The sequence below is a fragment of the Microvirga soli genome, from assembly GCF_016734765.1.
Taxonomy (GTDB): Bacteria; Pseudomonadota; Alphaproteobacteria; order Rhizobiales; family Beijerinckiaceae; genus Microvirga; species Microvirga soli.
The window spans coordinates 56116-113786 of sequence record NZ_JAERQE010000001.1; the positions used below are offsets into that span (position 1 = coordinate 56116).

Annotated in this window: 46 protein-coding genes (2 of these 46 only partly in view); 15 read left to right on the top strand and 31 right to left on the bottom strand. The window is 63.4% G+C overall.

The window, feature by feature from the left end:
- From JKL45_RS00280 to JKL45_RS00330, 11 genes are all read right to left on the bottom strand, one after another.
- Positions 1-916 carry the start of a hybrid sensor histidine kinase/response regulator gene (locus JKL45_RS00280; protein WP_201859114.1) on the bottom strand. Its footprint begins 1079 nt before the window's first position, so the window shows 916 of its 1995 coding nt (coding positions 1-916); the start codon lies at positions 914-916; the stop codon falls past the left edge of the window.
- A gap of 3 nt (positions 917-919) precedes the next feature.
- Positions 920-1567 carry a chemotaxis protein CheX gene (locus JKL45_RS00285; protein ID WP_201859115.1) on the bottom strand — a complete coding sequence of 216 codons (648 nt, stop codon included), beginning with the start codon at positions 1565-1567 and terminating at the stop codon, positions 920-922.
- Positions 1568-1617: 50 nt separating this feature from the next.
- Complete coding sequence (locus JKL45_RS00290) at positions 1618-2001, bottom strand: response regulator transcription factor (RefSeq protein WP_201859116.1); 384 nt, start codon at positions 1999-2001, stop codon at positions 1618-1620.
- Between the two features lie 101 nt (positions 2002-2102).
- Entirely contained in the window at positions 2103-2372 is a 270-nt protein-coding gene (locus tag JKL45_RS00295) for a hypothetical protein (protein WP_201859117.1), read from the bottom strand.
- The gene (locus tag JKL45_RS00300) at positions 2369-4363 is read right to left on the bottom strand and encodes a chemotaxis protein CheA (protein WP_201859118.1); all 1995 of its coding nucleotides are present in this window, start codon (positions 4361-4363) and stop codon (positions 2369-2371) included. Before JKL45_RS00300 ends, JKL45_RS00295 begins: the two co-directional genes overlap by 4 nt.
- Positions 4356-5213: a CheR family methyltransferase gene (locus JKL45_RS00305; RefSeq protein ID WP_201859119.1), complete on the bottom strand. Its 858-nt coding sequence runs from the start codon at positions 5211-5213 to the stop codon at positions 4356-4358. The genes JKL45_RS00300 and JKL45_RS00305 overlap by 8 nt, the downstream gene beginning before the upstream one ends.
- The gene (cheB, locus tag JKL45_RS00310; protein ID WP_201859120.1) at positions 5210-6310 is read right to left on the bottom strand and encodes a chemotaxis-specific protein-glutamate methyltransferase CheB; all 1101 of its coding nucleotides are present in this window, start codon (positions 6308-6310) and stop codon (positions 5210-5212) included. The genes JKL45_RS00305 and cheB overlap by 4 nt, the downstream gene beginning before the upstream one ends.
- Complete coding sequence (locus JKL45_RS00315; protein ID WP_201859121.1) at positions 6307-7773, bottom strand: chemotaxis protein CheW; 1467 nt, start codon at positions 7771-7773, stop codon at positions 6307-6309. The genes cheB and JKL45_RS00315 overlap by 4 nt, the downstream gene beginning before the upstream one ends.
- A 4-nt stretch (positions 7774-7777) precedes the next feature.
- Positions 7778-9724, bottom strand: coding sequence for a methyl-accepting chemotaxis protein (locus tag JKL45_RS00320; protein ID WP_201859122.1), 1947 nt, complete (start codon positions 9722-9724; stop codon positions 7778-7780).
- Positions 9725-10032: 308 nt separating this feature from the next.
- Positions 10033-11250, bottom strand: a complete 1218-nt coding sequence (locus JKL45_RS00325) for a multidrug effflux MFS transporter (protein WP_201859123.1) — start codon at positions 11248-11250, stop codon at positions 10033-10035.
- 236 nt (positions 11251-11486) lie between these two features.
- The gene (locus JKL45_RS00330) at positions 11487-11861 is read right to left on the bottom strand and encodes a hypothetical protein (protein WP_201859124.1); all 375 of its coding nucleotides are present in this window, start codon (positions 11859-11861) and stop codon (positions 11487-11489) included.
- Between the two features lie 180 nt (positions 11862-12041).
- Here JKL45_RS00330 and JKL45_RS00335 point away from each other — a divergent pair, with 180 nt between their 5' ends.
- Complete coding sequence (locus tag JKL45_RS00335; RefSeq protein ID WP_201859125.1) at positions 12042-12752, top strand: PRC-barrel domain-containing protein; 711 nt, start codon at positions 12042-12044, stop codon at positions 12750-12752.
- A gap of 89 nt (positions 12753-12841) precedes the next feature.
- Here the strand turns inward: JKL45_RS00335 and JKL45_RS00340 are convergent, their stop codons facing one another.
- Entirely contained in the window at positions 12842-14857 is a 2016-nt protein-coding gene (locus JKL45_RS00340; RefSeq protein WP_201859126.1) for a sensor histidine kinase, read from the bottom strand.
- Positions 14858-15055: 198 nt separating this feature from the next.
- On the opposite strand from JKL45_RS00340, the gene JKL45_RS00345 reads away from it, so the two are divergent.
- Complete coding sequence (locus tag JKL45_RS00345) at positions 15056-15835, top strand: hydroxypyruvate isomerase family protein (RefSeq protein ID WP_201859127.1); 780 nt, start codon at positions 15056-15058, stop codon at positions 15833-15835.
- A gap of 52 nt (positions 15836-15887) precedes the next feature.
- Here JKL45_RS00345 and JKL45_RS00350 read toward each other — a convergent pair whose 3' ends face one another.
- From JKL45_RS00350 to JKL45_RS00375, 6 genes are all read right to left on the bottom strand, one after another.
- Positions 15888-16238 carry a cupin domain-containing protein gene (locus tag JKL45_RS00350; protein WP_201859128.1) on the bottom strand — a complete coding sequence of 117 codons (351 nt, stop codon included), beginning with the start codon at positions 16236-16238 and terminating at the stop codon, positions 15888-15890.
- A gap of 18 nt (positions 16239-16256) precedes the next feature.
- Entirely contained in the window at positions 16257-17015 is a 759-nt protein-coding gene (gene kduD / locus JKL45_RS00355; RefSeq protein WP_201859129.1) for a 2-dehydro-3-deoxy-D-gluconate 5-dehydrogenase KduD, read from the bottom strand.
- A gap of 10 nt (positions 17016-17025) precedes the next feature.
- Entirely contained in the window at positions 17026-17862 is an 837-nt protein-coding gene (gene kduI, locus JKL45_RS00360; RefSeq protein ID WP_201859388.1) for a 5-dehydro-4-deoxy-D-glucuronate isomerase, read from the bottom strand.
- A gap of 23 nt (positions 17863-17885) precedes the next feature.
- Complete coding sequence (locus JKL45_RS00365) at positions 17886-19166, bottom strand: TRAP transporter large permease (protein WP_201859130.1); 1281 nt, start codon at positions 19164-19166, stop codon at positions 17886-17888.
- 4 nt (positions 19167-19170) lie between these two features.
- Complete coding sequence (locus JKL45_RS00370) at positions 19171-19710, bottom strand: TRAP transporter small permease (protein ID WP_201859131.1); 540 nt, start codon at positions 19708-19710, stop codon at positions 19171-19173.
- Positions 19711-19778: 68 nt separating this feature from the next.
- Positions 19779-20759: a TRAP transporter substrate-binding protein gene (locus JKL45_RS00375; protein WP_201859132.1), complete on the bottom strand. Its 981-nt coding sequence runs from the start codon at positions 20757-20759 to the stop codon at positions 19779-19781.
- 185 nt (positions 20760-20944) lie between these two features.
- Here JKL45_RS00375 and JKL45_RS00380 point away from each other — a divergent pair, with 185 nt between their 5' ends.
- The 3 genes from JKL45_RS00380 to JKL45_RS00390 all read left to right on the top strand — a co-directional run bounded on the left by JKL45_RS00380 (position 20945) and on the right by JKL45_RS00390 (position 23033).
- A complete protein-coding gene (locus tag JKL45_RS00380) occupies positions 20945-21637 on the top strand; it encodes a GntR family transcriptional regulator (protein ID WP_201859133.1) in 693 nt (230 codons plus the stop codon).
- Positions 21638-21743: 106 nt separating this feature from the next.
- Positions 21744-22802 (top strand): MBL fold metallo-hydrolase, encoded by a 1059-nt coding sequence (locus JKL45_RS00385; RefSeq protein WP_312896892.1) that lies wholly within the window; start codon positions 21744-21746, stop codon positions 22800-22802.
- A 72-nt stretch (positions 22803-22874) separates the two neighbouring features.
- Complete coding sequence (locus JKL45_RS00390; protein ID WP_201859134.1) at positions 22875-23033, top strand: hypothetical protein; 159 nt, start codon at positions 22875-22877, stop codon at positions 23031-23033.
- A 50-nt stretch (positions 23034-23083) separates the two neighbouring features.
- On the opposite strand, the gene JKL45_RS00395 is transcribed toward JKL45_RS00390, so the two are convergent.
- From JKL45_RS00395 to JKL45_RS00410, 4 genes are read right to left on the bottom strand one after another with little or no spacing between them, the layout of a single operon-like run.
- Positions 23084-32632, bottom strand: a complete 9549-nt coding sequence (locus JKL45_RS00395) for an Ig-like domain-containing protein (protein WP_201859135.1) — start codon at positions 32630-32632, stop codon at positions 23084-23086.
- 13 nt (positions 32633-32645) lie between these two features.
- Complete coding sequence (locus JKL45_RS00400; protein ID WP_201859136.1) at positions 32646-34100, bottom strand: HlyD family type I secretion periplasmic adaptor subunit; 1455 nt, start codon at positions 34098-34100, stop codon at positions 32646-32648.
- Positions 34100-36283, bottom strand: coding sequence for a peptidase domain-containing ABC transporter (locus JKL45_RS00405; protein WP_201859137.1), 2184 nt, complete (start codon positions 36281-36283; stop codon positions 34100-34102). The genes JKL45_RS00400 and JKL45_RS00405 overlap by 1 nt, the downstream gene beginning before the upstream one ends.
- Positions 36280-37977: a peptidase domain-containing ABC transporter gene (locus tag JKL45_RS00410; RefSeq protein WP_201859138.1), complete on the bottom strand. Its 1698-nt coding sequence runs from the start codon at positions 37975-37977 to the stop codon at positions 36280-36282. The genes JKL45_RS00405 and JKL45_RS00410 overlap by 4 nt, the downstream gene beginning before the upstream one ends.
- A 427-nt stretch (positions 37978-38404) precedes the next feature.
- Between JKL45_RS00410 and JKL45_RS00415 the strand changes: the two genes are divergently transcribed.
- The gene (locus JKL45_RS00415; RefSeq protein ID WP_201859139.1) at positions 38405-39295 is read left to right on the top strand and encodes a LysR family transcriptional regulator; all 891 of its coding nucleotides are present in this window, start codon (positions 38405-38407) and stop codon (positions 39293-39295) included.
- 138 nt (positions 39296-39433) lie between these two features.
- On the top strand, positions 39434-39634 hold the full coding sequence (locus JKL45_RS00420) for a hypothetical protein (RefSeq protein ID WP_201859140.1): 201 nt from the start codon (positions 39434-39436) through the stop codon (positions 39632-39634).
- Positions 39635-39735: 101 nt separating this feature from the next.
- On the opposite strand, the gene JKL45_RS00425 is transcribed toward JKL45_RS00420, so the two are convergent.
- From JKL45_RS00425 to JKL45_RS00445, 5 genes are all read right to left on the bottom strand, one after another.
- Entirely contained in the window at positions 39736-39951 is a 216-nt protein-coding gene (locus JKL45_RS00425; protein ID WP_201859141.1) for a hypothetical protein, read from the bottom strand.
- A 231-nt stretch (positions 39952-40182) separates the two neighbouring features.
- Positions 40183-40944, bottom strand: a complete 762-nt coding sequence (locus JKL45_RS00430; protein ID WP_201859142.1) for a LuxR C-terminal-related transcriptional regulator — start codon at positions 40942-40944, stop codon at positions 40183-40185.
- A 277-nt stretch (positions 40945-41221) separates the two neighbouring features.
- Positions 41222-43510 (bottom strand): bifunctional diguanylate cyclase/phosphodiesterase, encoded by a 2289-nt coding sequence (locus JKL45_RS00435; protein WP_201859143.1) that lies wholly within the window; start codon positions 43508-43510, stop codon positions 41222-41224.
- Positions 43511-43882: 372 nt separating this feature from the next.
- The gene (locus JKL45_RS00440; protein ID WP_201859144.1) at positions 43883-44173 is read right to left on the bottom strand and encodes a hypothetical protein; all 291 of its coding nucleotides are present in this window, start codon (positions 44171-44173) and stop codon (positions 43883-43885) included.
- Between the two features lie 206 nt (positions 44174-44379).
- Positions 44380-44799, bottom strand: a complete 420-nt coding sequence (locus tag JKL45_RS00445) for a DoxX family protein (protein WP_201859145.1) — start codon at positions 44797-44799, stop codon at positions 44380-44382.
- 252 nt (positions 44800-45051) lie between these two features.
- On the opposite strand from JKL45_RS00445, the gene JKL45_RS00450 reads away from it, so the two are divergent.
- A complete protein-coding gene (locus tag JKL45_RS00450; protein ID WP_201859146.1) occupies positions 45052-45846 on the top strand; it encodes a DUF1194 domain-containing protein in 795 nt (264 codons plus the stop codon).
- 25 nt (positions 45847-45871) lie between these two features.
- Here the strand turns inward: JKL45_RS00450 and JKL45_RS00455 are convergent, their stop codons facing one another.
- Positions 45872-46858 (bottom strand): Bug family tripartite tricarboxylate transporter substrate binding protein, encoded by a 987-nt coding sequence (locus JKL45_RS00455; RefSeq protein ID WP_201859147.1) that lies wholly within the window; start codon positions 46856-46858, stop codon positions 45872-45874.
- Positions 46859-47114: 256 nt separating this feature from the next.
- Here JKL45_RS00455 and JKL45_RS00460 point away from each other — a divergent pair, with 256 nt between their 5' ends.
- Positions 47115-48746 carry an alpha-D-glucose phosphate-specific phosphoglucomutase gene (locus tag JKL45_RS00460; RefSeq protein ID WP_201859148.1) on the top strand — a complete coding sequence of 544 codons (1632 nt, stop codon included), beginning with the start codon at positions 47115-47117 and terminating at the stop codon, positions 48744-48746.
- A gap of 25 nt (positions 48747-48771) precedes the next feature.
- On the opposite strand, the gene JKL45_RS00465 is transcribed toward JKL45_RS00460, so the two are convergent.
- A complete protein-coding gene (locus JKL45_RS00465) occupies positions 48772-49185 on the bottom strand; it encodes a VOC family protein (RefSeq protein ID WP_201859149.1) in 414 nt (137 codons plus the stop codon).
- Between the two features lie 340 nt (positions 49186-49525).
- Between JKL45_RS00465 and JKL45_RS00470 the strand changes: the two genes are divergently transcribed.
- Positions 49526-49906: a hypothetical protein gene (locus tag JKL45_RS00470; protein WP_201859150.1), complete on the top strand. Its 381-nt coding sequence runs from the start codon at positions 49526-49528 to the stop codon at positions 49904-49906.
- Between the two features lie 7 nt (positions 49907-49913).
- On the opposite strand, the gene JKL45_RS00475 is transcribed toward JKL45_RS00470, so the two are convergent.
- Both JKL45_RS00475 and JKL45_RS00480 read right to left on the bottom strand, forming a co-directional pair.
- Positions 49914-50321: a hypothetical protein gene (locus JKL45_RS00475; protein WP_201859151.1), complete on the bottom strand. Its 408-nt coding sequence runs from the start codon at positions 50319-50321 to the stop codon at positions 49914-49916.
- Between the two features lie 144 nt (positions 50322-50465).
- Positions 50466-51536: a LacI family DNA-binding transcriptional regulator gene (locus tag JKL45_RS00480; protein WP_201859152.1), complete on the bottom strand. Its 1071-nt coding sequence runs from the start codon at positions 51534-51536 to the stop codon at positions 50466-50468.
- 256 nt (positions 51537-51792) lie between these two features.
- Here JKL45_RS00480 and JKL45_RS00485 point away from each other — a divergent pair, with 256 nt between their 5' ends.
- The 5 genes from JKL45_RS00485 to JKL45_RS00505 form a co-directional block, all read left to right on the top strand.
- A complete protein-coding gene (locus JKL45_RS00485; protein WP_201859153.1) occupies positions 51793-53313 on the top strand; it encodes a sugar ABC transporter ATP-binding protein in 1521 nt (506 codons plus the stop codon).
- Positions 53310-54308 carry an ABC transporter permease gene (locus JKL45_RS00490; RefSeq protein WP_201859154.1) on the top strand — a complete coding sequence of 333 codons (999 nt, stop codon included), beginning with the start codon at positions 53310-53312 and terminating at the stop codon, positions 54306-54308. Before JKL45_RS00485 ends, JKL45_RS00490 begins: the two co-directional genes overlap by 4 nt.
- Before the next feature lie 67 nt (positions 54309-54375).
- Positions 54376-55326 (top strand): substrate-binding domain-containing protein, encoded by a 951-nt coding sequence (locus JKL45_RS00495; protein WP_201859155.1) that lies wholly within the window; start codon positions 54376-54378, stop codon positions 55324-55326.
- Between the two features lie 122 nt (positions 55327-55448).
- Positions 55449-56510, top strand: coding sequence for a sugar phosphate isomerase/epimerase family protein (locus tag JKL45_RS00500; RefSeq protein WP_201859156.1), 1062 nt, complete (start codon positions 55449-55451; stop codon positions 56508-56510).
- Positions 56511-56528: 18 nt separating this feature from the next.
- Positions 56529-57671, top strand: the 5' portion of a protein-coding gene (locus JKL45_RS00505) for a Gfo/Idh/MocA family protein (protein ID WP_201859157.1). It continues 33 nt past the right edge of the window; the window shows 1143 of its 1176 coding nt (coding positions 1-1143); the start codon lies at positions 56529-56531; the stop codon falls past the right edge of the window.

Genomic DNA, 57671 nt, shown 5'->3' on the forward strand with positions numbered 1-57671 from the left:
GGAGGTTGTTGAAGTCGTGGGCGATACCACCTGTCAGTTGCCCGACGGCCTCCATCTTCTGAGCCTGGCGAAGCTGCTCTTCGGCGCGCAGAAGCTCCTGTGTCCGTTCCTCGACACGCTCTTCTAGGGTCTGGTTCAGGTGCCGCAGCGCTTCCTCTGCGGCTCGACGTTCGTTCACATCACGTAGAATGGCCGTCACGAAAATACGTGTATCGCTCTGCCAGCGCGCGGCGGAAACCTCTAGGAAGCTGACCGATCCGTCCTTGCGCCTGGCCGTGACCTCCAGGGGACGGTGCATGGCATTTCCTGCCAGGACACTTGTCCAGAGTTCATTCCATGTCTCAGGCACATTCAGAAGCGCGGTCATCTCCAGACCGATGAGTTCGCGCAGAGCATACCCGAATTCCCGTGCAGCCGCCGGGTTGGCGAGCTGGATGACGCCTTGAGCATCGAGAGTGATGATTGCGTCCGGAGCGCTGTTCACCACGGCGTCGTAACGTGCGTTCTGACGCTCGCGCAGGACCTGCTCGCGTTGAACGGCAACCGTAACATCGACGATTTGCACGAGGCATCGGAGATCCGGCGGCGTTCCCAGCGGGCGCACGGAAACGTTGTGAATGAGCTGCCTTCCCGAGCGGGTCTGCAGCGGCAGGATGAGCGGGTGCAGGGAATGGGTCAGGAGCCTTGAGGAGCCTGCTTCCAATGTGTCCCTGATGGCGGATTTGAGCCCAGGCGAGACTGCTCCCGGGAACAGCTCATCCAAAGGTCGTCCGGCAGCCTCCTGACCTGAGATCCCGCTGGCCGAGGCGAACCACGCGTTCCAAGCAATCACCCGCATGCTGCCATCGAGCACGATGAGGCCCGTATCTACGGCGTCGAAGACCGACGATAGGAGTTCATCTTCAAGCTGATGCATAGATCAGGATGCCATGCCGTCGGTTGCCCGCTCGATAAACTCACCGAGCAGGCTTTTGAGTACGGCCAAGGAAGGGATATCCATCAGCATGACGATATAGCCGCTGATATCCCGTTGCCGGACCGTGAAGTTTATATAGAGGAACATCACCACGTCGGCAGCCTCGGGTGGAGGCGCAAGGTTGAAGAGCTCAGGTCCTTTTCCCCGAATGATCTCCGGCAGGGACATCTTCAGGCTGCGATGGAGCATATTGGCGATCGTGCCCAGGCAGCCGTTCAGCAGAATGTTGCCGGTCTCGGCCAGTGCCTCCTGCTCCAGCTCAATGATGTCTTCAAGAGACAGCTCTCCGCCTGTGACCGCTCGGACGAGCTCGAGGCTCTTGGTCTCGGGGAAGATCAGCAGGGCACGCCCCGTGATGTCTCCCTCGAAGACCTGGTGAACCGCCACGAGCGGGCCGGCCTCGCGTCCCTCGAGGATTTCGATGGCCCGCGTACGATGCACAAGATCGACACCTGGCACGGAGAGATGAACCTGCTCGCCGACCATCTCGCGAAGGCTGAAGGCGGCACGGCTGACACCGATGTTCACGAGTTCCGTCAGAGCATCGAGCTCCAGCTCGTTGAGCACTTCCGAGATCGTTGACGCCATCATCTCAACCCTCGGCCGTAGCGTGTCGCTAGGTTTTTCGAGACTAACACTTGTTAAGCCGCGCTCGACCGCAGGCGCAGGGCTGCTCCGGAAATGAATCCTCTCAAACCGTCTTCCGTCAGAGGCTTGCTGACGAAAGTGGCGTTCACCTCCCGGGCCCGAGCGATCACCTCGTCCTGAATGTTGGCTGTAATCACCGCAATCGGCATCGTCGGATGACTGGAACGGATTTCCGTGGCCAGTTCGAGCCCATCCTTCTCCGGCATGTTGAAGTCGATCATGGCCAGGTCGATCTTGCGCTCGCCCAGGATAGCAAGGGCCTCCCGGGCGTTGCCAGCCTCGACTCTGTCCCATTCAGGCTGAAGGGCGGCCAGAGCCTTGGCTGCGACGATGCGCGCAAGCTTGCTGTCGTCGACGATCAGAACCGTTATCACCACTCAGATACTCCGCTAGGGATAGACTGCCCGGGATAACCGGATCGACTAGGAGAGAAAGGCCGTAAGTCTCTTTTAGTGTATGCCGGGAGAATGACAACGTTTCAGCTGCCCCGCTGGTCTGATTCGACAGGGTTTTTTCCCACCAAAGCCGGAGCGATCCAGTCCCGGAGAAAACTGTCCCCTGCCGCTCCGCGGATGGTTGGGCGCAGAGCCATCAGAACCTGGAGAACGGCGGCGTGGAGATGCTCGGCACCCGCCAGGTCGACCATACGCCCCCTGTCGGCCTGGAGCCATCCGAGCAGCGGCTCCGCGTCCTCGACCCGGCATAACCCTTCCAGGATGATGACATTGCCGTCCAACCGCACGCTCATACGATCAGCTCCGGGATATCGAGAATCATAAGGACGCTGCCGTCCCCGAGCAGGGTCGTCCCCATCACCCCGGGCATGTTCGCGAGAATGCCGGTCATAGGCCGCATCAATACGTCCATCCGCTCGGCAAATCCATCCACCGCAACCCCGACCAAATCGTCACCCGCCGCCATGACGACGATCTTCAGGCGCTGAGGGGCCTCTCCCAGGGCTTGTATTCCCAAGAGATCGGCAAGTCTCACCAGAGGAAGCGTCCTGTCACGCCAGACGAAAGCCTCCGCGTCTCGAACCGGAAGGACTCGGGAGGCCGGCACGAAGGCAGTCTCGATGATCCCATCGAGGGGAATCCCGTAGAGCTCGTGGCCCAGCCGGACCGCCATGACTTTCGTCATGACGATGGTCAACGGGAGCGACAGGCGAATTGTCGTGCCCTGACCGGGCAGGCTTCGAACGCTGGCCTGCCCGCCCAGGCGCTCCACCGCGGAGCGTACCGCGTCCATACCGACTCCCCGGCCGGACAGGTCGGTCACCTCCGATGCGGTCGAAAAGCCTGGGGCAAAGATAAGGTCGAGGGCGTCCCCATCGCTCATGCGATCAAGGTCATCCACTGAAACGATCCCGCGTTGGCGCGCCGCCTCACGGATAGCCGCCGGATCAATGCCCTGTCCGTCGTCCCCGACCTCGACCTTGACGCGGTCGCCATCGCGATAGGCCTTGAGCACAATCCTGGTTTTTGCAGGCTTCCCGGCCTCCAGACGGAGACGTTCAGGTTCGGCGCCATGGCCGACGGCATTGCGCAGGATATGGAGCAGCGGCTCGAAGAGACCCTCCACCACGGCCTTGTCGGCCTCGACCTCCTCGCCTTCCATGGAGAAGTCGATGGCTCTGTCCAGCTGACCTGCGAGATCGCGCACCGCCTTGGGAAAGCGTCTGAAGATGTCCCGCAAGGGCATCATGCGAACATCCATCACGGCCCCATGCAGTTCGGCCACAAGGCGTTCGATGGCAGCCTGACTCGCAAGCAGGCCCTGCGCAACATGCTTCCGATCCAGCCCGTCGTCGAATTGTCCCGCCAGATGCGCCAGCGCGTTTTTGGCGATGACCATTTCACCGACGAGATCCGCCAGCCGGTCGATTCGCGAGGCGTCGACACGCAGCATCCGTGCGCCCGCTCCACCGGTGGCTCCCGTCGCGGCACCGGCGCCTGCGCCGTTCAGCGCTGCAATGGAAGCCTCGTTCTGAGCGGCTTGGGCGACTTCATGAAGGGTCACCTGATCCGGTACAAATCGAAAGACAGCCTTGACCCTGTCGAGTTCGGCACCGGAGAGCGCTTCGATCCTCAGATTACAGGAGAAAGGGTCGATTTCAGCCGCAGGCGGCCACGGGTCCCGGGCCGAGAGACGAACGGCCAGGAGATCGGGAACCGAGCGCAGGAGCGCCATCGGGTCATCGCCTGCAAAGAAGCAGTCGGCCCGCGGCGTGTACCGGATCGCCACCAGAGGATGATCCTGCGCCCTCAGGGCTGCCGGATCATGGGCCTGGGCCATCAGCTCCTCGACCCAGCCAAGATCGGCCTGGAGCGCCGCATCTGGAGCTTGTGCAGGATCCTCATCGAGCTGGGAGCGCAGAGCCCGCGCCAGCTGGTAGCCCTCCTCCGCAGCGTCCGGCGGCAGCTGTCCTGTCTGCTCGATCACGGCAACCCACCGTTCCGCCTGACCGATGCAGGCGAGCAGGCTGTCGATCACATGGGTGTCGATGCCGGCCCGCTTCTCCCTGAGAGCGCCCAGCAGGTCCTCGGCGGCATGCAGGGCAATGCCCATCGGGGCGAAGTCGAAGAGGCCGACCGATCCCTTGAGCGTGTGAACGGCTCGAAAGGCGCTGTCCATGGGCGCAGTCGCCTGCGGGTTGCGCTCCAAGGCCAGGAGGTCATCCGTCGCCTGCTGAATCAGCTCGTGGGCTTCGACGATGAAATGCTGGAGAAGATCATCCATCGCGGTCGCTCCCCGGCCGTTGATAGACGATCGCATCCTCGAAGCGGCGAAGGTCGAAACGCTTCGAGATCCGAGTCATCGACTCGGTATGGCCGAGACAGATGTATCCTCCCGGATGCAGGGACTTGTAGAGATTGTCGACAGCGAGGAGGCGGGAGGAATCGTCGAAATAGATGAGAACGTTGCGGCAGAAGATGACGTCGAATTGCCCCTGCGCCGCAACAGAAGCGGGATCAACGAGATTGGCCGATGTGAACTTCACCGATTCACGCAAATCCTGGATCAGACTGCGCTGACCATCGCGAGACGGTTCGAAATAGCGCTCGACCACGTCGGGAGGCAAACGCGAAAGAGCACGCTCGCCATAATCTCCCGCCTGAGCGTCCAGCAGAACCTGCGTGTCGATGTCCGAGCCGACGATTTCGATATGATAGGCATCGACCAGCGGCCAATTCTCGAGCAGCCAGATGGCGATGGAATAGGGCTCCTCGCCCGTGGAGCATGGCACGGACCAGATCCGAACGAGATCACCGGGTTTCCTGCCCTGCACGATCTCGGGCAGGAGCGAGCGGCTCAGGCAGCGGAGCTGATGCTCCTCACGGTAGAAGTAGGTTTCGTTCACCGTGAAGATATTGATCAACTGCTCGATTTCGCGGCGGTCGGCTTCGACATGCGCGAAATAGGCATTGAAGGTGCGCATTCCCGTCGCGGCCATGCGGTCGGCGATGCGCCTTTCGATGTAGTACCGCTTGGTTTCACCGAAGATCATGCCGGTGCGATGGTGGAGGAATCCACCGAGGCGCCGAATCTCGTCGGCCGTGAGCGCCTGGGCCTTGCGCGGCCTGCTCATGAGCGCTCCACCATGTCCATGATCCGGTCGGCAATCTGCTCCAGGGGCGCGACAACCTCCGCGCCGCCTCGGCGAACCAATTCTCCGGGCATGCCCCACACGACGGCACTCTCTTCCGCCTCCGCAATGGTGCGCCCGCCCTGCGCTTTCAGCCGCGCCATCGCGTCGGCTCCATCGCTGCCCATGCCGGTCATCAGCACCCCGAGCAGGCGTTCGGGGGCGAAATGCTGCATGGCGCTGTCCACCAGCCGATCAGCGCTCGGATGCCACCGGTGCTCCGGCAGAGAGGGAGCGGCCAGCACTACAGGACCATCCGGCCGAGCGCTGATGATGACGTCGGCATCGCCCTTGCCGATATAGACGTTGCCGGGGGCAAGCGGCATCGGCAGAGCTGCTTCCGTCACGTTGAGCGCGCACAGCTTGTCGAGCCGGCGGGCCAAGGGGCCGGTGAACGTGCCCGGCATGTGCTGCGCCACGACAATCGGCCACGGAAAGTCGGCCGGCAGCCGCGACAGCACCGTATCGAGTGCAGGAGGACCTCCGGTGGAGACGCCGATCAGCACCAGACCATGGGCAGGCGCAGCCTTGATCCGCCGCTTCGGCGGCGCGGGCTGCGCACGCCGTCGCGGCACCTGAGGAGATGATGCCTGTCCCAGGCCGCTGCGCAGCCGCACCCGCTCGGCCAGTCTCAGGCTGCTGGGCAAACGAGCCCGCGACGCAGCGCGCACCGTCTCCACGAGTCTCGGGGCGAGCGTCTCCATTTCTAGCGATATGGCCCGGTCGGGCTTCGTGATGAAATCGACGGCTCCAAGCTGGAAGGCTTCGAGGGTCACGCTCGCGCCTGCTTCCGTGAGAGAGGAGATCATCACCACCGGACACGGGCGCTCGAGCATGATGCGGTCGAGACAGGCAAGACCATCCATCTCCGGCATGTGCACATCGAGCGTGATCACGTCCGGCCTGAAGGCCTGCAATTGCTCCAGGGCCTCGACACCGTTGCGGGCGAAGGCGATCTCGAAATCTCCCTCGGCGGTGAACACCCCACCAAGGAGACGTCGCATCAGAGGAGAATCGTCGACGATGAGCAGCCGGATCACGAAGCGGACCGCTCCGGGTCGCTCTCACCCATGGCTGCGAGCAGATCCTTCTCCGCCCTGTCCAGCAACTCGCGCGGATCGAGCAGGAGGATCATTCTTCCCTCGACCTCGATGTTGGCGATGCGGTCGATGACCTGGCTCCCGTCCGCGGCCAGATCGGGGGTCGGGCGAAGCTGGCTTTGCGGAATGCTGATAACCTCCGACACGGTATCGACCACAAAGCCAGCCTGCATCTGGTCGATCCTGACGACAACGACGCGCTCCCGCCGTCGTTCTCCCTGCGCCTCGAACTTGAAGCGCCGCCGCTGATCGATCACGGGAACGACGCGGCCCCGCAGGTTCATGACGCCCTCGATGAAGGCGGGAGCCTTAGGCACCCGTGTCAGCGCATCGGGCACGCGCACCACCTCATCGACAGCCCCGATGGGCAGCCCGTATTCCTCGCCGCCGAGTTGGAACACGATGAACTGCTCGTCGCCCGTTGAAGCGTCGTCCGCGGTGCTCATGTCGTGGTTCTTCCCCGTTTGCGACGTGATCTGCTCGATCAGCGCCTGATCCCTGAACAGGTGATCCGTCGACAGCACCGAGACCAGCCGCCGGCCACCTTCAAGACGACAGATGCCCTGGATCTGAGCCTCCGCATTTCCCCGTGTCAGGATAGCCGGCACAGGATCGATGGCGCTGTCGGGAAGGCGAAGGATTTCCTTCATGCCGTCGATGGCGAGCCCCACGAGCCCATTGCCGATCCGCGCCACCACCACGCGGGACCGCTCATTGGTCTGCCCACCTGTGCGAAGCCCGAGGAGCGCGCGCAGGCACACCAGCGGCAGCAATTGCCCGCGCAGGGACGTCACACCCAGCATGACGGAATCCGTCTGCGGGACAACCGAGACACCGTCCGGCAGGGCCACCACCTCGCGAACGGAGGTGAGCGGCAGGGCGAAATCCTGCCCGGCCACCGCAAAGCATACCAGCGCAACCTGGTTCTGTTCCAAGGCCGCTTGATCCTGCCCGTTGGCCACAGCCTGGACCTGCCGGTGCTGAGCCCGGCGGGTGAAGGTGCCGAAATCCTTGGCCAGCAAAGCATCCAGGTCGATCATCCGCGCAGGCGCGCCCGTGCCCTCATCGGCGGCGGTGCCCGGGGAAACGCCACCGGCGCTTCCCAGCGAAGTCACCTTATCGATCATGAGACCGACCGGGACGCCGCGGTCGATCACTACGACACGTGCATTCGGCGAGGGGCGAGCCTCTCCCCCGAGAAGGCGATGCAGCGACACTACGGGCATCACCGCACCCCGCAGATTGGCCACCCCGAGCAGGCTCGAAGGCCCGAGGGGGACGCGGGTCACGGCTGGAGGGCGGATCACCTCGGATACATCGGATGCCGGGAGGGCGAAGCGCTCATCGCCGACCTGCACGGTCAGGACCGACTGGGCGACAGCCGCAGGGGCCGCCTCGCTCATGACCTTAAGACTCCGCCATCTGGAGTTCGTCAGCCAGGGAGGCGATCTCTTCAATGGCAGCCGCCAGATCCTCGGCGCCTCGCGCCTGCTGGCGCGCCGCGGTGGCGGCCTGTGCGGCAGCGCTGCCTGCCTGCTCGGCAACAGTGGCCACCTGCTGGGTGCCGAGCCGGACCTCGCGCACCGCCGTCAGAATGGTCTCGGAGCCCGACACGATGGCGGTGCTTCCCTGAAGAATGGCCTGCACGCCCGCCTCGACCGTGCTCAGCCGCTCTGCCGTCAGAGCATTCTTGGCGACTTCGGTTTCAGCAATGGCGCCACTCTGCTCCAGGTCGCGCCTAACGATAGTGATCTGATCGCGGATCTGGCGAACCACATCCTTGATCCGGTCGGCATTCTCTGATGCGTCCCGCGCCAGATTGCGGATATCGCCGGAGACGATCGCGAAGCCTCGCCCGGCCTCGCCGGTCCGGGCAGCCTCGATGGAGCCGCTCACGGCCAGCATAGTGGTCTGAACCGCCACTAGGGCGATCCCATCGACGATCTTTTCGATGCGTCTGCCGGAATCGTCCAAGCCGCTCATCAGGCCGATGACGGCCTGCGTCTCCCGCAAGCCCTCCTCGACGCCGGAGGCCAGCCGCGTGGTGGCGGTGCGATTGTCCTGAAGATCGACTGCCAAGGCCTCGATCCGCTCGATAGCGGTGCTCGCCGCAGCCTGCGATGCAGCGGTCGCGCGCTCGATCTGCTCCATCGCCACATTGGCCTGCTGCGTGGCCGCAGCCTGCATCTGCGCTCCCCGACTGATCTGATCGACAGCCGTCATGATTTCGCCGGAGGCACCGGAGAGTTCCTGGATGGCTGCAGACAGTTCTTCGGCGGCGGAACCCACCTGCTCGGCACTGGCCGCTCCAGCCGCGCCTTCCTGAAGATCGTCCGCGAGAGCGGCCAACGCCTGCGCGGTCTGCTGGCTCTGATCGAGCGATGCGCTCTGCTGCTGGACGGCCCGCTGAGCCTCGGCGGCAGCGGCGGCCTGCTCTTCGGCGGCACTCGCCACCTGCTCGGCCCCGCGCTGCGCCTCACGGATGGCGGCCTCGGCCTCGACGGCCGCGACAAGAATGGCCTGGCTCCCCTCGGCCAGGAGGGACACATCGGTTCGGATCTTGTCCAGGGCCGCCACCACGGCCCGGCCCATCTGAGCCTCGCCCGATGCGGTTTCGGCTGCCTGCCTGATCCGCTCACCAACGGACCTGACCTCGCTGACGATGCCTTCGGCGAGAGTCTGGATGTCCTGCGCGCTTTTCTCCGACGTGCCGGCGAGAGCCCGAACCTCATCGGCCACGACCGCAAAGCCGCGCCCGCTCTCTCCAGCCCGGGCCGCTTCGATGGCGGCATTCAGCGCCAGAAGATTGGTCTGATCGGAAATATCCCCGACCACGCGGGTAATTCCGCCGATCTCGGCCGCCTGCTGCTCGAGGAGCGAGACGATCTCGACCATCGCCCGCTGGCGCGTCGCGTTGGTCTCCACGGCCGTCACGGATGTGTTGATCTGAGCCCCCGTCTCGATCAGAAGGCGGCCGAGATCGGCCGTTTTGGTGCGCGTCGCCTCGGCATAAGCGCGCGCCTCGGAAAACGAGGCGCCCAGGCTCACGATGGCCGACAGCGACTGCTGGGAGGCGCCCGCCGCCTCCTCGGCTCCACTGGCGATCTGCTCCATGGAGCGCCGGAGCTCCTCGGCCGCCGACGAGGCCTCGGCCACTCCGCTCGCCAGTTCCTCCGTTGCAGCACCGATGCGCTCGGCAGCCTTCTGCTGCCGGGCCCTGACACGCTCCAGCGTCCGGCGCTGGGACGCAGCACCTCTTGCGGGTGAAGGAGGCATACTGGAATTGGCGGCCTCTTCGCCGGCCGGACGTGAGTTGCCCTTGCCCGCAAGTTCAGACGTCTTGACCAGTGCCATTGGGATCCCTTGAGGCTTCGAGACTGTACTCTGACACCGCTTCAGCGCGTAAGCCGGCTTTCCAGCCTCGTCGAAGGATATAGAGAGGAGCTAGACTCTTATAGGTCTAACCCCCGCCTGGGCAAGACATGCCGGGTTCATCCAAGGAGAATAGGGACCATCAGCCCTTATAGGCCACGAGCGCCGTCATCCGGGAAGTTTACGGCATGGATGTAGAGATCCAGGACGTCCAGGGGTGAAGATCGCGATCTATTATATTTAGTTGTGCAGGCGCCGATGCGGAAAAGCCATCGCAGAATGCCGGAAAGTCAGCCTCTCGCGGGCACGCGTTGGCCGGCAACCAACGTGAACGAGACGATGGCCAGGCATGAGCATGTCGCCATGATCGCAATCAGTGGCCAGACAGTTGAGCCGAGCGCGGCGCCGACGATGGGAGCGACAAGAGCGCCAAACCCGATCTGAAAGCTTCCCGACAGGCCGGATGCGGCACCCGCAAGATCCGGCTTCACGCTCACGGCACCGGCAATGCCGCTCGGCAGGACCAAGCCATTCGCCACACCGATGAACAGCATTGGCCCGAACAGGGCGACAGGAGCCAGCAAGCCTGACGCGATCAGAGCGGCCATGGCCGCGATGCTGGCCAGGGACAGGAGCGTGCCCGCCAAAATCATTCGGTTGGCGCCCATCGTGCCTGCGATGCGGCCCGTGACGAAGTTGCCCAGCATATAGCCGCACGGCACCATGGCGAAATAGAACCCATACTCCGCCGGGCTTCGCCCCAGAAGTTCGATCATCACATACGGAGCACCCGCCAGAAAGGCGAAGAACATGGCCGACACGAAGCTCGTCACCAGGGTGTAGCCCCAGAACTGGCGAGAGCGGAAGAGGCTGCCATAGCCCTGCAGAAGTTCGCGGGCGCTCTCCCCTGAGGCGCGACCGTGATTTGTTTCGCTGAGCCGCCAATAGGCGAACACGAGGGCGAGCCCGCCGAACCCGATCAGGAAGGCGAACGAGGCGCGCCACCCGAAAAACGTCTCGAGCAAGCCGCCGATGGTCGGCGCAATCATGGGAGCGACCGCCATGCCCATGGTCACGTAGGCGATCATGCTGGCTACCTGATTGCGCCCATAGAGATCGCGCACGATGGCGCGGCTCAGCGTGATCCCGGCACAGCCTCCAATGGCCTGCACGATACGACCGAAGATCAGGACATTGATGCTCTGAGCCAACAGGCAGATAGCGGAGCCCACCACGAATGTCAGAAGCCCGATCAAAAGCACGGGCCTGCGCCCGAATTTGTCGGACAGGGGACCGATGATCAGCTGTCCCACGGCCATCGCGCCGAGATAGAGCGACAGGGTCAGCTGGATGGTGGTGAAATCGACTCCCAGCGCCCGCGCCATTGCTGGCATCGAGGGCAGGTACATGTTGATGCCCAGCGGACTCACGGCGGAAACCGCGATGAGAAGGGCAATGAAGCCAGGGCTGGCGGTGGGCTGAGCCGCTGCGGCATTGGTATGGGTCATAACGTCAAAATCGCTTCCGGCGGTGCCCATAGCCAGCTTGGCAGATGGAGTATCCTTATTGCACAAGCTAGATCGAATGTAAGCGCGTAACAGTGCTTGGCGCCCTTGGCCGGTGCAGGACTGTCATGCGCGCACCGCAGCCACGGACAGACAAAGCGCAGATACCGGCATGATCGTCCTGCGGACCCGCGCGGCCTCACCATTTCGGCACATGGGAGCCATTCGGCGAGCCTGCACTAGATCCGATGGTCCGGCGACACGGAGGGTATGATCGGGCTCGGATCGGTGCTCCTGTCGCTCGGCAGAGGCTGGGGTGGGAGGCTTGTCTGACCGGCCGCGAGACGTTTCTCCAGGGCAGCAACCTGCCGAGCTAGGTTGTCGATCGCTGCCTTGAGAGCCAGGACATCGGCCGCATCAGGAATGGTCGAAACCGTGGTTGCCGCCTGAGGGCGGGCTGGCTCGATGCGGTCATGACCGGATTCGTCGGCAAGAGAGGGCTCCAGCCTTCTCTTGCGGGGCGACAAGGCACGACGGAACGCCTGCCAGACCAGCCACAGGACGCACGCCGCTAGAAACAGTGTGAGCAACGCTGCTGGCAAATTGTCGAACATGGCCATCGTCATTCCGGTGCGTGTTGATGAAGGTATGAGGCAATGCCACAGCAACGCTTATCGTTCCGGGGCAGCACATCGTCTCAAGTCGACGATAGAAGCGGGCGCGGCAGAACCTTGTCTGAACTCATCCGTTCCTCTTGCGAGCGTCGGAAGACGCCCTGTCCAGAGGAGGAAGACATGGTGAGAATGCAGCTTGCAGCAGGCCTTGCCGCAACCGCCCTGTTGGCTGGTTCGGCTCTGGCCCAGACGACAGCTCCCACCCAGCCCGCCGGACCCGGCCAGGTCATGACCCAGATGCCTGCCGGCCTCATGCGCGGCTCGCAGCTGATGGGCATCGACGTCTACGGGGCAGACAACCAGAAGATCGGCGACATCGACGAAGTTCTCGTGGACCGCCAGGGAAAGATCCACGGCCTTGTGGTCGGTGTCGGCGGCTTCCTGGGCATCGGCAAGAAGGATGTGGCCATCCCGTTCGATCAGGTTCAGTGGATGTCGAACCAAGAGGTTCAAGCCTCCGCGAATGCCACTCAGCGCAGCACGAACACGGCCGATACGACCGTGCCGAGCACCGCCACCGGCGGAGCGGGCCAGCCGGCCACCACGGGCAGCACAGCCGCAGGCACCACGGGCTCGCCTGGAGCGGCGGGAACCCTGGGCGGGACGGGAACCGCTGGAACGACAACCGGAGCCGGCCCAACAGGGTCTGGCAGTGATGCCAATACCCCCGCTCGCGCCATGGTGAAAATGACCAAGGCCGACCTGCAGAACGCACCCGAGTTTCGCTACAGTGCAGATGCCAGCCGTGCCGGTGCTGCGGGCAACACCAACCCGCCTCCACAGAACGTGAACACGCCCGGTAACACTCCGCCGAACGCCCCACGGCAGTAGAGTTGGAAGCTGTCTCAACAGGCGGGATTTGCGGTATCGGCGATCCCGCCCATTGAACCGACAATGGCAGGCGGCCGGGACCCTCCCAATCAAGCCGCCTGCTGACTGGCTGATCCGATCGGAACAGAGATCGTGCAGCACACCCCTTCACGTTCGAACCTGACGTCCAACTCGCCTGCGAGCTCCTGGATAATCGTCTGCCGCAGCAGGCGCGATCCGAACCCGGAAATCGGCTGAACGTCGAGCAGGGGTCCGCCCAGCTCACACCACTCGATGGTGAGGGTGGCCTTGTCGCCCGCTTGATCGACCTTCCAGTCCACCTGCACCTGACCGGACGCCAGAGACAGGGCTCCGTGCTTGACGGCGTTGGTGGCAAGCTCGTGGAAGGCCATACCCAGCACCACGGCTGATTTCGGCGGAAGCTGCACCTCTGGGCCATGGAGCCGGATGCGCGAGGGAGCCGTCGCGTAGGGCTGAAGCTCGGTATCCAGAATTGCCTTAAGGGAAGCGCCTTCCCAATGCGTCTCGTTGAGAAGGTTATGTGTACGCGAGAGCGCCAGCAGACGTTCCTGAAAACGCTGCTGCGCCACCTGCGGCGACACGCCCGGACGCGCAGCCTGCCAGGCGAGCGACTGGACCGTCGCAAGGGTGTTCTTCACCCGATGGTTCAGCTCGTCGATCAAAAGCCTCTGGCGCCGGTCGGCCTCCCGGCGTTCCGTGACGTCCTCGACCACGCGCACCGCATAGAGGAACTCTCCCCCGGCATCCCGGACCGCCGTGCTGGTCACGCGGGCCCAGCCCCCGCTTCCGTTCGTGCGACGGAACTTGCTGTCGGTCGTATAGGTGTCGAACTCACCTGCCACCTGCCGCCGGAACAGATCCAGATCCTGCTCGAGGGTCGCAGGGTCGGCCGCGTGGCCGAAGTGCAGGCCGATCAATTCCTCACGGGTGTGGCCGGTCAGTCTGCAGCGCGCCTCGTTGACGGAGACGAACCTCCCGTCCCTGTCCACCTCGGCAATGCCCACGGCCGCGTTGTTCTGCGTGGCCCTCAGGCGAGCCTCGCTCTGTGCCAATGCCGTCTCCCGGCTGCGCAACTCTGCCGAGGCGCCCGTGAGGGCCTTGCCGACCCGGTCGATCTCCAAAAGCCCGGTCGATTCCGCAGCGATCAGCTCGCCGCGACCGAGGCGCTGGGTCAGGCTGACCATTCCCTCGACCGGAGCGGCGATGCGCTTGCCGAACCCACGAGCAAGGAGGAAGGAGAGCACGAGCAAGCCTGTCCCGAGGCCGAACATGGTCCAGAGGGAGCGACGCAGGGGAGCGTGAACGATCTCGACAGGTACGCCCACGAAGGTCGTCCAGTTTGACAGATCCGAACGGGCATAGGCTCCGAGAACCTCCGTGCCCTCGAGATTCCGTCCTTCCCAGGTGCCATCGGTATCGCGCGCAGCCTGGAGGAACTCGTCAGGCGCCGGCGTCCCAATGAAATTTTCGTGCAGGCGAGACCGGGCGACCACCCGATCCGCCCTGTCGATGATCGTCGCGACCCATTGGCTGGGAAGCCCTTCGGCCTGCAGGACATCGGCGATCCGCCGGGGCTCGACCGCCATGGACAAGACGTGGGTGACCGTGTCGTCCCTGAGGACAGGAACTCTGACGCTGATGATCGGCCGGCCGGCGGTTGCACCCGTGAACAGGTCTTGGACCACAGGACGCTTGGTTGCGATGACCTGCTGGTCGATAGGAAGGTTGGCCCCCTTCGGCAGGGGCGAGCCCCAGGGCAAACGCGTGTTGGCAACCTGCTGGCCCAAGGTGTCGCGGACCACGATGGCATAGTCGTCCGGCTTCGCTCGTGACCAAGATTCAAGGGTCATTTGGGCCTGGCGCTGAAACGCCTCGAAATTCCCTTCGAGCAAGGTCGAGGAGGTTGCGAGGGCTTGCGCGGCCGCCTGAATCCCGACGAGTTCGCGGTCGACCGAGGCCATGATACGCTGGGCGGTGCCAAGCGCCTCTTCCTCGTAATGATGGCGTTCGGCACTCGCATAGCGCCATAGCAGGATAGCCGCGAAGACGAGGATCGGCAGCACGAGGGCGGCGCCGAAAGCCATCAAGCACTGGCGAATAGTGTAGCTTCGCGGTGAGACCATGCGAACTAAATACCGCTTTCCGCGAGCAAGTCGAGAGACTGGCCTTAAGGTTCTTCATACCCAAGAGCATGTTCAGGAGAACATTGAATCTGCCCCTGAGGTGCTGTTCACTGCCGCAGGGATGACCCGCAGCATGAACGCCCAGGCAGCAAGGAACCCATGCCCCGTTTCTCGGCCAACCTCGGTTTTCTCTTCCCGGACCGCCCTGAGATCGAGCGGGTCGCTGCTGCTGCCTCATGCGGCTTCAAGGCGGTCGAGATGCATTGGCCCTACCACGTGCCCGCGCTCGCCATGCGTGAGGCGCTGGCAGCCTACAAGCTGACCATGCTCGGTTTGAACATGCCTGTCGGGAACGCCGCTGGCGATTTCGGCTTGGCCGCCCTACCGGGTCGCGAGGGCGAGTTCCAGCATGCTCTGGATCAAGCCCTGTCCTATGGCAGCACGATCAGAGCGTCGGCCATTCATTGTCTTGCCGGGATTGCCTCTCCCGACGGCCTCGCGGCTGCTGAGCGCACCTTCATCGCTAACCTGCAGACGGCAGCCTACAGGGCTGGCGAGGCGGGCATGACAGTTCTGATCGAACCGATGAACCATCGCGACAGGCCGGGGTACTTTCTCCACCATGTGGAGCAGGCCGCCGCCATCATCGGGCAGGCCGGGCGCCGCAACATCAAGCTCATGTTCGATTGCTACCACGTGCAGATCACCCAGGGTGATCTGATCACGCGGCTCAAGACCCACCTGAGCCTCATCGGCCACGTGCAGATCGCCGCGGTCCCGAGCCGCATGGAGCCGGACGAGGGCGAGGTGAACTACCGGGAGATCTTTCGAGCGCTCGACGGCATGGGATATCAGGGCTGGGTCGGTGCTGAGTACAGGCCGCGGGGTCGTACCGAAGACGGGCTGGGGTGGCTTTCCGAACTATCCGAAAAGCCGTGAGCAATGACCCGCAGCAGCACTGAAAGGTACGGCTGCCAGGGCATGCATCTCCCTACGCATCTGCTGCAACGAAGTCGTCCCGCATCGGCGTAAAGACGTCGAGAAGAACGCCTGCTTCGAGCGCCACCGCTCCATGAACGGCATTCGGTGGAACAAGGAAGCTGTCCCCGGGCCGCAGCCGCTCGGTGCGACCGTCGATGGTGATGTCGAAGACACCCTGCTCGACCAGGCTGCACTGAACATGCGGATGCGAATGGGCAGCGCCGACGGCTCCCGCTTCGAATTCGACGCGCACCATCATCACGCCGGAGTTGTAGGTCAGCACCTTGCGGCGGATCCCCTCGCCTGCGGCCTCCCAGGCAATGTCATGTTGGAAAGCGAAGGGCAAACCTTTGCGAGTCATGATCGTCTCCGAAATTGTTTACCGGGCAAGCCACCCGCCATCGACGGGCAGGACGATGCCATGGATGTAGTTGGCTGCGGGCGAGGCCAGGAAGACGGCGGCACCGCCGAGATCTGCCGGATCGCCCCAGCGTCCCGCCGGAATGCGCCCGAGAATTTCGCCGCTGCGCTTCGGGTCGTTGCGCAGGGCCTCGGTATTGTTGGTGACGAAATAGCCCGGTGCGATGGCGTTGACGTTGATGCCTTTCGACGCCCATTCGCAGGCCAGCAGCCGCGTGAGACCCGCAAGCCCGCTCTTGCTCGCCGTATAGGAGGGAATGCGGATCCCGCCCTGGAATGACAGGAGCGACGCGATGTTGATGATCTTGCCGCCCTTCTCATCAGCCATCATCGTGCGTGCCACGGCCTGGGACAGGAAGAAGGTCGACTTGAGATTGACGTTCATCACGTCGTCCCAATCCTGTTCCGTGAATGCGATGGCATCGGCCCGGCGGATGATCCCGGCGTTGTTGACCAAGGTGTCGATGCGGCCGGTCAGTGTGACAGCCTCGGCGACGATGCGCTCAATCGGCTCAAGGGAGGACAGGTCCGCCTGTACGCTGTGGAACGCGGCGCCCGCCTCACGGCACAGGCGCTCCGTCTCGTCCATGTTTGAGCGCCCGACCGCCACGATGGAAGCGCCAGCCTGGGCCAGCGCCACCGCGATGCCCTGCCCGAGGCCCGTGTTGGCCCCGGTAACGAGAGCGGTCTTGCCTGTCAGATCGAAAGAGAACGTCATCGCCATGTCCTCAGCGCAAAGCGTCCATAGGTACCATGTCCATATCGGTGAAGTCCTGATTGTCGCCGCCCATGGCCCACACGAAGGTGTAGTTGCTGGTGCCGACACCGGAATGGATCGACCAGCCGGGCGAGAGGATCGCCTGCTCGTTCGACACCACGAGATGCTTGGTCTCGTCGGGTTCGCCCATGAAGTGGAACACGCGGGTATCGGGCTGCATGTCGAAATAGACATAGACCTCGGAGCGGCGGTCGTGGAGGTGCGCCGGCATGGTGTTCCACATGCTACCCGGCTTGAGCTGCGTCATCCCGAGAACGAGCTGGGCCGAGCGGCAGACCTCCGGGTGGATCATCTGAAAGATGGTGCGGACGTTGCCATTCGCCGCATCGCCGAGATCGACGCGGCGGGCGCGGTCGAGTCCGATCTTCACCGTCTCGAAGCGCGCATGCGCCGGGGTGCTGACGAGATAGAACTTGGCCGGGTTTGCAGCATCGAGGCTCTCGAAGCGCACATCCTTGGTGCCCATGGCGATGTAGAGTGCATCGCGGGGCGCAAGATCATGAACGGATCCATCCGTATGGACGCGCCCTGCGCCACCGAGATTCACGACGCCGAGTTCGCGCCGGTCGAGGAAGTTGGGAGAGCCGATCTGCTTGTGCGATTCCAGCTTGATGGCCCCGGAGGTTGGGGTTGCGCCGCCGACCACCAGCCGGTCGATATGGCTGTAGGTCAGCTTCACCTCACCCGGCACGAAGAGCGTCTCGATGAGGAAGTGGCGACGCAGTTCAGCGGAACTGAAATGGCGCACGGCCTCGGGATGGCATACCTGCCGAATTTCGATGGTCATCATTGCCTCTTTCATTAAATGGATCAGCGGAACAGGGCCGGCAGCCAGAGCGACAGGCCCGGGATATAGGTGACAAGGAGCAGCACGAAGACGCTCGCGCCCAGGAACGGCCAGATGGTCTTCATGGCCTCACCGATGGTGATCTTGCCCACCGCGCAGCCGACGAAGAGAACGGAGCCGACCGGAGGGGTGTTGAGCCCGATGCCCGCGTTAAGGATCAGGATGACGCCGAAATGCACTGGGTCGATGCCGAAGGCCTTGATCACGGGCAGGAAGATCGGCGTGCAGATGATGATCATCGGCGCCATGTCCATGAAGGTGCCGAGCACCAGCAGGATGACATTGATGAGCAGCAGGACAACGATGGGATTGTCCGACAGTGCCTTCATCAGAGCAATCGTCGCCTGCGGCACCTGCAGGAAGGCCATGAGCCAGCCGAAAGCGCTGGCCGTGCCGATGACGAGGAGAACCATCGCGGTGGTGCGCACAGCCCCAAGAGTTGCCTCGACAAAATTCTCCCAATTCATCTCGCGGTAGACGAACAGCGTCACCAGCAGGGCATAAACCACCGCGATGCACGAGCTCTCCGTTGCGGTGAACACACCGGAGCGCACGCCGCCGAAGATGATGAAGATCAGTAGGATGCCCGGCACCGCGGAGACGAAGAAATATGCCAGCATTCGAAAGCCGGGGAACGGATCGGCCGGATAGCCGCGGCGCACGGCCACGACATAAGCCGTGATCATCAGGGCAGCCGCCAACAGAAATCCGGGAAGAACGCCGGCCGTGAAGAGATCCGCTACCGAGATCGTGCCGCCGGCGGCAATCGAGTAGATGATCATGTTGTGCGACGGCGGAATCAGAAGCGCGATGATCGCGGCGTTCACCGTCACGTTGACGCTGTAATCCTTGGCATAGCCGCGTTTTTCCATCTGCGGGATCATGATGCCGCCAATGGCCGACGCGTCCGCGATAGCCGATCCGGAGATGCCGCCGAAGAGGGTCGACGCCACGACGTTGACCTGTCCGAGCCCGCCGCGCAGGTGACCGACGAATCCGGCGGCCAGACGGATCAGGCGGTCGGCAATGCCGCCCCGCATCATGAGGTCGCCGGCATAGATGAAGAACGGGATCGCCATCATGGCAAAGGCGTTCATGCCGGAATTGATCTGCTGGAACACCACGACTGGTGGCAATCCCATGTAGAGAATGGTCGCAAGCGACGCGATGCCGAGGCAGAACGCAACCGGCGTGCCGATGAGAAGCAGCAGCGTGAACACGCCGAACAGAACCCACATCTCCATGGCGTCAATCCTTCACGGCAACAAGATGAGGCTCGTCCACGCGCACCAACGGCACGTCTTCTCCCAGGGAGAGAAGGCGAACGAACTTTTCCAATGAAAAGAGGGCGATCAGAGCGCCGCCGAATGCGAGAGGGACATAGTCGAACCCCTGCGGGATCGGCAGACCGGGCATCGCCGCCGACCAAGTCTCCACGGCAAGCTCGGTGCCGTACCAGGCCATGGCTGCGCCAAAGACGAAAACCAGCACTTCGGTGACGCCGAGCATCAAGCGCCGCAATCCTGGGGGAGCATAGTGAAGACCGATCTCGAAGCCGAGATGGTTGCCCTCCCGCACCCCGACGGCAGAGCCGAGAAGGATGAACCAGCTCATCAGCAGAAGGGAGGCCGGCTCGGTCCAGCTCGGCGACTGGTTCAGTACATAGCGTCCGAACACCTGCCAGCCGACGAAGACCGTCATCAGAATGAGCCCGACCCCGGAAATCCACAACGCCGCGCGATTGATGGCAGCAAGAATCCGGGACAGCGCGGTAAGACCATCGCGCATCGATCAAAATCTCCAGAGGAAAAAGGGGCCGGCCGGAGCCGGCCCAGGTTGGTTCGGGAGGACCGAACTCAGTTCATCGCCTGGATGCGGGATACGAGGTCTTTCACCTTCGCGTCCTTGGCATATTTCTCGTAGACAGGCTTCATCGCGTCGATGAAGGGCTGCTTGTCCACATCGTTGATCTGGCTGCCGCTCGCCCGGATCTTCTTCTCGGCGTCCTTCTCGCGGGCTTCCCAGAGCTCACGCATCTTTGCAACCGACTCCTTGGCGGTTTCGCGCACCGCCTTCTGGTCCTCGGGCGAGAGCTTGTCGAAGCTCTTCTTCGACATCACCAGAACTTCCGGAGACATGGAATGCTGGGTCAGGGAGTAATACTTCGCCACCTCGAAGTGGCGGAAGGAGTCGTAGCTCGGCCAGTTGTTCTCGGCTCCGTCGACCACGCCAGTCTGAAGCGCCGAATAGACCTCGCCTGGAGGCATCGGGGTCGCGTTGGCTCCGAGCGCATTGACCATGTCGAGGAAGAGGTCGGACTGGATCACCCGAACCTTCATGCCCTTCAGGTCAGCCGGCGTGTTGATGGTACGCTTGGAATTGTAGAAGGACCGGGCGCCCGAGTCGTAGAAGGCGAGCGCCACAAGGCCATGAGGCTCGAAGGCCTTCAGGATCTGATCGCCGATCGGCCCGTCCATGGTCTTGCGCATATGGTCGACGGACCGGAAGATGAAGGGCAGCCCGGGCACCAGCGTTTCCGGGATCAAGTTGTTGAACGGACCCATGTTGATCCGGTTCAGGTCGATCACGCCGAAGCGGGTCTGCTCGATGGTGTCCTTTTCCTGGCCCAGCTGGGCGGAGTGGAAGACCTGCACCTTGTACCGGCCGTTGGTCTTCTTCTCCAGCAGGGAGCCGAAATGCTTGACGGCCTCGACGGTTGGGTATCCATCCGGATGGATGTCGGCCGAGCGCAGGGTCGTCTGGGCGCTGGCGGTGCCGCTCAGCAATGCCGTGCACAGGCTGAGGGCGGCAGCGGCGAATGTTCTTTTTGTCAGCATTCTCTTCCTCCTTTAGGCTTCCTCTGATGTCCTATTGTTTCAGACCTGCCCTTTCCGGACCGATCATTGTCTTCCCCAAGAGCCTCTCGTGCCTTGGTGGAGACCAAGGCACCGTCTTTCGCGGCTTACTTGGTCGACGATTGTATGGTAGTATACACTGATATATCTCGCAACTCGCCAAAAGAATGAGATCCGTTGTGAACAGCCCCTTCTCTACCGGTCATGGCTCTGCGGCCCAGCGCATCGAAAGCGAATTGCGTCGCCTGATCATTGCCCTGGAGCTCCCACCCGGCAGCCGGCTCTCCGAGCAGGACATTGCCGAGCGTCATGGCGTGTCCCGCCAGCCGGTCCGTGAGGCCCTGATCGGCTTGGCCAAGACCCGGCTGGTGGAGATCCAGCCCCAGCGCGGCACGACGGTGGTCAAGATCTCGGTTCGGAAGATGATGGAGTCGCGCTTCGTCCGGGAGGCCATCGAAACGGCCGTCGTGCGCCGGGCCTGCTCATCGTTCGACACGCAGAGCCGGGAGAGAATCGGCGACCTTCTGGAACTGCAGGATCAGGCGGCCCGCCGGGACGATCACGCGGCCTTCCAACGCTACGACGAACTCTTCCACATCGCCCTTGCGGAAGGAGCCGGCTGCCCCCTGGCCTGGGAAGCCGTCCAGGACATCAAGGCGCATATGGACCGGGTGTGCCAGCTGACCCTTCCGGGCCCGGAGGCAATGCTGCCGCTGATCGACCAGCACCGCGCCATCATGGCTGCGATCGATGCCCGAGACGAGGATGCGGCGGCAGAAGCGATGCGCCGCCATCTCACGGAGATCCTGCGGGCCCTGCCGCGCGTTGAATCGGAGCACCCGGAGCTCTTCAGTGCCTGATAGAGCAGATCCAGGGGCAGACGGTTCCGCTCTCCTCCTTGTGATTGTTCAAGCTCCAGCCAAGCCGTAAGCTCCCGCCACCCTCGCATTCCCGCTGGAGCAGAACGTGCTGTCGCGCAGACAAGTCGTCCACCTGATCGGTTCTCTCCCGTTCATCGGCACCGCCTCGGGAGCAAAGGCCCAGGTGGGCGGCTTCTACTACAGCGGCCCGCCGAGCGATCATTTCGACGGCCAGCGCTTCTTCAACCCCGGCGGCGAGCCCTCCCGCGGCTTTGGCGACTTTCTCCGCTGGCGGCTAACCAAGAGCGCGGCGCCATGGCCGGAGCCTTACCCGAGCCCGTTCCAGGACACGCCTCCGGCCCGTGTCGGCGGGCGCGACCTGCGCGTCAGCTTCGTTGGGCACGCCTCGTTCCTGATCCAGATCGCCGGCCACAACATCCTGACGGACCCCATCTGGTCCGAGCGCGCGAGTCCCGTGCCTTTCGCCGGACCCAGGCGCTACAACCCGCCGGGCATCTCCTTCGACCAACTGCCCCGGATTGATGCGGTGCTCGTCTCGCACAACCATTACGACCACATGGACCTGCCGACCCTCGCGCGCCTGTGGCAGCGCGACCGCCCGCGGATCGTTGCGCCGCTCGGCAATGATGCCATCATCAAGGCGCACGATTCCGGCATCGCCGTCACGGCCATGGATTGGGGCGACCGACTTGTCCTCGCGCCCGATCTGCAGCTGTTCGCCGAGCCGGCGCATCACTGGTCCGCCCGCGCCACGAACGACCGCAACCATGCGCTCTGGGCCTCTTTCATGCTGCGCGGCGGCGGCCGTTCCGTCTATTTCGGCGGCGACACGGGATTTGGCGGCGGCAGGCACTTCCATAGCATCGCGTCGCGCCATGCGGGCCCCGACGTGGCTCTTCTGCCCATCGGTGCCTATGAACCGCGCTGGTTCATGGCGCCCCACCACATGAACCCCGAGGATGCCGTTCGTGCGTTCGGCATCCTCAGAGCCAAGTCGGCCTTAGGTTATCACTGGGGAACCTTCAGGCTCACCGACGAGGGCGCCGATCAGCCGCCACGGGATCTCGACCGAGCACTACAGACACGAAACGTCCCCGCACGCCGCTTCACCGCCATGCGGCCGGGACAGGTGTGGATGGCCTGATCCTCCCAGGGAGCGGGAACGCAATGGGCGTCTGTGCTTTCCCATGGAAGCAACCCAGTAAATGGAGCTTCCATGTCCGACACGCCAAAGCCTTCCGACCAGTCGCCTGACGTTCCGGGTCCCTTGCCCGAACTTCCCTCGCTGGATCCTCTCGATCCTTTAGAAGACGACACGCCCGGCGAGCCGCTGCCTCCCGTGGATGTGCCCATCGTGCAGCCCGGCACCCAGTAAGATGTTTTGCCTGAGCGGAGCCCGAAGGCTCCGCCCTGCGCTGCCGATTGTCAGGACCAGTTCATTCGGGATGTGTCGACCTGGAGGTCGTCGATGGCCTGAATGTTGTCTGCCATCGGCTGGTCGAAAGTGGTCATGGGATCCGAAGGATTCGAGGATGGATCGCCGTCGATCTGCTCAGTCCACGAGACGGTCGCGACGTGGTTCATCTCGCCCCCCTCGTCGGCCATCAGCAGGATGATGTCCGATCCAGTGCCGTTCTGCATCGCCTCGAACCCCTGCCCTTGTGGTGGAACAGGTTCAGCCTCGTCGACCACCACATCCACGGTTTGCCGCGTCGAGGCCGCGCCCTCGCTGTCGAACAGTACGACTCCGATGCTGCGGGTGCCAGCGGCCAGTCCTTCCCCCTCGCCGCTCTCGAGCATCAGGGATTGCAGCACGGCGGCGTAAGTGTTGGGTGAGGCATGGCCGCTGAGGGTCAGCGTGCCCGTCTCGCCAGCATAGGCTCCCCCGACCAGCTCGATGCCGGTGTTGCCGATCATCGTGCGTCCATCCTCGCTGTGCAGGGTGAAGCCCTCGAGATCGAGCCTGTCGCCCGGCTGTGCTCCGGAGAGCGTGATGACAGCGCCGTCAAGTTGCGTGCTGTCGATATCCGTTGCATGCGCCGAACCGAATGCATCCGCCTGGCGATCTCCTGCGTCCGCATGATCTCCGCTTGTCAGGATCAGCTCGGGCGCATCGTTGACCGGGTTGATGGTGACCGTGAATGACCGGCTGGTTGTGGCGGAACTCGCAGAACCGGTTTCGGTGCTGACAGCTTCGACCGTCAGGTTCAACGTGCCGTTCCAATCCGCCAAGGGAGTCAGCTTGAGGCCTTGCACATCTCCGACTGGGACGCGCCATTCGCCGTCCCCGCGCGGGCTGCCAGCGGACAGGGTGAAACCGTCAGGAACACCGAGAATGCTCAACACCAAGGTCTCGGAGCCGTCCCTATCGACGAGAGTCGCGGAGAGATCGAGCGGGATGGCTGTATCCTCCTGACCCGTCACATCTTTGACTGTCACCTGCGGTGCATCGGCCACGGCTTCGATCTGAACCTGCAGAGTGGTATCGGTCGTGGCGATCTTGCCGTTTGAGCTCTCCCGTGCATGGGCTTGCACGGAGAGGGTGGCGGCGCCGCTCCATTCGGGTCCTGGGATCAGCTTCAGGCCGGAGAGTTGCGCCGGTGTGAGTGTCCAGGTGCCGTTGCCATGATCGAGACCGGCCGAGAGGCGGGCGCCCGGGGGCAGGTTGCCGATCACCACCGAGAGCACCTCGGATCCGTCCGTGTCTGTGAGGCTGGCCGAGATGTTCAACGCCACCGGAGTATCCTCCTGGCCTGTCGCATCGTGTGCGCTCACCTGCGGGGCATCGGCCACGGCCGTCACCGTCACCGCATGCGTGCCCGTCACCTCCCGGCTCACGCTCGTGCCGTTGCCCGTGTCGGTCAGTGTCGCCTTGATCGTGAGGGTGAAGTCCGCATCCGAGTGCTCGGCCGGATGCAGCGCCACCAACCCGGCCTGCAGATCGGCGGTGGCCACCTGCCACACGCCCGGCGACAGCTCGGTGCCGTGGCTCAGGCGGGCACCTACGGGCACGCCCGACACCTGCGCAAACTCAGACCACGTCTCCGAGCCATCCTTGTCGCCGAGGCCAAAGGTCGGCTGGATCACGATGGCCGTGTCCTCCTGGCCTGTGCTGGTGCCGGCGATCGTGCCGGCATCGGCCACCGGATCGATGCCCACCGTAAAGCTGGCCGAGGTTTTGGCCTGTGAGCCGTTGCTGCCTTCCGTTGCCACAGCCGTCAGGGTGAGCGTATAGCGGCCGGAGAAGTGAGCTGGTGGATGAAGGGCAAGACCTGCCAGCTCCCCTGATGTGAGCTTCCAGCTGCCGTCCGGCTGGCGTGTGCCGGCATTGAGGCTGGCATCACTGGGAACCCCGCTGAGCACGAAGCTGAGAGCTTCCGAGCCGTCCGTATCGCGCAAGGCGCCACCCAGGCCCGCGAGGCTCACGGGGGCGTCCTCGGAGCCGTGGGCGTCTATCACCGTCACCGTGGGCGCATCCGCCACCGCCTGCACCTGCACCCGGAAGGTGGTCTCGACCGTGCTGGTCTGGCCGGTGCTGCTTTCCTGGGCGGTGGCGCGCAGGGTGAGGGTGATGGGGCCGGAGAAGTGCTCGGGCGGGGTGAGGCTGAGCTGCGCGAGATCGGAGGCCGGCACGCTCCAGGAGCCGTCCGCCTGCCGGGTGCCGTGGGAGAGCAGCGCCCCGGACGGCACGCCGAGGATCAGCACCGTGAGCCCCTCCGAGCCGTCCCGGTCCACCAGCGCCGCCGACAGGTCCAGACGAATGCTCGCGTCCTCAAGACCAGAAACATCGCGCGAGCCGATTACAGGCGCATCGGCCACAGCCTCGATCTCGACCTTCAGCGTCGCTTCTGTCGTCGCCACTTTACCGTTGGAGGTCTCGCGGGCATGGGCCTGCACGGAGAGATTGGCCGTACCGCTCCAGTTTGCAGGCGGGATCAGGTTGAGATTGGCCAGTTGACCGCGCGTGAGGGTCCAGGTTCCGTCGCCGTTGTTGAGGCCGGCCGACAGGCGGGCGCCCTCCGGCAGATTGCCGATCACGACCGAGAGCACCTCGGAGCCGTCGGTGTCCACCAGGGCCGCCGAGATGTTGAGTTGAATGGTCGTGTCCTCACGACCCACAGCATTGGCAGCAGTCAGAACTGGCGCGTCCGCAACGGCCTCAAGCTTGATCGACACGTTTCGAGACGTGGTGCTCGTATGGCCGTTGCTCGCTTCTATCGTCGTCGCGGTGACCGTCAGCTTCAGGTCACCGATCCAGTTGGCGGGGGGGATCACACGAACGCTGTCGAGATGGGCAGGATCGACCGACCATGTGCCGTCTCCATTGTCGGTGACGCCCGTCCCTGTGATCCGAGCGCCGGTCTCCAGCTTTGAGATCACCACAGACGTGACGGTCTCGCTGCCATCGCTGTCGCGGGGGCTGATCTTTAGATCGAGGGGGATCTCGACATCCTCAGACCCAGTGGAAGGAGCCACACCGATCGACGCGCCGTCGGCCACCGCTTCCAGCGTGACGTTCAGCGTTGCGGGCGTTGCCGCCTCAGAGCCTGTCTTCTCCGTCGCGATGGCGGTGACCTTCAGAGAGATCGTGCCGGCGAAGTTGGCAGGCGGGATCAGCTCCAAGCCGGCAAGCTGGTCGGGCCGCAACACCCAGGACCCATTGTTGGGATCGCGCACGCCGGCCGAGAGCCGCGCTCCTGCCGGCACATTGTCGATGCGGATTCCCAATGTTTCTGAGCCGCTGTCCGTATCGAGCGTTCTGGCGCTGATCGTCAGAGCGACTCGATTGTCCTCCAAGGCCGGTGCGCTCGAAACGGTGAGTTCGGGGGCCTGAGCCGCGGGGGGCGTGGGCGGAACGCCGCCAGGATCTCCGCCGGGTCCATCGCCCGGATCTCCGCCGCTCGGAGGAGGCGTAACGGTCACCGCCACTACATCGGTGCGGATGGCCTGATCACCTTCCCGCTCGGTGACGACAACCCAAACATCGAGTTTGATCGCGCTGCTGTCGCCCATCTTAGGACGAATGGCCAGGGAGGGGAGGTTCTCCACCGGCACGAGCCAGACGCCGTCACCGGCCGGAATGCCGTGCGAGAGCGACGCTCCCTTAGGCACACCGCGCACCCAGATCGTCAGTGACTCGGATCCGTCCGTATCGGTGGGAAGGGCGCTGACACTCAGACGGATCCAGCCGGTGCTGTCGCTCGTGCTGTTATGCCCTGTGCCGGTCGATGGTTCGGTCGTGAGTGTCGGAGTGTCGGCATGGCCTCGCGGGTCCACCTCCATGTGCCCGCTGATTTCCTTCGTGACGGTCTTGCTCCCGTCCGTGTCCTGGATCGTCATGCGGACGCTCAGGGTTTCCTTCACGTCGCTGTCGCGGGGCATCGTCAGGGTGACGCCGGTCATGTTCTCGGCAGCGATCCGGTAGAAACCGTCGGCATCGGCCGTGACGATGCTGTTGTCGGCGAGGCGCAAGACGGCGCCCGACGGAATTCCGCCGATGACGATCTCGCCGATCACCTTCTCCGATCCGTCGCGATCCCTCAGGCCGGGATCGAGGTTGAGCTTGATGGGCTCGTCCTCCGTGCCGTGCATCGTCCCCCAATTTGCGTCGCTGCCGTCGAGCCCGCCCACGGCAGGAGCATCCACCACCGCGCCGACATGGACCGGGAAGGTGACGCGGGTGGAGGCTTGGTCGCCGCCGTCCTTCTCCTGCGTGACGGCCGTGACGGTCAGATTGATGGTGCCGGCAAAATCACCCGGGGGCCGCAGCGTCACGACCCTGGCTTCATCGGCCGTCAGTGACCATGTGCCGGGACCACGATAGGTTCCGACGGACAGAAGAGCGCCGTTCGGAATTCCTGACACGACGAAGCTGAGGATCTCCGAGCCATCGTTGTCTGGCAATGTGGCCGTGAGATTGAGGGGAATATCGCTGTCTTCGGGACCAGTGGCACTCGTGACGTCGAGGATGGGTGCATCGGCGTCGGCCCGCACGGTCACCACGAGTTCTTTCGGCTGGCTTCTGGCCGTGCTGCCGTTCGGCTCCGCCGAGATGGCGAAAACCGTCAGGTGCATGTCCTCGTCGGAATGAGGCGGCGGAGTGATGGTCAGGCTGCCGACCACACCGGCCGGTACGCTGAAGCCATTGTCGGAATCTCTCGTGAGAACGAGGTCGCCGGCACGCACGATGGCACCCTCCGGTACATCCTCCAGCCGGTAGGCCACGATGGATTCGGAGTTGTCGATATCGGTCGTCCGAGCCGTCACGTGCAGCGGGATGGCCATATCCTCATCACCGTAGGCCCGGTTCACGAGCAGGTCCGGTGCATCGGCCACCGCATCCACCTGGACTTTGAAAGGAATGGTGACGGAATTCTCCGCGCCGCCATTGGCCTCCTTGGATGTCGCCGTGATGCTGAGCGCGATGGAGCCCGAGAAGTCGCGTGGAGGCGTGAAAGTCAGGTTTGCCAGATCCGACGGCTTGACGCTCCAGTTCCCGTCGGACAAACGCTCGCCGGGGATCAGGACTGCGCCATCCGGAACCCCGAGGATGATGATCGACAGCGTTTCCGAACCGTCCAGATCCGTCAGTTTGGCGGACAAATCGAGCGGAATGGCCGTGTCCTCGTCGCCCTTCGCATCGTGGGCCGTGACGGTGGGCGCATCCGCGACCGCATTCACTGTGACGCCATAGGTGCCGGTGACGGTGCGGCTGACGCTCGTTCCGTTGCCGCTGTCCGTCTGCGTGACCGTGAAGGTCAGCGTGAAATCGTCATCGCTGTTCGGCGGCGGCTTGATCGTTACCAGCTTGTTGATCAGATCGTTCGTGTTGACCTGCCAGACGCCCGGCGAGATTTCCTTTGTTCCAGTGCCGCCATTGAGCGTTGCGCCCAGCGGCACACCGGTGACTTCCGTGACTGTCGACCAAGTCTCCGAGTTGTCATTGTCGTCCAGAATGAAGTCCGGTTTCAGCGTGATGTCCGTGTCTTCGATACCGGACGTGCTGCCGCTGATGGTGGCCTTATCCAGAACGGGATCGATGCCGACACTGAAAGTGGCAGAGGTGGAGGCTGAGGGATGGTTGTCGCCCGCTTCTGTGGCAATTGCGGTGAGCTTAAGGGAAAGGTTGCCTGAGAAGTTCGCAGGCGGATTAAGCGTAAGGCCTGTGAGCTGGGCTGGCGTGAGCTTCCAGCTGCCATCCGCCTGCTTTGTGCCTGCGCTCAAAGTGGCTGTGTTCGGCACGCCGCTGAGCACGAAGCTCAGGCTTTCCGATCCGTCCACGTCGCGCAGCGCACCACCTAAGCCGGCGAGGCTGATTGGGGTGTCCTCATACCCATGGGCATTGGCCACCGTGACGGTGGGCGCATCGGCCACGGCGGTCACCGTCACGGTGAATGTGCCCGTCACATCCTGGCTCACGGTCTTGCCGTTGCCGCTATCCGTGAGGGTTGTGCGGATCGTCAGGGTAACATCAGCGTCCGAATCCTGAGCCGGATGCAGCAGCACCCGGCCGGCCTGCAGATCGGCGGTCGACACCTGCCACACACCCGTCGACAACTCCGTTCCATGGCTCAGGCGGGCACCGGGCGGCACCCCTGAAACTTGGGCAAACTCGCCCCAGGTTTCCGAACCGTCCTTGTCGCTCAGGTTGAAGGCCGGCTTCAGCGCGATTCCCGTGTCTTCCAACCCGGATGTGCTGCCGCTGATCGTGGCTGGGTCCAGCACCGGATTGATCTCAACCTTGAAACTGGTCGAGCTGCGAGCCTCCGAGCCATTGCTGCTCTCGGTAGAGACCGCCGTCACGGTCAGCGTGTAGCTGCCGGAAAAATCCCGGGCTGGATTCAGCTTGAGGTCCTTGAGTTCGCTGGGGCTCAGCGTCCAACTGCCATTGCCGTTGTTGAAACCGGCGGAAAGGCTTGCGCCTTCAGGAAACTCGGAGACGATGATTGAGAGAAGTTCCGATCCATCTTTGTCGACGAGAGCCGCCGAGAGGTCGAGGGGGATAGGGGTGTCCTCCTGACCTGTTGTATCTCGTGCGCTCACCTGCGGCGCATCGGCTACGGCTGTCACCGTCACCGCATGCGTGCCCGTCACCTCCCGGCTCACGCTCGTGCCGTTGCCCGTGTCGGTCAGTGTCGCCTTGATCGTGAGGGTGAAGTCCGCATCCGAGTGCTCGGCCGGATGCAGCACCACCAACCCGGCCTGCAGATCGGCGGTGGCCACCTGCCACACGCCCGGCGACAGCTCGGTGCCATGGCTCAGGCGGGCACCTAAGGGTACGCCCGATACCTGACTGAACTCGGACCAAGTTTCCGAGCCATCCTTGTCGCTCACATCGAAGTTCGGCTTCAGCGTGATGGGATTATCCTCGAATCCCGAGCCGCTGCCGCTGATGGCGGCAGTGTCCGCCACCGGATCGAAGCCCACCGTAAAGCTCGCTGAGGTGCGGGCCTCTGAACCGTTGCTGCTCTCCGTCGCCACAGCCGTCAAAGTGAGATTGTAGCTACCGGAGAAGTTGGCCGGTGGTTTCAGCGTCAGGCCTGAGAGTTCGGCATGCGTCAGATGCCAGGTGCCGTCCGGCTGGCGTGTGCCGGCACTCAAGGTGGCATCATTGGGAACTCCGCTGAGCACGAAGCTGAGAGTTTCCGAATCGTCACGGTCGATCAGCGCGCCGCCGAGGCCCGCAAGGCTCACAGGCGTGTCCTCGGACCCGCGGGCATTCATCACCGTCACGGTGGGGGCGTCTGCCACTGCCTCCACCTGAACGCGCAAGGGAGCCCGAGTGGTCGCCGTCGCGTCGTTCGAGCTGCGCGATGTGGCTTCGACTGTGAGATTGATCGTGCCGGAAAAATGCTCCGGCGGGCGAAGGGTGAGATCATCGAGATCGGCAGGCGCCAGAAGCCAGCCGCCATCGGCTTGGCGCGTGCCGTTCGACAGGGCCGCATCCGCCGGAACGCCGGTAACGAGGATTGAGAGCACCTCCGAGTCGTCGGCATCCGTCAGGCTCGCCGACATGTCGAGCGAGATGGCGGTGTCCTCGGGACCTGATGCGTCGCGGGTGGTCAGAAGCGGTGTATCGGATACATCCGTGACCCTGACCTGAAATGGAAGGTCCGTGGTGGCCGTGGTGCCGTTCGAGCTCTCCCGCGCCGTCGCGCGCAGGGTGAGATTGACCGTACCTGAAAAGTCATGCGGCGGCGTAAATGTCAGATGCGCCAGATCGGCAACGGGCACACTCCAACTTCCATCCGACTGGCGGGCACCATGCGAAAGAATTGCGCCCGGAGGCACATTGAGAATGCTGACGGAGAGCAGTTCCGACCCGTCTGTATCAACCAGAGACGCCGAGAGGTCGAGGGGGATGGGGGTGTCCTCCTGGCCTGTCGCATCTCGTGCGCTCACCTGCGGGGCATCGGCCACGGCCGTCACCGTCACCGCATGCGTGCCCGTCACCTCCCGGCTCACGCTCGTGCCGTTGCCCGTGTCGGTCAGTGTCGCCTTGATCGTGAGGGTGAAGTCCGCATCCGAGTGCTCGGCCGGATGCAGCGCCACCAACCCGGCCTGCAGATCGGCGGTGGCCACCTGCCACACGCCCGGCGACAGCTCGGTGCCGTGGCTCAGGCGGGCACCTACGGGCACGCCCGACACCTGCGCAAACTCAGACCACGTCTCCGAGCCATCCTTGTCGCCGAGGCCAAAGACCGGCTGGATCACGATGGCCGTGTCCTCCTGGCCTGTGCTGGTGCCGGCGATCGTGCCGGCATCGGCCACCGGATCGATGCCCACCGTAAAGCTGGCCGAGGTTTTGGCCTGTGAGCCGTTGCTGCCTTCCGTTGCCACAGCCGTCAGGGTGAGCGTATAGCGGCCGGAGAAGTGAGCTGGTGGATGAAGGGCAAGACCTGCCAGCTCCCCTGATGTGAGCTTCCAGCTGCCGTCCGGCTGGCGTGTGCCGGCATTGAGGCTGGCATCACTGGGAACCCCGCTGAGCACGAAGCTGAGAGCTTCCGAGCCGTCCGTATCGCGCAAGGCGCCGCCGAGGCCCGCGAGGCTCACGGGGGCGTCCTCGGAGCCGTGGGCGTCTATCACCGTCACCGTGGGCGCATCCGCCACCGCCTGCACCTGCACCCGGAAGGTGGTCTCGACCGTGCTGGTCTGGCCGGTGCTGCTTTCCTGGGCGGTGGCCCGCAGGGTCAGCGTGATGGGGCCGGAGAAGTGCTCGGGCGGGGTGAGGCTGAGCTGCGCGAGGTCGGAGGCCGGCACGCTCCAGGAGCCGTCCGCCTGCCGGGTGCCGTGGGAGAGCAGCGCCCCGGACGGCACGCCGAGGATCAGCACCGTGAGCCCCTCCGAGCCGTCCCGGTCCACCAGCGCCGCCGACAGGTCCAGACGTATGCCACTGTCTTCAAGACCGCCAACATCGCGCGCAATGACTTCAGGCAGGTCGGCGAGGACATCGGCCGGTTCCTGAGGATCCGGCTTCGTGTCGGTTGGCGGTGTCACGACAACTGGATTGTCAGGAGTGGCGTCGAACACCGGAGACGTGGCCTGCACGGATGTGTCATCCGATCCACTCTCGGCGTAGCCTGACGAGGACCGCGCAAGTTTAGCCCTGGGTCCAATTAAGGGAGCCGGCGCTGCGGATCGCGATAGATCGACACCGGCCGGTCCCTCATCCAGCGTGATCGCAGGTTTGGCCGGTGGCGCGAGATCGAGCGGCTTCAACGACTCGTCCTGTGGCGCCGGCACCCTGTTCCAACCGAGAGGGCCGATTTCATGAGACCCGACGGCGATGCCACCCGAAGGCCCGCCTCTCACCATGCCGAACGCCGCAACGGCCTCCGTTCCGCCCACCAGATTTCCGCTGGAGCCTCCATCGCCCATGGGAAGGCTTCGCTGAACCGCTCGCAGGGCGCGCAGCGCCTCCTCGTCAACCACACTGGCGTCGAACGGGATGGTCGGATCGGGTTGCTGGCTCATGCGATCAGCGTCCTCAACGCTCGTGGAATGATGCCGCCATGGCGGAATAGATTGGCTTCAACAGGTACTGCAGCACGGTCTTGTTGCCGGTCGTGATGTCGGCCTGAACCGTCATGCCGGGCACGAGTTGCGCCTTGCTGGGATCACGGCCCACATGCTGCTGCTTGAGCGCGACACGCACGCGGTAATGGGGCTGGCGCTGCTCATCGAGGAACGTGCCGGCCGAGACGCGCTCCACGACGCCATCGACGGCACCGTAGCGCGCATAATCGAAGGCCTGCACCTTGACGTGAACGGGTTGACCGACTTCGATGAACCCGATATCGCGCGGCATGATCCGCACATCCGCAACCAGCGGCGCATCCTGCGGCATCACCTCGGCGATCAATCCGCCAGGCGGCAGGACCGTACCGGGACGGTGAACGGCGAGCCCGCGCAGGACGCCGGGAGCGGGCGCACGCAGCAGCGTCCGTTCCGCTCGATCCTCCAGCTTGCGGAGAGCTTCCGCCGTCTCGGCAATGTCCAGCGCCACACGCGCAGCCTCCTGCCGGGCCTCGTCCACGGCGGCCGACTGCATCTCTGAAATGCGGGCCTCGGCCTCGGCAAGGCTGCGCAGGGCCGTGGCATGCTGACCGCTCAACCGCTCACGCTCGGCCTTCGCGCTCATCAGCAGACGTTGAGCCTCCAGAACGGCGAGCCGTGTGGTCAATCCGTTCCGGGCAAGCTCCTCGCGGATGCCGAGCTCCTTGGCGTGAAGCGCCACCTGCTCCTGCACGGCGGAGATCTGCCCGGACAGGGTTGCGATCTCGCTGCGCCGCTGCGCCACCTGTTCGTGAAGCACAGCGATCCGATCGCTCAAGGACCGCAGGCGCGCGTCCAATGCTGCGCGCTGCGGCCCCATGAAGAGGCTGGTTGTCAGGGATGGCATTGCGCTGCCCTCCCCGCTTGCGTCGGCGACGGCAATGCTCGCCGTCGCTTCACGACCACGCAGTTCCATGGCCATGACGTTGCCTTCTGCCGCGGCAGTCAGACGCTGCGACTGCAGTTGCAGGGATTCGAGGCGAAGCCGCGCCTGCGACAGTTCGGCCTGGGCGGCCGCATCGTTCATGCGCAGCAGGGGCTGGCCGGCTTCGACCACGTCGCCTTCGTGGACCAGCACCTCCGTGACGATGCCGCCTTCGAAATGCTGAACCGGCGCCGGCGCGACCGTCGGCGCAAGATCGCCGACGCCGAGGGCCACCTCCGGCACGTGAGTGAGCGCAGCCCAGGAGAGGGCTGCGGCCACCAGCAGGCCGGTGCCCAGAACGACGGCGCGTTCCAGGCTGTGGATGCGCAGTTCCTCCAGGGCGAGCACATGGCTGTCGGGCCGTGGCTGTCGACTGGCGCGAGGCAGAGGTGCCAGGATGGGTTGCTTTTCAACCATCGGCAGGGTCTCAGCCTCGGGGGCGGATGGTGCGGCGGTGCTCATCAACCAACTCTGGAACTGTTAGCAGCGGAAAGATTTGCGAAGGCAGCATTCGCCAGTGGTGCGCCCACCGGCTTGCGTGTCGGACGAGGCCCGGAGGGCGAAGGCTGATCCACCTCTTCCACCTGCCCGTCGCGCAGGCGCAGGACGCGATCGGCGAGCCGGATATGGCTCGGCCTGTGCGTTGCCATGAGGATCGTGCAGCGTCCCCGGTGGGAGGCGATGACATCAGTAAAAGCCTTGGCGCAGGCGTCGTCCAGTCCGGCGACCGGTTCGTCGAGGAGCAGGATGGGTGCCTCGCGCAGCAAGGCGCTGGCGAGCGCGATCCGTTGCAGGATGCTGCGGGGCAGACGACCGCTGTGGTTGTCGCCGACCCGTGTATCGAAGCCCTGCGGCAGAGCCTCGATGGCTTCCAGCACACCGGCTTCGGCAGCGGCCGCGCGCAGTTGCACATCGGAAGCGCTGGGCCGGGCCAGACGCAGGTTCTGGGCGATCGTGCCGTAGAGCAGCCCTGGCGATTGCGGCACCCAGCCGATGCTGCGCCGGAGAACGGCCGGATTGAAGGAGCGCACGTCATGCCCGTCGATCCTCACGAGGCCGCCCTGCGGCCGGTAGAGGCCTGCGGTGAGCAGCAGCAGGGTCGACTTGCCCGTGCCCTCCGCACCGGTGACGGCCACCACCTGACCGGGCTGGATGGCGAAGCTGGCGCCTGCCAGAACGGGCTCGGATTGAGGCAGATAGCGCAGGGTCACGCGGTGGAACACGATGGCACCCTGCTCCGGCGGTGCCATGCGGGCCTCGAGCGGCGGCGGCCGCTCCGTTTCAAGCGCCATCAATCCGTCCACCTGCCGGATCGACGCCTGGGTCTGCTCCCAACGCGAGAGCATCAGGAAGCATGTCTGCATGGGACCCAGAACCCGCCAGATCAGCATCATGCCGGCGATCAGCGCGCCTGCGGTCATTGCGCCGGACAGGACCGAGAGCACACCCATGACCACCGCGGCCAGGCCCGACAGGGTGACCAGCGCCTGGCTTGCAGCGAGAACCGAACCGGTCAGGGTACCGACGCGTGCGGAGGCCACGGCCGCTGCCGCGGAGGCCGCGGTGTAACGGTCGATCCAGCGCTCTTCCGCTCCTCCGAGCTTCAAGGTGCGCACCGTCTCCAGCGCCTCGACAGCCAAGGCTTCCCGCGCCTGGTTGGCGCGGGCGGCTCGATCGATGGCAAGGCGCATGGACCCGCGCGATATCCAGAACAGAAGCACGAAGCCGATGGCGGTCCCGACCGGCACGAGCGCGATCCACCCGCCGAGAACCATCATCAGCACCACGACGAGAATCGTGAACGGCAAGTCGAGAAGGGCGACGGCGAAACTGCCGGTCAAGAACTCGCGGATGGCCGCGAAATCACGCAGGCGGGAGACCTGGGATGCAGTGCCGGCGCGCTCCACAAGTGCTGTCGGCAGGGACAGCAATTGCGTGAAGACGGCGCTCGGAACCAGCCGGTCCAGTCGCTCCGCGATGCGCAGCAGCGCGCGCTGGCGGATGACGCGGAAAAGCACCTCCAACCCGACCGCGGCGGCAACGCCCACGATGAGCATGGGCAGCGTCTCCGGGCTGTAGCCGGCAACCACCGTGTCGAAGACCGCCATGGTGAAGATCGGAACCGCAAGCCCGAGCACAGCCATCAACCCGCTGATCGCGAGCAGGGGCGGCAGTGCGCCCTGAAAGCGCCGCGCGATGCCGCTGAACCAATTCTGGCGCGGTGATCCGATGGTCGTGTCGGCGGCCAGGATCAAGGTTCCGCGCAGCTTCTCCGGCGCACAGGGCTTCACGTCACCCGTAGCGCCGTCGAACACCAGAACCTGTCCGGACTCGTCGCGATAGACGACGGCGGCAGCTTTTCCCGGCGGCAGCAGGATGGCCGGCAGGCACCGCAGGTCGAGACCTCCCCGCTTGAGGCCCTGCATCCTGGTAGGATAGCCGAGAAACGCCAGCGTGTTGCGCAGATCGGTGAGATCGATGTCGGGCTTCGCGTGCGGAAGAGCTGAAAGGAGATCGTCCGCGCAGCCGGACCATTCCATCAGCCACAGCCAAACCGGCAGGCAGCGGGCAAGGTCGGACGAAGCCAGCAGATCCTCCGACACATGCACCGGAGCCTTGGGGGCGCAATCCATGATGAGGCTCATGACACGCGCTCCAACGAGCCGCCGCGAATTGCGAACACCCGGTCGGCAATGCCGAGCGTCGAGGGGCGATGCGTGACGATGATGACCGTGACCTTGCCGCGCAGCCCCGCCAGGAGCTGGGCGAGGCGGGCATCGCTGTCGCCGTCGATCTGGGATGTGATGTCGTCGAGCAGCAGGATGCGCGGCTCCTCGATCAAGGCACGCACGACGGCAATGCGCTGAGCCGCGCCGCGCGGCAGAGGCGTGGCCGAAACACCGACGGGCGTATGCCAGTCACCCGGCAATGCGCTGGCCACCTGGTCCAAGCCCAGCTGCGTCGCGAGGCGCAGAGCTGCCGCCTCCAGGTGAGGCTGATGCATCGTGAGGTTCTGCAGGAGCGTGCCGCGCACCAGTGCCGGATCGGGCGGCACCAGGGCGACCTGTCGCCGCGCCGGTCCGATTTCGACCTGTGCGAGGTCCTGCCCGTCGATGGTGACGTGGCCTTCGGTCGGCTGCAGGTCTCCGGCGATCAGCCGCAGCATGGCCGAGCGGCCGGAGCCGTTGGCGCCGGTCACGCCGATGATCTCGCCGGGCTTGGCCTCCAGGGTCAAACCATCGAACAGACAATCCGTGTGGGGAGGGTTGCGCAGCCTGACGTTGTCGAGAACCACATGGCCATTGGACACATGAAGCGCCGGCCGGTCGAGATGCCGCTCCTGGGGGAGCAGGGCAATTTCCGCGACACGTCTCCGGCTCTCGGCGAGCGACTGGAGACGCGACCAGAGAGCAACACCACCGAGCAGGGGCTGCATCGTACGGCCCACCAGCATGGTGCATGCGCCCAGACCGCCGACGCTGAGCTGACCATTGAGCACCATGTGGCAGCCGAAGGCCGCCACGCCGATGGTGGCGGCCTGGGCCAGCAGCTGCCCGCCCTCCTGCCCGGCCGAGATGGCCTGCGCCAGGGTCCGGCGCATCTGCGCGGAGCCGCCCTGCAGGCGCTCATAGCGGCGCTCGAGCAGGGGCTCGGCGCCGAGGACCTTCATCGGGTGAATGCAGCTCAGGGTATCGAACAGGAAGTTGAAGCGGCGCTCCTCAGCGAGCGCGAGGTTCTGCGCGGCGCGGCGTACGCGCCGGCCCGTCAAGGCCGCGAGCAGAGCGACACAGAAAAGCAAAGTCAGCGGCACCAGCACGAGCGAGCCGGCGAGGTACCAGATCCCCACCAGATAAAGCAGAGCGAAAGGCAGATCGAGCATGGCCTGCAAGGCCGGGCCGGACCAGGCCTCACGCTGGGTGCCGATGGCGGAGAGACGCTCCGCGTAATAGCCGTTTCCGTTGGCTTCCAGGGCCGAGAGGGGAGCGTGGAGCAGGCACTCCATGGCCTGGCGATGCGCCTGCGCCTCCGAGGCTGCGGCCATTCGGGCGAGAAGCCTGCCGCGCACATGCCGAAGCAGCGCCTCCAGCAGAATGGCCAGGGCCACCGTGATGGCGAGAACGACCAGGGTGCCAGTCGCCTTGTTGGGCAGAATCCGATCGTAGACCTGCAGCAGGGCCGCAGGCAGCGCCAGGGCGAGCAGCGTGATCAGCAGCGTCGCCTCGAGCACCGGCATGAAGAAGGCGATGCCGAAGCGGCCGATCAGCGCCCTGAAGGGGCGCGTCAGCCATGGGCCCGAGGATGCCGCCAAGGCCTCGGATGCGGCAGCAGACCTGTTCATAACGCTACCTTTGGCCGTTCGGCCTTGGGGATGCAGAAGCTTCAAAATTTTGGGGGGAGCATACCGGGCTTTCACCGGTATGGCGGGGCGGCATCATGCCTTTGGACGCGCATCGCTTAAGTGCGCCGGCCAACCCGCCATGGATATGGCTTATCGCTATGTTGAACTTTCACAATACTGCCGGAAAAGTCAATAAATGCCTACGCTCAGCCTGTCTTACCCTTGGGTAAAGTTAACGGAACCTGCATCCATCCTTGAGCAGATCTCATGTAATACTATCAGGAACATGACCCGCCCACCGTCGGATGCAGGCCTGCTGCTTGAGGGATGGGGTCATGGCGATCCTTGTAGCAAGACCTCTCAATCTGGAATAATCCTTCGTGAGGCGCAGGCACGGTGAACCCGCTCCCCTTTTTGAGGATCTGTCTTGGACTGGGACAAAATCAGATTGTTCTACGAAGTGGTCGATGCCGGGAATTTCACCCGAGCGGGCGAGAAGCTCGGGGTCAACCAGTCATCGGTGAGCCGCCAGATCAGCGCTCTCGAACATGACCTGAAGGTTCCGCTCTTTCATCGGCATCCACGCGGCCTCATCCTGACCGAGCATGGGGAGGTGCTGTTCCGCGCCGCCCAGGACATCCGCCAGCGCCTGGAGGAAACCCGTCAGCGTCTCACGGAAACCAGCGAACGGCCGGCGGGCGACCTCAGGGTCACCGCGACGGTCGGGATCGGGGGCATCTGGCTGGCGCAACGCATCAAGGAATTTCTCGATCTCTACCCGGACGTGCGCGTTCAGCTGATCCTGACGAGCGAAGAGCTGGATCTCGCCATGCGCGAAGCCGACATCGCCATCCGGTTGCGTCTGCCGGCTCAGCCGGATCTGATCCAGCGCCGGCTCTTCACGATTCAGTATCATGCTTATGCGGCCAATACCTACCTGGAGCGCTTCGGGGAGCCTGAGCGGATCGAGGATCTCGACAACCATTCCATCCTCTGTCTGGGAGGCGACCAGCCGGCTTTCATTCTGGATCTGCACCGGCTGAGCCAACTGGGGCGCGGCCCCAAGGATCCGCGCCCGAGCCGTTTCGTGGTGAACGACAGCCTGGCTCTTCGCAAGGCTATCGAGAATGGTGCCGGCATCGGCATGGCGCCGGATTACGCCATGAGCGGCAACCCAGGAGTGAAGCAGGTTCTTCGCGATGTGCAGATGCCGGTTCTCGACAGCTATCTGGTTTACCCTGAGGAGTTGCGCTCCGTCGCACGGGTTCAGGTATTTCGCGATTTCCTCGTTGCGAAGGCGCAGCGGTGGAATTTCTAGTCAGGCCATTCTTTCGGATTACATTCATCGAAGAGGCTTGTGGGAGACTGAACCGAAGCGCAATCTCACTTTCTCCACGATTTGTAGCCTATTGAATTCCTCAAAATCTCTTTCTCAAGAATGAAGCGGATCCGCCCTATGCCACGGTCCTTTCTTGCCGTTCTCGCCATCACCCTCGGACTGCCCTTCCTGATCCTGCTGGCGATCGTCTCTTCTGCGTCAGGCGTCAGCGCAAGCGTTCTCACAAGCGCGCTCGGGCTTGTGATCATGTCGGTTTTTCTGATGCTGGCTGTCTATGAGATCAAGCGGATCGCCGATCTGCCGCCGGATGCCCACTGATCATCGGCACTCACGGGCTTAGGCGGATTCAAGTGCCAATCATGCTTGAGATCCCTCTTCAAGGATTGGGATCTCAAGCAAGTTGAATCAGAATCAAGTTTTCAGGCTGCGGCTCTGGAGCGCTCAGGATGCTCCTCGGCCGTGGCGCGCTGGAGCGCGAGCAGAAGAACGCCGATATCCTCATCAAGGAGACTGATGGCGTTGCGCGCATATTCGCGGAACTCATCACGAACCAGTTCGGCCTCGCCATCCCATGAGAAGTCTTCGTGCTCGGCTTCAAAAAATGCACGAGCGACCAATTCCACCTGGTAATCCATTGTTGCCCCACCGCATCGTTTCGATGTTTGTTTTCAGTTCGAACCTGGGGCGTCAGTACGCTTTAACTTAAGATTTTTATCCGGCGCACCATCAGGGTGCTGTCAGGCTTAGCGCCCGTGCGGACTGATCCGCAACTCGCCACTTGGGCTACCTCCAAAGAGGTAGGGCACGCAGGACTCCCCACGTGCCTCATTCAGGTTCTTGAAAGCCTGAGGCTCTTGAACGAAGCCCTACTCGCCTGGAATCAGGTCCTTGCTCTCCTGCGCCGAGGCAAAGTGGCCGGCTGCCCACATGGCAGCCTGAGTCCTGTTGACCGCCTTCACCTTGCGAAGGATCGCCTTGATGTGAACTTTGACGGTCGCTTCCGCCACCCCGAGTTCACGAGCAATCAGCTTGTTCGAGGATCCTTGAGTCAGGCAACGCAAAATCTGTGCTTCACGCTCCGACAGCTTATTCATGAGAATTGCCGGATCGTTGGCAGGCATGAGGGAAACCGACTGACCGGAACCGCTCGTTTGGCCATTCCGAAGCTGGTCGAGGAGGCTCAGCCCGATTGACCCTGGAATGAAGGTTTCGCCCAGCATCACGAGCTCCAACGCCTTGACGATGGCATGGCGATCCATGGTCGTCGTGCAGAACCCGTCCAAGCCCTCCTTGCAGATCTGCGCGATCTCCTGCGGATCCATGTTGTCCGCGAGAGCCACGACCCGTGCATGAGGATAGTGGTCCTTCAGGTCTTTGATCGTTTGGGCATATTCCGCAGTGGAGCGCCCATCACAGATGAGGAAGAGCACTGGTACCCCTTCCGGAAATGTCGATAGGGTCGACAGGTCGCCGGTTTGTTCCGCGATGTCGAAGCGCGTGCCCGAAAGGATATGACTGATGCCGGTCCGAAGCAGAACGTTCTGGCAGATGAGGACCGTTGTGATGTTCTGGAAAGGATCCTGAGCGATGGGAAGGATTTGCTCTTTGTAGACAATATTATGGCCCATGCTGGCTCTAGCCCCTTGGTCGTGTTCATCAAAGTCGAGGGTCATGGCGCCGCCTATCCAAAATACGCAGGCTAGAACAAAAGGGGCGGGGACCATGTCCGGGAAGCCAATCCGAATGGATCAGGCGTGGCGATAACGAGGGCCTGAAGATTTAGTTCCTCTTCCGCAACGTCACCTAAGAGGTAATCCCTCCTGCTGCAGTGTTCCTGTATATTGTCCCAGTCCAGGTGATATGTTGTCATGTGAAGCTGGACCTTAGCGGCACGATATACTTACATTAGTTCTGGATCGACATCGCATACTTATAATGCTCCGCCTGATTTGGTGACGAACGGCCAAGCAGCCGCACGATTTGCTCTTCCGACACAGCTTTTGAAAACAGGAAGCCCTGCATTTCATCGCAGCCTGCCGTGTCCAGGAAACTCCGCTGCGTTTCCGTCTCGACGCCTTCTGCCGTCACGGTGATTGCCATGGCCTGACCAAGCGCAACGATGGCCCTGATGACGGTGGCCGCTTTGCTGCCCTGTCCCAGGCTCTGGGTAAAAGATCGGTCGATCTTGATCTTGTCGACCTCGAAGCGGTGAAGGTAGCCAAGACTTGAATAGCCGGTTCCGAAGTCATCAAGGGCAATCCGGAAGCCTGCTTCCCGCAGTTTCCGAAGCGCGTCGGTCGTTCTCCTGTCCTCCTCAAGAAGCACACCTTCCGTGACTTCGAGTTCAATGCGTTGAGGATGCGCGCCACATTCATGGACGATGCCGATGAGACGGGCGGCAAAGTCAGACGACCGGAATTGAACAGGCGAGAGATTGACGGAGACGAAGAGATCGGGCCAGCGTCGGGAGGCCATACAGGCCTGGCGCAGAATCCATTCTCCGAGCGGAACGATCAGGCCGGTCTGCTCCGCCACCGGGATGAATTGATTGGGCTGGATATAGCCGCGTGTCGGGTGACGCCAGCGGGCAAGAGCCTCCACGCCCACGACCGAGCCGCCTTGGGAAATCTGCGGCTGATAGGCAACCTCGAGCCCCTCTCCTGTGGCAAGCGCCGCACGGAGATCCTCTTCGATGATCCTGGAGGCGTTGATGGTTTCGTCCATCTGCGGCGTGAAGAGGCGGTAGCAGTTTCGTCCCTCGCCCTTGGCGCGATAAAGCGCGATATCGGCCTTACGCAGGAGTTCGATGCGATCCAGGCCCGCCTCGGGAGCCAGCACCAGCCCGATGCTGACACCGACGAAGACCTGACTGCCGAGAACGTCATAGGGCTGCATGGATGCTGCAAGAATACGCTTGCACAAGGCCTGCGGCGCATCGGTTCCCGACGTGAAGGTCTGTACGATGGCGAATTCGTCTCCGCCCAATCGGGTGATGGTGACATCATCACCCACAAGCGCTGCCAGACGAACCGCGAACTCCTGAATGAGACTGTCGCCTGCATGGTGGCCAAGAGTGTCGTTCACATGCTTGAAGCGATCCAGGTCGAGCATCATGACGGCAACCTGCTCGCTGCCCTGCATCCGGGCGATCGCATGGGTGACCCGATCCTCGAACAAAGCGCGATTGGGCAGGCCTGTCAGCACGTCATGGAACGCAAGGTGGTGGGCCTGCGCCTCGCTCGCTTGCAGCTCGAGAACCGTTCTCTCCAATGCCGCCGTGGACTGCCTCAAACGGCGAACCAAAGCGCCGAGCAGGAGAAGGATCATGGCGGCGGCAGCTGCCATCACCGGACCGACCGACTTGAGGAAGCGGTCACCCGGCAGCTCCGGGTTCCAGATGAAGTACCCGATGAGATGGCCGACATCGGATTTGACCGGCACCGAAACCTCACCCAGCTCGGGAGTGTCGGAATTGGAGAATCGCAGGCCATCGATCAGGTTTTGTTCGGACAGCTGTGCGATGAAGCTTCCATCGAGGAAGCGGATGCTGAGCAGAAGGAACTCCCTTCCATGAGGATAGGGCACGTCCTCGGACTCAGGAATGATCTTCATCACGCTGACGGCTGCCGGCCGGCCATTGAGCTCGAGCAGATGGGCATCGTGAACGGCCCGGCCGGTCTTCAGGTAGGATGCATTCGCGAGCTCCGCGACGTGAACCTGGTGAAGGGAACCCGGAGCGCCCCTTACCCCTGCGACAAGATCGCCGACACTTGCTCTGACCCGCTCGTATTCCTGCGCAGGCACACGGGTGGGACCAACGGTTGCGACGAGCGGCTCGTTGCGCTCGTCGAGGATATAGACTTCATCCTGTCCGAAGGTCTTGTTGAGCCAGACGCCGAAATTGGCGTCGATCCATTTGAGATCGAGAGAGCGCTTGTTGAGCTCCACAACGGCATCATCCCAGATGGCGACCATTTCCTGCTGCTGGGCGAGTTCCTGAACAGCCGCCCGTATGCTGGCCTCCGTTGTCCGGAGCTGACGTTCGGCGGAGATGTCATTGCTCCTGTCGACAGCCCAGAGGATTGCACCCGCGCCCATGGACAGGGTCGCAAAGGCAACCAGGACAACCGGCAACAGAACGCTGCGGACAAAGGGCCGTTCTGCGCGGTAGGACGACAGAAAGATACTCAACATGGCCGCACCGGAACGCCTCCGGATTTCGACCGTACAGCGGCACGCCGAACGACCGACCTGGGGCAAATGGATTTTGGGAACGAACCTGCCGGACTCTCACCGGCCTGACAGGAGGGCATCATGCCTTTGAGCAGCGCATGAACTCGGGCGCGAACTCAACCTGCCACAGGGGCTGTGCTAACGATGATAGTTCCTATGCCCCGCTTCAAAAATCAACGAAAGAATTCACCCGACCGTATGCTTCTGCATTTAAAGTTAATCATTCATTCCAAATGAAAATTCCGCAGGGGAAATACAAAAGAACCAGCAGTACTATTGGCGGATTGGAGAGAGGAATATTGATGACCCCATCAGCCACTTAGGCCCGAGAAATCATTCCGGCTGCGCATGGTCTTCCAAGGCTTGGATCAATTCCAAACATTTCTCGGCCACGATGGCCGAGACCTTGGGGTCCCCATGATGATGGCGCATGGCGACAGCGTTGGCCTGTTCGAAAAGATCGGTCAGGTTGCCGGAGATGAAGGGGCGTGAGCTCGGGAAATCAAAGCCCCTGCCCTCAGACCGGGATTTAGCTTTTGATGGGCGCTTGGGCTCAAAAAGGCTCAGCACCTCGCACCTGTCAGCGATCTTCTTGAGATCCTTGAAGGCGATGATCTCGGCCATGTTCTACTCCTACGCAACGAACTTGCCCGTGGTCTTAACGCTTTTCCGGCGAAAAGGTCATGCGCCGTCCCTTGAAATTATGGGGTTAAAGGCAGCCATTCCACTTCATAATCACAAGGGTCGGGCTCCCTGCCCTACTCTTCCGAGGTAGCGGACGATGTTGCGTTCCGGAGCATGCCGTCGAGGGAGAGAAACGCTCTAACGCGTCAGCGCTCCCAGGAATGCCGGGGTCCAACGGGCCGCCTTGCTCCGTCGATGCTCAAGGCACCTGGGCCGGTGAAGACGAGCAGGAGAAACACGAAGCAAAACAGAATGGACGCATCCCCACCGTTCAGGACTGGATAGACGCTCTGCGGAGCGTGGAACATCCAGTACGCCACAGCCATCTCGCCGGCGAGCACGAAGGCAACAGGTCTGGTGAACAACCCTACCAGGATCAGGAGACCGCCGACGAGTTCCAGGAGCGCCCCAATGCCGAACAATGACATCAAGGGCGGCGTGCCGCTCTCGGAAGGCGCCGGGAAGCCGAACAGCTTCTGCGTCCCATGCTCGATGAAGAGCAGCGCCGTGACGATCCTTAAGACGGCCAGGGCGTAGGGCGACCAGCGATCGAGAGTGGACGACATCTGAGAGAGTTCCTTCTGAGCACCGCCTGCCACGACGGATCAAAGTCTTATGCCGCCCATATAAAGCGCAAGATCGGGAGGAGAAGCCCGTTTGGCGTGACGTTCCGCTTCGACACTCGTCGACGGCAAATACGAGCGTTCCACGTGAAACTCACGTTAAATTGACGCCCGTCGGACCTTTCTCATCGGCATCAAACCTTGTCTGCCGGAGGTTTCCTGTCAGCTTCTTGCGTCTGACGAACGGAGGCGGGGATGAATCGAAAGCTTCTTGGTGCTCTCGCGGCTGTCGTATCGGGCCTGTGGCTCTGCCCGGCGGGCGCCCAAGCGGAGACCGAGGTCGATGTCGCGCTGGTGCTGGCCGTCGATGTGTCACGTTCCATGGATCCGGACGAGCAGGAACTTCAGCGCCAAGGCTTCATGGAGGCCTTCCGCTCCCCGCAGGTGCATGATGCCATCCGCAACGGCATGGTGGGGAGGATCATCGTCACCTATGTGGAATGGTCCGGCGTGGAGTATCAGAACGTCGTCGTTCCCTGGACCATCATCGAGGGCCCTGAGGGAGCCCTGAAATTTGCCGAAGGACTGAGCAGCACCCCCATCGGCCGCATCCGTCGAACATCGATTTCCGGTGCCATCGATTTTGGCGTGAAGCTTCTGGAGCAGACCGGCGTCGAACCAATCCGCAAGGTCATCGACATTTCCGGTGACGGTCCCAACAGCAGCGGACGGGGCGTCGCGGCGGCACGAGACGAGGCCGTCGCCAAGGGCGTCACCATCAACGGCCTTCCCATCATGCTCAAGCGGCCGAGCGGCTTCGGCGACATGGAGCATCTCGACCTCTACTACAAGAACTGCGTCATCGGCGGCGAGGGATCGTTCATCGTGCCGGTGCGGGAAAGTCAGCAATTCGCCGATGCGATCCGGACAAAGATCATCCGCGAGATCGCGGCATTGCCTCAGGCGCCGATGATTCAGAAAGTTCAGGCAGAGCCCTCGGTGAGTTGCACCGAAGGCGAGCAGCGCATGTACCGCTGGGACCGCAACTGAGGCGGTCCCAAGGCTGTTGTCGGCATCACTCCAAGGTGATGTTGGCTGTCCTGATCACTTTCTCCCACTTGGCGCCTTCTTCCTGGATGTAGGCGGCCATCTCGGAGGGCGAACTCTGGAGCACGTCGATCCCGGCACCGGTGAGTTTGTCGCGGATATTCTGTCTCGCAACGACCTGCCGGTACGTGTCATTGAGCTTGGCGACGATCTCAGGCGACAGGCGGGCCGGGCCGACGAAGCCCTGCCAGGCCCAGGCCTCGAAGCCTGGGAAATCGGCCGCCACGGGCGGCACCCCCGGCAGGCCGGCAAACTCCTTCGGAGAGGCCACCGCGATGGCCTTGATGGGACCGGAGAGCTGCGAGCGGGCCGTTGCGAAGTCGATGAACATCATGTCCACCTGCCCTGCCACCAGATCCTGCACGGCCGGAGCGGCGCCCCGATACGGCACATGGGTGAGCTTGATGCCGGCGCCTTGCGACAGGAGCTCCGTCGCCAGGTGGAACGGGCTGCCCAGGCCGGGAGTGGCATAGTTGATCCGCCCGGGCGCCTTCTTCGCCTCGGCAATCAATTCCTGAATGGAGTTCACCGCCAGCTTGTTGGTGTTGACCAGCAGCACGAGCGCGAAGCGGCCCGTCAGCGAGATCGGGCTGAAATCCTTGTACGGGTCGAAGGAGAGCTTGCGATAGAGGGAGCGGTTCGTCGCGAAGGTGGCCGAATCCCCTAAGAGCAGCGTGTAGCCGTCAGGCTCGGCCCTGGCGACGGCCTCGGCCCCGATATTGGTGCCTGCGCCCGGCTTGTTCTCGACGACGAACTGCTGCCCCAGTTGCTCTCCCATGGCGCCGAAGACGAGGCGCGCGAAGAAATCCGTTCCGCCGCCGGCCGCATAGGGGACGGTGACCCGGACGGGCCGCGTCGGATAATCTGCTTGTGCCAAGGCCCGCCATGGCGACAGGGCCGAGGCTGCGGACGCGGCGGCCATCGTCATAAGAAGGTTGCGGCGGGTCTGGCTCATGGCTTTCTCCAGGATCGTGTTTGCGGTTCGTCGCATGGCAGGACATAGGGAGAGCGCCTGCCGGGACCAGAGCCATATCGGGCAAGGAGCGCCGGATCGTATTGGGTCAGTCGATCAGCGATGCCTTCATCCTGCCTTCATCTTGGCAGTGGCATCTGCCTGAAACGACCCTAGAATGGGTGTCGGTCCTCATCCGGACCGGTGAGGATTCCGTGAAGCGTCCTCGAAGAGCCACGCAAGGAAGTGATTAGCCCCGATGGTGACTGCCCGTATCCCGACGACACCGTTTTCCGATCAGCGCCCCGGCACATCGGGCCTGCGCAAGAAAGTCACCGTCTTCCAGCAGCCCCGGTATGTGGAGAATTTCGTCCAAGCGATCTTCGACAATGTCGAGGGGGCGCAAGGCTCGACGCTGGTGATCGGCGGCGACGGGCGCTACTTCAACGATGTCGTGGTTCAGATCGCCATCAGGATGGCGGCAGCCCATGGCTTCGGCCGCGTTCTCGTTGGGCAGCGGGGACTCCTGTCGACCCCGGCGGCATCCTGCGTGATCCGCAAGCACAAGGCCATTGGCGGGCTTGTTCTCTCCGCCAGCCATAACCCGGGCGGGCCGGACGGCGATTTCGGCATCAAGTTCAACATGGCTCATGGCGGACCGGCGCCGGAATCCTTCACGGAAGCCGTGTTCAAGCGGGCGAGTGCCATCACCGAGTACAAAATCGTCGATGCCCCCGACATCGATCTCAGCCGCATCGGCCCGACCAAGGTGGGGGAGATGAATGTCGAGGTCATCGATCCAGTGGCCGATTATGCGGAGCTGATGGAGCAGCTGATCGACTTCGAGAAGATCGCCGATCTGTTCCGCTCGGGCTTCCGCATGCGTTTCGATGCCCTGAGCGCCATCACCGGTCCTTACGCGAAGGCAATCCTTGAGGGTCGTCTCGGCGCACCGGCAGGCACTGTCGTGAACGGCGAGCCGATGCCCGATTTCGGCGGCCATCATCCCGATCCGAACCCGGTTCATGCCCATGACCTGATGGACCTGATGCTCGGGCCCGACGCGCCCGATTTCGGCGCAGCCTCCGACGGCGACGGCGACCGCAACATGATCGTGGCGCGAGGGCTCTTCGTGACGCCGAGCGACAGCCTCGCGATCCTTGCAAGCCATGCGCATCTCGCGCCGGGCTATGCCAAGGGCCTGGCCGGCGTCGCACGCTCCATGCCGACGAGCCGGGCCGCCGACCGGGTGGCTAAAAAGCTCGGCATCAATTTTTTCGAGACCCCCACAGGCTGGAAGTTCTTCGCCAATCTTCTGGACGCGGGGCTCATCACCCTGTGCGGCGAGGAGAGCGCGGGCACGGGCTCCAACCACATCCGCGAGAAGGACGGGCTCTGGGCCGTGCTGCTCTGGCTCAACATCCTGGCTGTCACGAAAAAACCGGCGGACCAGATCGTGCGTGAGCACTGGGCCATGTTCGGTCGCGACTACTACACGCGCCACGACTACGAGGAGCTCGAGACCGGGCCTGCCAACGAGCTGATGGACGCCTTACGCAAAAAGCTGCCTTCTCTTGCCGGGCAGCGCTTCGGCGGCCTCACGGTCCAGTCCTGCGACGACTTCGCCTATACCGATCCTGTCGATGGGTCCGTGACGCCCAAGCAGGGCATCCGCATCCTCTTCGAGGAGGACGCGCGCGCCGTGTTCCGCCTGTCGGGAACCGGGACCTCGGGCGCGACATTGCGGGTCTATCTGGAACGCTTCGAGCCCGACACCGACAAGCACGATTTGCCGACCGCCGACGTTCTGGCTCCTGTGGTGCAGGCGGCGAACGAGATTGCGGAGATTGCAGCCCGCACGGGGCGCAACGAGCCAAGCGTCATTACCTGATCCCTGCCTGCCCGGGCCTCGGCGATCAATACGTCGCCCAGAGCCCGGGCGTGGCCAGTTCGAGAATGTGCCCGTCGGGATCACGGAAATAGACACTGGTGCCGCCCCGGGGCCAGGTCACCCGGCTCTCGATGGGGATCCCGCGCTCTTCCAGTCTCCGCTCCCAGGCGGCAAGCTCTTCGGCCGCGACTGCAAAGGCCATATGCAGGGGACCTTGCCCGTCATGGCCGGGAATCGTGCCGCCGGGCGTCGTCATGTTCTCGCTCGACCCGCCCCGAAGGAAAACGAGGAGCACGCTGCTGCCACCAATATCGAACGCGCACATGCGCTGGTTGGCCAGCAGCAGCGGCAAGCCGAGGCTGCTCTCATAGAATTCCTTGGCCCGAGCCAGGTCATCGACGTAGAGAGCGGATTCGAGCACGGCGTTCAGCTTCGGCATCGTCAGACCTCGTAGTGTCTAGGGATCTTCCACTTGGCCCCCGCCACTAACCTGTCCAGGCCTTTAAAGTCCCGATGAGGCAGAGAGGCGAAAAATTGGGCAATGATGCTGACCTTTTAAGCTTGAAACCGGCCAGCGCATTCCTTACTTATTGCAGTGCAGCACAGCGATTGGCGTCGCTGCGCTGCAGCCCTTCTAGGGCGTTTCCTCCCTAAACTTCGGGCCGTTGGCAACAACGGCCTTTTTTCTTGCCTGCACAACGGCTTCCGGTCGGGCCGCAAAGCAGGAACCTCGCACTCCTCCGGCGGTTTTCCCATCAGCGGAGCCCGGGAGAGCTTTCATGTCCACTCGTTCAGACAACCCCAACCACACCGACATTCCTCGGGCGCACACGATCAAGCCGATGGATCCTCCGCCTATGAACGAGGGCTCGACCACGGCGCAGCTGAAGGGCGATATCAACAGCGGCCGCACGGGGGACAAGAACGAGGTGTTCGACCCCGGCCTCTCCCCTCTTGGCACGGACGACGAAGCTGGCGGCAACCCGATGAGGCCGGAGCAGGTCGACATCGCCCGGCATCAGGAATCGACGGCGCGCTGGCAGAACGGCAACGACAAGCAAAGCTATGCCCACGGGCATTCGCGAAAGGCGCTTGCCGGCTATGTCGGGTTCATCGCGCTCGTGCTGGTGCTGTTCGTCGGGGCGTTTTCAATCTTCTGACCGGCCTCTATTCCTGTACCGGGGGCTCCAGCTTACGAGGTTGGATGCGAACCCGGCCGTGGCTCACCCCGCCCGGCTGATCCGTGGTTCTGGTGTTTTCCCATCCTTCAGAACGCCAGACCGTCTGCTGCTCGTCGAGGTCCGCCACCCCATCCTGATCTAGAATGCTGACGATCCGGTCCACCTCGGCATCGTCGCATTTTACGATGATGACGGAGCCGCCGCGGATGATGCCTTCGACATAGGCATAGGCGTCCGATCGGGACACGCCGTCATCCTCCAGAAGAGGAGCCAGGTTGTGCGGGGTCGACCAGATGTCGATTGCGCCTCTCGGGATGCCAGCCTGTTCCAGACGGTCTGCTGCGGCCACCGCATGCTGTTCGGTGTGGAAAAGGGAGGTGACAATTTTGGTCATCGGGTCGATCTCCTGCAAGGCTGCGCGGCGTCGAACTCACTTCCGAGGACTGAGGTGGAGAATGGTAAAGCATCAGCCTCCCAACCGGAACGGTCTTTTGGGATTAGCCTGAGGTTCATTTCCTTAGAGCAACAAGCTCAAGCCTTAGGATTTGCGCCAAGGTGAAGTCACGCTGTCCCGAATCACGATTTCCGTTTCCAGGCGGATCCGCTTGGGCGATGGCCGGCCCTGCAGGAGATCGATCAGGGCGGATGCTGCAGCCTGTCCCAATTCCCGACGCGGCTGATGAATCGTGGTCAGCGCTGGTTCGGCCACGGCCGCGAACTCGATGTCATCGAAACCGGCGACCGAGATATCCTCGGGCACTCTAAGCCCGGCGGAGAAAAGGGTACGCATGAGCCCGATGGCCATCTCGTCGCTGGTGCAGAACACGGCGGTCGGGCGGGTGGATCGGCCCACGAGGTCTTGGCCAGCTCTCACGCCCGCCTCGATCGTGTAGTCGCCGGGAATCACGAGCGCCGGATCGAAAGGCAGGCCTGCGGCCTCCAATCCATCCTTGAAGCCTAAGAAGCGCTCGCGCTCGAGGATGTTGTTCGCCGGTCCGCTCACATAGGCGATGCGCCGGTGCCCCAACGAGGCGAGATGCTGCGTCATGCGCGAGGCGGCGGCGCGGTTGTCGATCTCGATCTGAGGAACGTCGGCGCCCGGGATCGCCTCGCACAGAGCCACGAGCGGGATCGAAATCCGGGCAGGCTGCCCCTCCCCTTCCCGGCTCTGACCGAACAGGTGGCCGTTGAGCAGGATGGCGCCATCCACGCGGCCTGCCGCCGTGAAGGCTGCAAAATGCGCTTCCTTCTCGGGCGATCCGTCGAGATCGCTGATGATCATCCCGTAGCCGGCTTCGAAGAGCGTCTCCTCGATGCCGCGCAGGATCTTGGAAAAGAACGTGTTCGACAGATCCGGCAGGACGACCAGAACCATGAAGGTCTTCTGCGACCGTAACGACCGGGCGGCGGGATTGGGCACATATCCGGTCTTGGCGATGGCCTCAAGAACCCGGGCGCGGGCTTCCGGAGACACCCGATCCGGCGTGGCAAGCGCCCGGCTCACCGTGGCGGTCGAGACATCGGCCAACCGGGCGACATCCTGAATTCGCGCGGCACGGATCCGCGTTTCCTCCGGCTCAGCCCTGTCTGCCTGCCCCAAATCGTCCATGGTTCTCCCTCGACTATGGTTCTGTTTGACAGATGCCGCCATTTCGGTAAAGTTGCATGTAATCGATTACATAGGGTGATTGTCGAGCCGTACGATAACCCTACATCGAAAAGAGTCCCGTCAGAGGACTGACTGACAAGCAGGAGGAAATGAATGCCCGCTCCCGTGCCGTCCAGCTGATCCGCCCCGATAGAGACTTCTTGTGACCGCCTTCATGTGACCGAAGGCGAGCGATGTCGCTCATCCGGAGCTGGTGATGGATTCCGTTCTTCGCGCAGAGAACATCTCGAAATCCTTCGGACCCATTGAGGTCCTGAGCGGTATTTCACTGGATCTGAGGCCTGGCGAGGTTCATGCCGTCATCGGCGAGAACGGGGCCGGCAAGTCGACCCTCATGCGCATCCTGTCGGGGCATCTTCCTCCCACAAAGGGGGGCCTGCACCTCAACGGCCAGCCGATCACCTTCTCGGGCCCTGTGGACGCCGAGGCTCATGGCATCGTTCTGGTGCACCAGGAGATCCTGCTCGCTCCGGATCTGACCGTTGCGCAGAACCTTTTTCTGGGCCGCGAGATCAGGCGCTTCGGCTTCGTGGACGACAAGGCCATGCGGGAGCGCGCGCGAGCCATCCTGCGGGAGCTCGGCACAACGATCGACCCTGACCGCGAGGTCAGCCGCCTGTCGATTGCAGACCGCCAGCTCGTCCAGATCGCCCGCGCGCTTCTCGTGCCGCACAAGGTGGTCGCCTTCGACGAACCGACCGCCGTTCTCACGCCGATCGAGGCCGAAAGCCTGTTCGAGATCATCCGCAAGCTGCGCTCGCAGGGCGTGGCGGTGCTCTACATTTCCCATCGCCTCAACGAGGTGAAGGCGGTCGCCGACCGCGTCACCGTGCTGCGGGACGGGCGCCACATCGCGACCCGCGACATCGAGGGGCTGGAGCCTCTCGAGATGGCCCGCCTGATGGTCGGCCGCGACATGTCCAAGCTCTACCCAGAGAAGCCGGAAACCGCTTCCGACCAGATCGTTCTCACCGTGCGCGACATGGCCGTGCCGGGCTATGTGGAAAACGCCTCCTTCACATTGCGCCGCGGCGAGATCCTCGGCTTCGGCGGTCTCATCGGCGCGGGCCGCACGGAGCTGTTCGAAGGCATCGTAGGCCTGCGATCGAGCCAAGGCACCGTCACTCTGGACGACAGGAATGTCCATTTTCGCGACGCCCGGGAAGCGATGGCGGCCGGCATCGTCTATCTGTCGGAGGATCGCAAGGGCAAGGGTTTGCTTCTGCAGCAGAACCTCCGGATCAACCTTTCGCTTGCAGCTCTCGACAAGTTCACGAGCGGCTCCTTCATCGACGTCGGCGCCGAGGAGAAGGCGCTCGACCGAGCGATCAAGGATTTCGACATCCGCACCCGAAGCCGCGACCTGCTGGCAGGCCAGCTCTCCGGTGGCAACCAGCAGAAGCTGCTGCTTGCCAAGATGATGCTGCTGGAGCCGCGGATCGTCATCATCGACGAGCCGACACGGGGTGTCGACATCGGCACCAAGGAGCAGATCTACCGCTTCATCGCGTCGCTTGCAGCGGAAGGCAAGGCCGTCATCGTCATCTCGTCCGAGATGCAGGAGCTGATCGGGCTCTGTCACCGGGTCGTCGTGATGCGCAACGGACGCGTCGTCGGCGAAGTCCCGCAGGCTGATCTGTCGGAAGACGCAATCGTTTATCTCGCCACAGGCGTTCATGAGGAAAGGGCGGCGGAAATCGCCGCGGGCCACGCATGACAGAAACCGTGCTCCCCACCCGCGCCGAAAAGCGCAAGTTCTCCGTCGATATGCGGGCCCTCTCGCCCTTCATCGCGCTGATCGTTCTGATCATCGCGGGCGCGCTGATCAATCCCGACTTCCTGACCGCGTCGAACCTGCTCAATGTGGTGACGCGCTCCGCCTTTATCGCCATCATCGCGGTGGGCGCCACCTTCGTGATCGCCGGCGGGGGGCTCGATCTCTCCGTCGGCTCCATGGCGGCGTTGATCGCCGGCGTCATGATCCTCACCCTGAACAATCTCGGCGGTGGGGACGTGGGCACGCTGGCGGTCGGGCTGCTGGCCGCCATTGCGCTCGGTGCGGCCTGCGGGTTGGCCAATGGTCTCATCGTCACCTTCGGGCGGATAGAACCCTTCATCGTGACGCTGGGCACCATGGGCATCTTCCGCTCTCTGGTCATCTGGCTGGCGGCCGGCGGCACCATCACCATGCGCAATTTCGAGCTGCGCGAACTTTACCGCCCTGTCTATTTCGGCAGCGTCTTCGGCATTCCCTATCCGATCATCGCCTTTCTCGTGGTGGCGGCAGTCGGGGCGCTGATCCTCTACCGCACATCCTTCGGCCGCCATGTGGTGGCGCTGGGCTCCAACGAGGACGTCGCCCGGTATTCGGGCGTGCCGATCTGGCGCGTGCGTACGCTCACCTACATCATCCAGGGCATCTGCGTCGGCATCGCCGTGCTGGTCTATGTGCCGCGCCTCGGTTCGGCCACGCCGACGACGGGCCTGCTGTGGGAGTTGCAGGCCATCACGGCCGTGGTCATCGGCGGCACGGCTCTCAAGGGCGGCATCGGCCGCGTCTGGGGCACGGTGGTCGGCGCGGTGATTCTCGAACTCGTCGCCAATATCATGGTGCTGTCGAACTTCGTCTCCGAGTTCCTCGTGGGAGCGGTTCAGGGTGCCATCATCATTATCGCCATGCTCGTGCAGCGGTCAGTCCACCGCGGGCGATGAAACCGGGCTAAGCCCACCGGAAAAGGGACGAAGGGCTTAAAAGACCAACCCTCCAGGGAGGAATGAGATGAAAGCAACGGTACTGAAATTCGCCCTCGCGGCAGGCCTGATGGCAGGTGTTGCCACCAGCGCGACGGCCCAGCAGAAAAATGTGACGATCGGCGTCTCGATCCCGGCCGCAACCCACGGCTGGACCGGCGGCGTCGTCTACCACGCTCAGGAAACAGCCAAGCAGCTTGAGAAGGGCTATCCCGGTCTGAAGGTCATCGTGAAAACCTCGCCGGACGGCGCCTCGCAGGCGAATGCCCTCGATGATCTCACCTCGCAGAAGGTGGATGCCCTCGTGGTGCTGCCCTTCAACTCCGACGAGTTGACCAACCCCATGCGCGAGATCAAAAAGCGCGGCACCTTTGTCACCATCGTCGACCGCGGCCTTAAGGATCCGTCCATCCAGGACATCTACGTGGCCGGCAACAACCCCGAGTTCGGCCGCGTCGCCGGCAAGTACTTCGTCGACAACCTCAAGCAAGGTAATGTGGTGGTCTTCCGCGGCATTCCGACGGTTATCGACGAGGAGCGCGTCTCCAATTTCGAGAAAGCTCTCGAAGGATCGGGCGTGAAGGTCATCGACAAGCAATACGCCAACTGGAACCGTGACGACGCGTTCAAGGTGATGCAGGACTACCTGTCCAAGCACCCGAAGATCGATGCGGTTTGGGCATCCGATGACGACATGGCGCTCGGCGTCATGGAGGCGATCCGTCAGGCCAAGCGCGAGGACATCAAGTTCGTTCTCGGCGGCGCCGGCATGAAGGACATGATCAAGAAGGTGATGGACGGCGACAAGATGATCCCGGCCGACGTGTCCTACCCGCCGTCGATGATCTCGACCGCCATGGGCGTGACCGCAGCGCATTTCTATACCAATGCCCCCATGCGCGGCACCTACACGCTGAACGCCCAGCTGATCACGAAGGACAACGCCAAGGATCACTACTTCCCGAACTCTCCGTTCTAAGTGGTGTCGCTCTCGCCCCTTCCGGATGGAAGGGGCGAGGCAACGGCAAGCTGTTCGCATTTCGGGCAGCTTTCCATTGCCGGCTTTCTCGCCTTCTCTCACGCCACATCGGGAGTTCACCCATGAAGACCATGAAGGGCCCCGGCCTTTTCCTTGCGCAGTTCGCAGGCGACGAGGCTCCGTTCAACTCGCTCGACGCCATCTGCCGCTGGGCGGCCTCCCTGGGCTACAAAGGTGTGCAGATCCCTACCTGGGATGCGCGTCTCATCGACCTGAAGAAGGCGGCGGAATCCCAAACCTATTGTGACGAGATTTTAGGGCTCGTGCGTTCCCATGGCCTGGAGATCACGGAGCTCTCCACCCACCTGCAGGGCCAGCTCGTGGCGGTTCACCCGGCCTTCGATGAGGCCTTCGACGGATTTGCTGCGCCTGAAGTCCGGGGCAACCCGAAGGCGCGGCAGGAATGGGCCGTCAACCAGATGCTGATGGCGGCCAAGGCCTCGAAGCGTCTGGGCCTGAATGTGAGCGTGTCGTTCTCCGGGGCGTTGGCCTGGCCCTACGTCTATCCGTGGCCGCAGCGTCCCGCCGGCCTCGTCGAGACCGCCTTCGAAGAGCTGGGGCGGCGGTGGCGGCCCATCCTTGACGCCTATGAGGATGCGGGCTGCGACGTGGCCTACGAGATCCATCCCGGCGAAGACATTCACGATGGCGCAACCTTCGAGCGCTTCGTGGACGCGGTGGGCGGACACGCGCGAGCCTGCATCAATTACGACCCGAGCCACTTCCTGCTGCAGCAGCTCGATTACGTCGCTTTCATCGATCTGTATCATGAGCGCATCAAGGCTTTTCACGCCAAGGACGCGGAGTTCAACCCGTCCGGGCGCGTCGGCGTCTATGGCGGCTATGAGAGCTGGATCAACCGGGCTGGCCGCTTCCGCTCGCTCGGCGACGGACAGGTGGATTTCGGCGCGATCTTCTCCAAGCTCGCGCAGTACGACTATGATTCCTGGGCCGTGCTGGAATGGGAATGCGCGCTCAAGCATCCGGAGGATGGAGCACGGGAGGGCGCCGAGTTCATCAACGCGCACATCATTCGCGTGACGGAGAAAGCCTTCGACGATTTCGCCGCCGGCGGAACGGACGAGGCGGCCAACCGCCGGATGCTCGGCATCGGCGCGGCATAAGCGACAAGGGGCACGTTCATGACGATTGCAGGATCTCCGGATCAGAAGCTGAACCGCCGGCTGCGCCTGGGCATGGTCGGCGGCGGGCGCGGCGCCTTCATCGGCGCGGTGCACCGCATCGCCGCCCGCATCGACGACCGCTGGGAGCTGGTGGCGGGCGCCCTCTCGTCTGATCCGGATCGCGCCAAGGCCTCCGGCGAGGATCTTCTCCTGAAGCCGGACCGGATCTATGGCGATTTCAACGAGATGGCGCGCCGCGAGCGGCGGCTGAAGGACGGCATCGATGCGGTCGCCATCGTCACGCCAAATCATGCGCATGCGGCTGCCGCCCGTGCATTCCTGAAGGCCGGCATCCATGTGATCTGCGACAAGCCGCTGACCACCACGCGGCGCGAGGCCGATCAACTCGCCAAGCTCGCTCGTGATTCAGGCCTCATCTTCGCGGTGACTCACAACTACACCGGCTATCCCCTGGTGCGACAGGCCCGCGCCATGATCCAGGCGGGAGAGTTGGGCGCCATTCGCGTCGTGCAGGTGGAATACGCGCAGGACTGGCTTGCCACCCGCGTGGAGGAGAGCGGCAGCAAGCAGGCCGAATGGCGTACGGATCCGGCTCGCTCAGGGCCGGCCGGAGCCGTGGGCGACATCGGCACGCACGCGTTCAATCTTGCCGAATTCATCGTGGGCGACGAAGTCGCGTCGCTCTCCGCGGAACTGCACACCTTCGTGGAAGGCCGCAGGCTCGACGACAATGCCCACATGATGCTGCGCTTTGCGTCAGGCGCGAAGGGCATGCTCTGGTGCAGCCAGGTGGCGGCAGGCCTCGAGAACGGTCTCAAAATCCGCGTCTATGGCGAAAAGGCAGGCCTCGAGTGGCATCAGGAGAACCCGAACTACCTCACCTTCTCACCTCTCGGCGAACCGCCCCGCACCATCCGTCGCAACGGCTACGGCGCCGACGAGGCCTCCCGCGCCGCCTCGCGCATCCCGGGCGGGCATCCAGAAGGCTATCTCGAGGGCTTCGCCCAGCTTTACACCGATGTGGCGGAGCAGATCGCCGCGCGCATCGAGAAGCGGGAGCCCAGCCCCTTCTCGCTTCAGGTCCCGACGGTGGATCAGGGCGTTCGGGGCGTGCGCTTCATCGAAGCGGCCGTGCGCTCC

Coding starts and splice junctions, on each gene's coding strand:
- JKL45_RS00285 (WP_201859115.1), bottom strand. CDS start 1,567: ATGATGGCGTCAACGATCTCGGAAGTGCTCAACGAGCTGGAGCTCGAT.
- JKL45_RS00295 (WP_201859117.1), bottom strand. CDS start 2,372: ATGAGCGTGCGGTTGGACGGCAATGTCATCATCCTGGAAGGGTTATGC.
- JKL45_RS00300 (WP_201859118.1), bottom strand. CDS start 4,363: ATGGATGATCTTCTCCAGCATTTCATCGTCGAAGCCCACGAGCTGATT.
- JKL45_RS00305 (WP_201859119.1), bottom strand. CDS start 5,213: ATGAGCAGGCCGCGCAAGGCCCAGGCGCTCACGGCCGACGAGATTCGG.
- JKL45_RS00315 (WP_201859121.1), bottom strand. CDS start 7,773: ATGAGCGAGGCGGCCCCTGCGGCTGTCGCCCAGTCGGTCCTGACCGTG.
- JKL45_RS00320 (WP_201859122.1), bottom strand. CDS start 9,724: ATGGCACTGGTCAAGACGTCTGAACTTGCGGGCAAGGGCAACTCACGT.
- JKL45_RS00325 (WP_201859123.1), bottom strand. CDS start 11,250: ATGACCCATACCAATGCCGCAGCGGCTCAGCCCACCGCCAGCCCTGGC.
- JKL45_RS00330 (WP_201859124.1), bottom strand. CDS start 11,861: ATGTTCGACAATTTGCCAGCAGCGTTGCTCACACTGTTTCTAGCGGCG.
- JKL45_RS00335 (WP_201859125.1), top strand. CDS start 12,042: ATGGTGAGAATGCAGCTTGCAGCAGGCCTTGCCGCAACCGCCCTGTTG.
- JKL45_RS00340 (WP_201859126.1), bottom strand. CDS start 14,857: ATGGCTTTCGGCGCCGCCCTCGTGCTGCCGATCCTCGTCTTCGCGGCT.
- JKL45_RS00345 (WP_201859127.1), top strand. CDS start 15,056: ATGCCCCGTTTCTCGGCCAACCTCGGTTTTCTCTTCCCGGACCGCCCT.
- JKL45_RS00350 (WP_201859128.1), bottom strand. CDS start 16,238: ATGACTCGCAAAGGTTTGCCCTTCGCTTTCCAACATGACATTGCCTGG.
- kduD (WP_201859129.1), bottom strand. CDS start 17,015: ATGACGTTCTCTTTCGATCTGACAGGCAAGACCGCTCTCGTTACCGGG.
- kduI (WP_201859388.1), bottom strand. CDS start 17,862: ATGACCATCGAAATTCGGCAGGTATGCCATCCCGAGGCCGTGCGCCAT.
- JKL45_RS00365 (WP_201859130.1), bottom strand. CDS start 19,166: ATGGAGATGTGGGTTCTGTTCGGCGTGTTCACGCTGCTGCTTCTCATC.
- JKL45_RS00370 (WP_201859131.1), bottom strand. CDS start 19,710: ATGCGCGATGGTCTTACCGCGCTGTCCCGGATTCTTGCTGCCATCAAT.
- JKL45_RS00375 (WP_201859132.1), bottom strand. CDS start 20,759: ATGCTGACAAAAAGAACATTCGCCGCTGCCGCCCTCAGCCTGTGCACG.
- JKL45_RS00380 (WP_201859133.1), top strand. CDS start 20,945: ATGAGATCCGTTGTGAACAGCCCCTTCTCTACCGGTCATGGCTCTGCG.
- JKL45_RS00390 (WP_201859134.1), top strand. CDS start 22,875: ATGTCCGACACGCCAAAGCCTTCCGACCAGTCGCCTGACGTTCCGGGT.
- JKL45_RS00395 (WP_201859135.1), bottom strand. CDS start 32,632: ATGAGCCAGCAACCCGATCCGACCATCCCGTTCGACGCCAGTGTGGTT.
- JKL45_RS00400 (WP_201859136.1), bottom strand. CDS start 34,100: ATGAGCACCGCCGCACCATCCGCCCCCGAGGCTGAGACCCTGCCGATG.
- JKL45_RS00405 (WP_201859137.1), bottom strand. CDS start 36,283: ATGAGCCTCATCATGGATTGCGCCCCCAAGGCTCCGGTGCATGTGTCG.
- JKL45_RS00410 (WP_201859138.1), bottom strand. CDS start 37,977: ATGAACAGGTCTGCTGCCGCATCCGAGGCCTTGGCGGCATCCTCGGGC.
- JKL45_RS00420 (WP_201859140.1), top strand. CDS start 39,434: ATGCCACGGTCCTTTCTTGCCGTTCTCGCCATCACCCTCGGACTGCCC.
- JKL45_RS00425 (WP_201859141.1), bottom strand. CDS start 39,951: ATGGATTACCAGGTGGAATTGGTCGCTCGTGCATTTTTTGAAGCCGAG.
- JKL45_RS00430 (WP_201859142.1), bottom strand. CDS start 40,944: ATGGGCCATAATATTGTCTACAAAGAGCAAATCCTTCCCATCGCTCAG.
- JKL45_RS00435 (WP_201859143.1), bottom strand. CDS start 43,510: ATGTTGAGTATCTTTCTGTCGTCCTACCGCGCAGAACGGCCCTTTGTC.
- JKL45_RS00440 (WP_201859144.1), bottom strand. CDS start 44,173: ATGGCCGAGATCATCGCCTTCAAGGATCTCAAGAAGATCGCTGACAGG.
- JKL45_RS00445 (WP_201859145.1), bottom strand. CDS start 44,799: ATGTCGTCCACTCTCGATCGCTGGTCGCCCTACGCCCTGGCCGTCTTA.
- JKL45_RS00450 (WP_201859146.1), top strand. CDS start 45,052: ATGAATCGAAAGCTTCTTGGTGCTCTCGCGGCTGTCGTATCGGGCCTG.
- JKL45_RS00455 (WP_201859147.1), bottom strand. CDS start 46,858: ATGAGCCAGACCCGCCGCAACCTTCTTATGACGATGGCCGCCGCGTCC.
- JKL45_RS00460 (WP_201859148.1), top strand. CDS start 47,115: ATGGTGACTGCCCGTATCCCGACGACACCGTTTTCCGATCAGCGCCCC.
- JKL45_RS00465 (WP_201859149.1), bottom strand. CDS start 49,185: ATGCCGAAGCTGAACGCCGTGCTCGAATCCGCTCTCTACGTCGATGAC.
- JKL45_RS00470 (WP_201859150.1), top strand. CDS start 49,526: ATGTCCACTCGTTCAGACAACCCCAACCACACCGACATTCCTCGGGCG.
- JKL45_RS00475 (WP_201859151.1), bottom strand. CDS start 50,321: ATGACCAAAATTGTCACCTCCCTTTTCCACACCGAACAGCATGCGGTG.
- JKL45_RS00480 (WP_201859152.1), bottom strand. CDS start 51,536: ATGGACGATTTGGGGCAGGCAGACAGGGCTGAGCCGGAGGAAACGCGG.
- JKL45_RS00485 (WP_201859153.1), top strand. CDS start 51,793: ATGGATTCCGTTCTTCGCGCAGAGAACATCTCGAAATCCTTCGGACCC.
- JKL45_RS00490 (WP_201859154.1), top strand. CDS start 53,310: ATGACAGAAACCGTGCTCCCCACCCGCGCCGAAAAGCGCAAGTTCTCC.
- JKL45_RS00495 (WP_201859155.1), top strand. CDS start 54,376: ATGAAAGCAACGGTACTGAAATTCGCCCTCGCGGCAGGCCTGATGGCA.
- JKL45_RS00500 (WP_201859156.1), top strand. CDS start 55,449: ATGAAGACCATGAAGGGCCCCGGCCTTTTCCTTGCGCAGTTCGCAGGC.